We start from the raw sequence: 57,671 nt of genomic DNA, 5'->3' as shown, positions 1-57,671 counted from the left end.
AATCCATGCAAGCCAAACCTGAACTCTCCGCCGAGCAGATCGGAAAACTGAATTGGGAGTTCCATGCCTGTATTTATCGGGCAGCTGCAAGACCCACACTATTTAATACCGTCGAGCACCTTCACCGGCAATGTGAGCGCTATATCGGCTACCAGTCCCACGGTCTGAATTACCAGGGCACCAGTCAGGACGAGCACTTTGCAATTCTCAAAGCAATCCAAGAGGGAAATGGGGACCAGGCCGCCGCACTGTTGGCAAAACATATAGAAACCGCCGGCAAACTATTGGTAAAGCACTTACATCAGCCCCATTTTTAAACCACTTTACCCCAGCAATCGAAAATCACCCACTGCGGCAATTTGATATGATGGCTGCCAGTTGCGGCTGCGGGGTTTCTGCGGCCCTATGGATAGCCGGAGTAATTTCCCGATGAGCCAAAGTTTCGGCCGTGGTGCCTACCCCAACACTCGCCTGCGTCGCCTGCGTGCAAAGGATTTTTCCCGTCGACTGGTGCGGGAAACCCAGTTGAGCAGTGACGACTTGATCCTGCCACTGTTTGTTATTGAGGGGCGTAACGAAACCCAAAAAGTCGCCTCAATGCCGGGTGTTGAACGCCTGAGCGTGGACCTGTTGGCCAAGAAAGCCAAGGCAGCGCATGCCTTGGGCATTCCCGCCATAGCCCTGTTTCCGGTAGTGGACCCATCGGCAAAATCCGACTGCGCCAGTGCCGCCCACGACGCCGATGGCTTGGCGCAAAGAGCTGTTCGCGAGCTGAAAAATGCGGTACCGGAATTGGGGGTTATCACCGACGTAGCCCTGGACCCCTTTACCAGCCACGGCCAGGACGGGTTGATGGACCACAGCGGTTATATCGTCAACGACGAAACCGTTGAAGTATTGGTACAGCAGGCCCTGTCCCACGCCGCTGCCGGTGCGGATATGGTGGCCCCCTCCGATATGATGGACGGCCGTATCGGCGCTATTCGCAATGCTCTCGAAAGCGCCGGCCACAGCAACACCCTGATTATGTCCTACGCGGCTAAATATGCCTCCGCTTACTACGGCCCCTTCCGCGATGCGGTGGGCTCCGCCGGCAACTTGAAAGGTGGCAATAAAGCCAGCTACCAAATGGACCCCGCCAATACCGATGAGGCACTGCACGAGTGCGCTCTCGACCTGCAAGAGGGGGCGGATATGGTGATGGTAAAACCCGGAATGCCCTACCTGGATATAGTGCGCCGGGTAAAAGAGGAGTTGCGGGTGCCCACGTTCGCCTATCAGGTGAGCGGGGAGTACGCCATGCACTGCGCCGCCTTTGACAATGGCTGGCTAAAGCGGGAGGCGGTTATTCTGGAATCCCTGCTGGCGTTCAAGCGCGCCGGTGCCGACGGCATCCTCACCTACTTTGCCGAAGAGGCCGCACAGCTGCTACAGGACTGACAGCGCAGGGAAAAGCGCGCGATTAAATCGCGCGCTGTCTTTTTAGGGCCACTGATCTTCCAGGTCCGGCCCCACCGCTTGAGCCTCCTCGACCGGCACACCGCGAGAGCCCGTGCCAAAGGTATTGCCCCTGGGCAGCTCCAGGGGCTCCTGCTCAGAACCGGGATCAAAGCCGGAATCCCCCCCAAACTCTTCCGCATCGTCGCCGCGCAACTGCTCTTGCAGCTGTTGGCGGCGCTGATCGCGCATTTGCTGCTCGCTGACATCCACTCCCCAGCCGGGGCTCATCTGCTCCCTCGGTGCCGCTTCATCGCGATCGTCGCCGAACAGATTGCGGAACCAGCGCCAGCGATTCTGCCCCTGGCACTCCGATGCCGGTTGCAGCTGGGTCTCATAGGAGAAAGGTATCTCATAGCCACCGCGACAGTACTCCGGGTCCATAAACTGCCCCCGGGAATTCACAAATTTAAGCTCCACCCCCCGGGGCAGCTCAACCGGTCCGTGATGGTGCGGCAACTTGCGCATCATCTCTGTCCAGATCGGCAGCGCACCGGTAGAGCCGGTCAGGCGGGTGCGCTCATTATCGTCCCGTCCCAACCAGACCACAGCAGTCACCTCCGGGGAGAAGCCCGCAAACCAGCTGTCGCGGTTGTTATTGGTGGTTCCGGTTTTGCCGGCGAAGGCGATACTGCTCGGTAAGTGCTTGGCCGAGCGGCGCCCGGTGCCCTCGCGCATGGCCTGCTCCAGCCCCCAGCGCAACAGATAGGCGGAGATAGGATCGACACCGCGATTCGTCTTGCGGCGGAAGTGCTGTACGCGTCTCCCCTGGGCATCGGATACCGCCAACAGGGTGCGCGGCTGCACTGTCTCACCGCCATTGGCGATAGTCTGATACATGCCGGCCACTTCGAACGGGGTCATCTCCACGGCACCCAGCAGCATCGCCGGCACCCGGGGAAGCTTCGCCTCAACCCCCAGGCGGCGGATCGTCTGGCGCACATTCTGCAAGCCGAGATCCAGTCCCAAGTGAGCCGTCGCCAGGTTGTAGGACTTGGCCAGGGCAATATAGAGCGGTATCTGACCGTGGGCGCGCTTATCGAAATTTTGCGGCATCCACACATCGCCATCGGCCTCTTCGATTCTCACCGGAGCATCGTCGATCAAAGTGGCGAGGTTGTACTCCTCGGGGCGCTCCAGCGCGGTGAGGTACACGGCGGGTTTAATCAGGGAACCCACTTGGCGACGGGCCTCCAGTGCCCGGTTAAAGCCCGGATAATTCGGGTTCCGATCTCCCACCATGGCCAGTACATTGCCGCTGCGATTGTCCAGCAGCACCGTGGCAGCCTGGAGTGAATTGGCCTTGATCCCCCGGTCTTTCTCCAGCTGACTGACCCCCCGACTGATGGACTCCTCCGCCAGTTTCTGCACCGAGGGCGCCAAGGTGGTGTAAATCCTCAAGCCCGCCGTGCGCAATTCCTCATAGGAGTAATAGGGGCGGAGTTCGGCCAGCAGCCGCTCGGTAAAGGCCGGGTAAGGGTTTTGTGCACCGGCACCGCCCTTGACCACCCCCAGAGGTTTGGCGGTGTACTTGTGAAACTCCTCGCGGCTGATCAGCCCCTGCTCCAGCATCAATTCCAGCACCGTATTGCGCCGCTGCAACGCTCGCTGAGGGTTGCGCCAGGGGTTGTAGTAAGACGCCCCCTTGGCCAGCCCCACCAACAGAGCTACCTGGTGGGGTTCCAGGGTATCCAGGGGTTGCTGAAAATAAAACTCAGAGGCCAGTCCAAAGCCATAAATGCCTCTGGCACCCTGCTGCCCCAGCCACACCTCATTGATGTACTCCTGTAGGATATAGCGCTTGTCATAGTGGACCTCCATCAGGATAGCCATCAGCGCTTCGTTAAATTTGCGCCACAGACTGGGCTTGTGGTCAAAAAAGATATTTTTAACCAGCTGCTGGGTAATCGTTGAGCCGCCCTGTACCAATCGCCCGGCTTTGGCATTGGCCACCATGGCCCGGGCAATACCGCGCGGGGAGACACCGAAGTGATTGAGGAAGTCCTGGTCCTCCACCGCGATCAGGGTATTGGCCACCAGTGGTGGGATATCGTCGAAGCGCACCGGGTTGCGGTCGTCGCCGCCCCCCAGTAGAGAGCCGATATTGGCCGCATCCAGGCGGAATTCCGCCAGACTGCGGCCATTGCTATCGCGCAGGCCGCTGATTTGATCGTTGCGCAGGCGGAAGGAGACTATCGCAGCCGGCTGACGGCCATTGGCGTGGATAAAGTCCCGGCGCCAGACCTTGTAATTCATCCCCTCCTGCACCCAGGAGCCCGGCTCGCTAAGGGTATTTTGCTTGCGGTAATTCAGGGCGGAAAATTCGGACTCCAACTCATCCGGGTGCATCGCCATACCTTCGCGCAGCACCAGCGGGCGGGCATAGACTCGGGCGGGGAGTTGGTATTGGCGGCTGTCCAGTCGCTCGCGCAGCTGCACATCCAGGTAAGCCATATACGCTGCCAGCGCCAGGGAACCCACCAGGGCTAGCAGCACTAGCAGCTTGAGCCAGCGATATCGTCGTTTGGGCTTTGACGCTCTGACGCGCCGGCGTTTCGTTGATGCCATATAAGGATTCAGTCCCGCTGCCAACTCAGTACATCAAGCGACTCTAGAGACCTGATCAAGCTCAGGCCAAGAGTCGAAGGCAGGGTACCAGCAGGTGGCAGCTCCGCTGGTATCTTGCTGACAGCGCCTCGCAGCGCTGGCGGGCCCGCCTGTAGAGCGCGAGCCAAATTCCAGGCTGGGCAGTATCTATCACCTGGCGGTTTACGTGAAGGTGCTATTTGCTCCCGTGCGAGAATTGACCCCAGCAGGCGCCGATAAGTTCACCAGGATGCGGCAGGCGCCTGTACAGAGATTAGTCATCGCCGACACTACACCGCGCCTTGCACTTGCCAAAATCACGTCCATAATGCGGCGGAAATCGAGACAATAAGCCCGAATAGGAATGATATGCAGCAATACGATCTCTACGGCATAGGTGCCGCCCTACTCGATACAGAAATCGAAGTATCGGACCAGGATTTGAGTGCCCTCGGCGTGGAAAAGGGAATCATGACCCTGGTGGATGACGCCCGCCAGCAACAGCTGGTAGACGACCTTAAAAACCATATGGTCACGGCCAAGTTGGCCTGCGGTGGCTCCGGCGCCAATACAGTGATTGCTGCCAGCTATTTCGGGCTCCGCACCTTCTATTCGTGCAAGGTTGCCGCCGACGCCAACGGGGACTTCTACAGGGATAACCTCAACAGCGCCGGAGTGGACTACCCCGAGACACTGAAGCGGGCCGACGAGGGTACCACCGGCAAGTGTCTGGTGCTGATCACCCCGGACGCCGAGCGCAGCATGAACACCTACCTGGGTATGAGTGAGCGCCTCTCCGTCGCGGAGCTGGATAGCGACGCACTGTCCGCCTCCAAGTGGGCCTATATCGAAGGCTACCTGGTCTCCTCTGACACTGGCCGCGCTGCGGCGATCAAGCTCCGCGAAGAGGCCGAAACTCACGGGGTGAAAACCGCACTCAGCCTGTCCGATCCGGCGATGGTTCAGTTCTTCGGCGAGGGGCTCAGGGAGATGATTGGCGGCGGTGTGGATATGCTGTTCTGCAACAGGGATGAGGCGCTGAGCTTTACTGCTACCGAGTCTGTTGAAGAGGCCGCTGAAGCCCTGCACGATTACTGCCGCAGCTTTGCGATTACCCTGGGCGCCGACGGCGCACTGCTGTGGGATGGCAGTAACGTTTACCGCGTAGCGAGCCCCGAGGTCCGCGCCATCGATACCAACGGCGCCGGCGATATGTTTGCCGGTGCTTTCCTCTACGCGATCAACCGCGAAATGAGCTTTAGCGAAGCCGGTGAACTGGCGTGCCGCGCCGCCGCCCAGGTGGTGAGCCAATACGGACCGCGACTGAACGCCGAGCAGCATTCCGAACTGCTCGCCCCAGTGGTCTAGTTACAGCCGCCATCCAGGGGCCCTAGGGTTTGGGGCCTCTGGAGTGGTGTCGCATACCCGGGTAGGCATCCAGTTCCGGCAATCCCGCCGCTGCGGCAATACCGAACCCCTGGGCATAGTCCACGCCCATATGACTCAGTTTTTCCATCAATTCCGGACTCTCCACATACTCGGCGATAGTGCTGATCCCCATTCTCTTCGCCAGGTGGTCGATGGTACTGACCATAGCGCTATCAATTTCATCTTCGAGCATATTGCGCACGAAGCTTCCATCGATTTTGAGAAAGTCCACAGGCAACTGGCGCAGATAGGCCAGGGAGGAAACACCGCGACCAAAGTCATCCAGGGCAAAACTGCACCCGGCAGCCCTGAGCTTGTGGATAAAAATCAGCGCCCGTTCGAGATTGTTGATGGCGCTGGTCTCGGTGATCTCGAACTGGACCCTCGAAGGGGTCACACCGGCATCGGCGAGGGATTGCAGCACAAAGTCCGCAAAGGTCTCATCCCCCAGGCTGATACCGGAAATATTAACCGCATAGTTAATCGCGCCCATGCCCAGGGACTGCTCCTGAGCCATATAGTCAAACACCCGGCGAATTACCCAGCGGTCCACTTCTTCGATCAAGCCGTAGCGCTCTGCGGCCGGGAGAAATAATCCCGGGGAAATAACACCACCATCGCGACCGCGCATCCGCACCAGGATTTCATAGTGGTGAACACTGCGATCCCCCTTGAGCGCAACCACCGGCTGCCGGTACAGCATCAGGCGGTCCTCTTTTAGCGCCGCATGAATTTCAGCCACCCAGGTTGTCTCCCGACGCTTCTCCAGTACCTTGCGGGAGTCCCCAAACAGCTTGACCCGGTTTCTGCCCTGCTCCCGCGCGCTGCAACAGGCATCGTTGGCCGAGGCCAACAGCTGGCTGGCACTGGGGGTAAAGCGGTCGACGCCGACAACACCGATCGACACCGCGACGCGGTTGTCATTGCCCTCCCAGTGAAAACTGAAGTTTTGCACCGAGTCCCGCAATCGGGCCACCACACGGCCCCCCTCTTCCAGGGTGCAGTCGCGCAGCAGTATCGCAAACTCATCACTGCCAACCCGGGCGAACAGGTCGGCGCTGGAGAGGCTGCGCTTGATAAGCTCCACCAGCTGCACCAACAACTGGTCGCCGGCGATAAAGCCGAGGGTGTCATTGATAACTTTGAACTGGTAAACATCCAGGTAGAGCAGCACATGGTGTTGGCGCTTGTCCACGCAGAGGCTGAGCTGGCTTTGCAGTTCGCTCTCAAAGAATTGTCGATTCGGCAAGCGGGTCAGGGCATCGTGGCTGCTCTGCCACATCAGGCGGGTGGAAACGCGGCGTGCGGCGGAGGTATCCCGCAGCACCAGGACATAATTCTTTAGCGCGCCCTTATCCCACAGCGCCATTACCTGCACCGTTACCTCGAGCGGGGCCTGCTCCTCTCCGGGGCGGATAATATTGGCATTAAACTCCCGGGTTCTGGGCACTTCGGTCAGGCCCGCAGACACCGGCGGTATCGGTTCAATGGTATCCCCCTGGCTATTGCACAGGCGCAGCCCCTCAGCCAGAGGTTGGCCCGGCAGTAACCCAACCAGGTCTCCAGTCATTTCATTGACCAGCGGGTTGGTGTAAATCACGGTACCGGAGGCATCGGTGACGATAACACCATCCGCGATAGCCCCCAGTGCCGCTTCCGCTGCCTGGAGGCTAATCTGCTCGCAGGGCCTCAAGCCCTCTTCCAGCTGGACGAGAGGTCCGAGGTAATGAGCGGACTCCGGATTAAACAGCGTCACGCCAGTCCCCACTCAAGCTACAACCGCGCAAAATACAGCCCCTCCCCGGCAGCGGGGGGACAGCTTGGGAAAGCCGATTATCGGACAGAGTTACCGACATCATTGCCTAAGATCGCCGATTTTATTCAACTATCTAGTCTCCCAACCGAGTTTTATTTTGCAGAGGTATAAATTGCACATTCACAGATTGGTGCGCAAGAAATTTTTTAATTTCTCGTCTGCAAATGCTCGCTGCAAAGTGGCACTGAGCAGGCTATTCACACGGCTTTGCACTTCTTCGCGACTGGGCTTGACCAGGTTGCGGTCTTTACCCGAAGCGCTATAAGTGCCGAAATAAGTGCGAGGGCCGATTTTTACTTCCAGGTGAATTTCAGCAGAGGTGTCAATCTCGGTGGTATAAACCGTATTGGGGCTGTTGTAAGTCAGTTTTACCAGCTTCGCGGTGACCTGAACTTCCGCAGCGCTATCGGTAATTCGAAATGACCAGTTTGAAAACCCCTGGCGCAGCCCCGCCGCAATGGCCTCACCGGCATCGTTGCCAATACTCACCTGGGCGGTATCGGCATAGACACCGCCCAGTGATCCCAGACCGCCACTGGGCAGCTCATTAATACCGTTCACAGTCATGCTAAACCCCTCGCCTATCGCTTCAGGAGCGACCTGAACCTGGGGCTGCAACCAAATTTGCAGCGGGCTGTGGGCGCAGGCACTAAGCAGCAGAGCAGCGCCGAGAACCAATAAGTTTTTCATGTTGAACTCCCCATAACTTCCATAAAATGATCTATTTAGCCGTGGTGGTGGCGATGCTCACTTTCATCGCTCACCCGGATAACCGGCACAAGAATATCTACACGGCTGCCATCGGCAAACAGCAACCGCAGTGGCAGCTGCTCCCCCGCCTGTAGGCGCAGGCCTTTAATCATTAAGTGCACGCCTCCGGGGGCCATCTCCACACTTGCCCCGGCGGCAATCGTCAGCTGTGCCAGCGGGCGCATCCGGTTTACCCCCCGCTCCGCTACCGTGGTATGCAGGTCGGCGGAAGCCTGTTCGATACCGGGTAACGCCACACCGGTCAGCACCCGGCTCCCTTCACCGGTGTTGTGCAGTGATACGAAGGCCGCACTCATCGGGGCGCCCGGCGGTGTTTCCCGCACATAGCCCTCCGCCTTAATTCCCATCGAATAAGCATTTTTAGAAACAGCCAATGCCGCAATTAAAAAGGCCAATGCCAATACTTTTTTCATACTGCCCCTCCGCTGGGCTTAATCAGAATCAATCTCGCCGGATTGCCGACCCGGATATCTCCGCGCACCCGATACCCGGGCACTGCCTCGCGCAGCTGCTGATAAACCCAGCGCCCCTCTGCATCGCTGCGCGCGACGATAATAACGCGCAACTGCTCGCGGCGAATTCTGCTCGCGACACGCTGCAACTGCGCCACCAGCCCAGCGGAGCGCGCCGTCAGCTCATCCGCTGGCAGGCCGATAACCTCCCCGGCGGGCAGATCCAGCTGGGCCCGCCCCCGCTCGCGATCCAGCTGAGCGCGCACCTCGGCGACCAGTGGGTTGGCCGGGGCCAGCATCTCAGCTCGCTTCAACAGGGTGTTTACTTCCCCGAAGTCCCTGCGCCGCAGGGCATCCCGGGCCCGCTCGACATAGGTGACCACAATGGTTTGAATACCGGTTGCGGCCTTACTGTTCTCCGGTTGCAGTTGCAATACACGCAGGTAGTAGTCATAGGCGCTGGCGCCGGCAGGCTGGGTTAGATGCCCTTTGCGTAGCGCCTGTTCCGCACGACTCAAAAAAAAGGAAATATTGTTGCGCCGAACCTGGTCTTGGGATGGCGTCTTTTTAGGGGCGGGAGGAGGGACAACCGTCTTCGGCGCGGGCTTAGTGAATGAGCAGGCCCCCAGGCAAAGTGCCAATAACAGCAGTAGCCCAAGGCTGTGAAGGCGTTCAAATGACGGCAAAACAATCCCCTATTGTTGTTTTTTTTGTACCACTGGCGTCGCTATACTGCTGCGGCGACTGAACCCCCACCTGGTGCAGCAGTCTGAGCTGTGCACCCGACTATAATGAATTTTTTCATCTATGGCTGTGATGACCAAAAGTTTCCGGAAAAATTTCCTCGTTCTGCTGACAATCCTGCTGGCAATGGCCAGTGTTGGGGCCTCAGCGCAGAACTCCGATAACCCTTTCGCTTCATTGAGCAGTGCCCAGGAAAATACTTTCCTACCGGTCGATGAAGCCTACCGGCAGGATTTGCTCTTCGACGCCAATGGCCTCAACGGGCTCTTCCAGATTGCCCCGGAGTACTATCTCTATCGCGAAAAGCTGGCCCTGTACCGGGTCGACAGCGGTGAGAAAACTCCCATCCCCCTAAACCTGCCGACCGGTGAGGTCATCTGGGATGATTATTTCGAAAAGGAAACCGAGGTCTACCGGGGCCAGCTGGAGTTTGCCCTGGACCTCCCCGAGTCCGGTAGTACCACGCGACTCGAGCTCCACTACCAAGGTTGTGCCGATGCAGGGCTCTGCTATCCGCCCCAGACCCGCTACTACAGCGTGGATTTTGCCAACCGGGCTATCCAACCCGGAGACAGCGCCTCCATCGCCGGCGCGTCCACTCCGCCGGCGGGCAGCGGCACCGCCACCGGCAGTAGCAATGTCACCTTATCGCTGGCGCTGCTGCTCGCATTTGCCGGCGGCCTGATTCTGAACCTGATGCCCTGTGTCTTCCCGGTACTGTCGATTAAATTACTGGCGGTGAGCCAGGCGGCGCAAAATGCCAGTCAAAGGCACCACCACGGCTGGGCCTATACACTGGGCGTGGTGGTGAGCTTTGTGGCTATCGCCGCTGTGATGCTCGCCCTCCGCGCCGGCGGAGAGGCCGTCGGCTGGGGCTTCCAGCTTCAGTCGCCCTGGCTGGTGGCTGCGCTCGCCTACCTGTTCTTTACCATGGGTCTGAGCCTGTCCGGAATGACCGAGCTGGGCAGTAGTCTGATGGGAATCGGCGGTAGCCTAAACAAGCGCCAGGGGTTGTCGGGCTCTGTCGCATCCGGCGCCCTGGCAACGCTGGTGGCCAGCCCCTGCACTGCGCCACTGATGGGCTCCGCACTGGGGTTTGCCGTCACACAGCCCCCGCTAATCGCACTGAGTGTTTTTGCCGCCCTCGGCGCCGGCATGGCAGCCCCCTTTCTGTTGCTGACTTATATCCCCGCCCTGGCGGAAAAGCTGCCGAAGCCCGGCCCCTGGATGGATCGCCTGAAGCAGCTGCTGGCCTTCCCCATGTATCTCACTGCGGTGTGGCTGCTGTGGGTCCTGGGGCGACAGACCGGTGGAGATGGTATTGCATTGGTACTGGCCGGTGCCGTGGCCATTGCATTTGCCCTGTGGCTTTGGCCGCGCCCGCAATGGCACTGGCTGCGCGGCGCCCTCGCGCTCGCCGCCCTGACCCTGGCGGTTTTACTCCTGCCACAGCTTAAAACCGTCAACCAGGCGGAGCCGCTGTCCGGCAGCGACTACTGGGAGCCCTATTCGGCAGAGCGACTGGAAGCTGCGCGCGGTGAAGGCCGCGCAGTTCTCGCCAATATGACGGCGGCCTGGTGCATCACCTGCCTGATGAATGAGAAAGCCGTACTGTCGAGCACCGAAGTCAGCGATGCCCTGGAGCGTCTCAACGTGGTCGCACTGAAGGGCGACTGGACCAATCAAGACCCGAGAATCAGCGAGCTATTGGCCAAATACGGGCGCACCAGTGTGCCGCTCTACCTTCTCTATCCCGCCGATGGGGGTGAGGCAAAAATACTGCCGCAGATACTGTCCCAAGATGATTTGCTCCAGGAACTGGAGAATGCGGTGGGCAGTCCTTTGAGCACAGGGAGCGCGCAGTAAAACTTCTGGCGTCTTTGTAGCCAACAACCCAAGGTAAACAGGCCACAACCCGGATATTTTGAACTAATTTTTTGCCCAATATCGCCGAACTGCTGCTAACTTCGATAAACTCCCAAACTGGCATGGACAGGGAGTCACTTTTGCGGCAGACTCGGTTAAAGCGTTCGGGCAATTAGGCCGAAAATTCGGGTTTGCCCGCAAGATAGCCAATTTTAACCCACTTTATATGGGTTTTCGGCAACTTTCTTCAGGGCGAATTATGGCTAAACTTCTTCTCCTTCACGGCCCCAACCTAAATCTTTTGGGCAGCCGCGAACCGCATATCTACGGGACCACCACCCTGGCGGATATCAATGAGGCCGCCCTGCGCCAGTGCAGTGCCGCCGGCCACGAACTGGAAGTCTTGCAGAGCAATAGCGAGTCGGCCCTGCTGGAGCGCATCCACTTGGCGGCGACTAGCGGCGTGGACTTTATCGTGATCAACCCGGCTGCGTTCACCCATACCAGTGTCGCCCTGCGCGATGCCCTGGCAGCGGTTGCCATCCCCTTTATTGAGCTTCACCTGTCGAACCCCCACGCCAGGGAAGCGTTCCGACACCATTCCTATCTTTCAGATCTGGCCTGCGGCGTAATCTGTGGCTTTGGCGCCAACAGCTACACCCTGGCTCTACAGGCAGCGATCCACCAATTGGATGCCGACCTGCACAACAACGAATCAAACTGCGAGTAAATAACTATGGATATCCGCAAAATTAAAAAATTGATTGAGCTGCTCGAAGAGTCGGATATCGGCGAGCTGGAAATCAAAGAGGGCGAAGAGTCCGTGCGCATCAGCCGCGGCATCAGTAGCGCAGCCCAACCGGTTGCGCCAGTTTACACGGCTCCCCCCGCCCCCGTTCAGACGCCTCCCGCCGCCGCTGCCACCACCGCCCCGGTGGAAAAAGAGTCCAAACCGGCGCTCAGCGGACACGCGGTGAAGTCGCCGATGGTGGGCACCTATTACGCCGCACCCAGCCCCGGTGCTGAGCCCTTCGTGAAAGTCGGGCAGCAGGTTAAGGCCGGCGACGTTGTCTGTATCGTCGAAGCGATGAAGATGATGAACCAGATCGAGGCTGACAAAGCCGGTACCATCGAGTCCATCCTGCTCGAAGATGGCCAACCGGTAGAGTTTGACCAGCCCCTCGTGACCATCGTCTGAGTGGGGTAAGTCACAATGTTCGACAAAATCCTAATCGCCAACCGCGGCGAAATCGCCCTGCGGATTTTGCGCGCCTGTAAAGAGATGGGTATCGCCACTGTGGCGGTGCACTCCCTGGTAGACCGCAATCTCAAGCATGTACGCCTGGCCGACGAATCCGTATGTATCGGCCCCAACCCCTCCCCGCAGAGCTACTTGAATGTGCCGGCGCTGATCTCCGCCATGGAGATCACCGACGCCGTAGCCGTACACCCCGGCTACGGCTTTCTCGCAGAGAACGCCGACTTCGCCGAGCAGGTGCAAAAGAGCGGCTTTACCTTTATCGGCCCGGACCCGGATGTGATCCGCCTGATGGGTGACAAGGTATCGGCCATTGCCGCCATGAAAAAGGCCGGCGTTCCCACCGTGCCAGGCTCCGACGGCCCGCTGCCCGATAACAGCGAGCGCTGTATGGAGATCGGCCGCAGTATCGGTTATCCAGTCATTATTAAAGCTGCCGCCGGTGGCGGTGGTCGCGGCATGCGCGTAGTGGAAAGGGAAGAGGAGCTGGTAAACGCGATCGCCGTGACCAAGTCCGAAGCCCAGGCGGCCTTCGGTGACGGCACCGTCTATATGGAAAAATTCCTGCAGAATCCCCGCCATGTGGAGATCCAGGTAATGGCCGATGGCCAGGGCAATGCGATCCACCTGGGCGATCGCGACTGCTCTCTACAGCGCCGCCACCAAAAGGTTCTGGAGGAGGCCCCGGCGCCGGGTATTCCCGACGAGGTGCGCAGGCAGGTACACGAGTCCTGTGTACAAGCCTGTATCGATATCGGCTATCGCGGTGCGGGTACTTTTGAATTCCTGTATGAAAATGAGCGCTTCTACTTTATCGAAATGAACACCCGTATCCAGGTGGAGCACCCGGTTACGGAAATGGTCACCGGCGTCGACCTGATCAAAGAGCAGATTCGCGTTTGTGCCGGCGAGAAGCTGTCCCTAAAGCAGGAAGATATCGTGATCAAAGGCCACTCCTTTGAATGCCGTATCAACGCCGAAGACCCCCAGACCTTCTTCCCCTGCCCCGGCAAGGTCAACAACTTCCATATGCCCGGCGGCCTGGGTGTGCGGGTGGACTCCCACCTCTACTCCGGCTACTCGGTGCCCCCCAACTACGACTCCATGATCGCCAAGCTGATCACCCATGCGGAAGACCGTGAAACCGCATTGGCGCGTATGCGCGTGGCCCTATCGGAGCTGGTGGTCGATGGGATTAAAACCAATATTCCCCTGCAGGAAGACTTGGTGCGGGATGAAAACTTCGCTAGGGGTGGAGTCAATATCCACTACCTGGAGAAAAAGTTAGGCCTTTAAGCGCTCGCCAGCCGGGGCAAAGTTAGCGAGAATTGCGGCAAACTTAACGACACTGAGTGTCGCCAGGGATGGCTACCGTCGTTAACTGAGTGCGGTCCGACCGCAACTAACATCGCTACAACAGCGCAACCAGTACTCCGGAATAACTATGCCCTGGCTACAACTCCGCGTGGACACCGACCGTGACCACGCGGAAAAAATCGAAGACGCACTGCTTTTTGCCGGTGCCGTATCTGTCACCCTACAAGACAACGCCGACCAACCGATCCTTGAGCCCGGGCTCGGAGAGGTGCCCCTGTGGGAGCAAACACGGGTTACCGGGCTGTTCGATGCGGAAGTCGACACTTCGGTCACCGAGGCAAAAGCCGCCTCCTTCCTGTGCGAAATGCTGCCCAACGTCCGCTGGGAGCAGCTGGAGGACAAGGACTGGGAGCGCGAGTGGATGAGCCACTACAAGCCGATCCAGTGCGGTCCCAACTTGTGGATCTGCCCCAGCTGGTGCGAACCACCACAAGCGGATGCCGTCAATCTGCTGCTGGATCCGGGCCTCGCCTTCGGCACCGGCACTCACCCGACCACCTTCCTGTGCCTACAGTGGCTGGCGCGGCAAGAGCTCGAAGGCAAGAGTGCCATCGACTTCGGTTGCGGCTCCGGTATTCTGGGTATCAGCGCACTGCTGCTGGGAGCGGAGCGGGTTCTCGGCACCGATATCGACCCCCAGGCACTGATTGCCAGTCGCGACAACGCCCAGCGCAACGGCATAGACCCGGAGCGCTTCCCGGTCTACCTGCCCGAGCAAATGCCCAGTGAAGCCGTCGATGTTATGCTGGCCAATATTCTCGCCGGCCCCCTGGTAGAACTCGCCCCGCATCTGGTACAACTCACCCAAGTCGGCGGAAAAATCTGCCTATCCGGTATTCTCAGCTCCCAGGCAGAGCAGGTGAAAGTCGCCTATAGCGAGTGGATCGAGTTCGATACCGATGGCGAACACGAGGGCTGGGTCAGACTGACAGGCAAGCGGGTGCGCTAAATGCGCTCCCGAGCACTACGCGGGACCCCTTTGGGCTGATAAACTTGGCCGCTAAATAAACTGCGCTCTAGTCGAATGTCTCAACTGGTAACCCGCTGCCCCCATTGCAGCACATCATTTCATATTAATGACCAGCAACTGCGCGCTGCCCGCGGCGCCGTTCGCTGTGGGTCTTGCCTACAGGTGTTTCGCGCAGATGAAAACATCGTTTTCTCGGAAGGCGATCGCGACAGCCACAATGAGCTGGAGACCCTGCTGGAAGACGATGACTTCCTAATCCACGACGATATTGAACTCGACGAGGACAAACCGGCCCCGCCGCCGGCGCCAGCGGATTCCACCCCCAGCCGGGAGGGCGCAACTGCGGACGCCGCAGCACAGGCACCCAAAGAGTACAGCGAGACCGCGCAGGAATTAATCGGCGATGCGTTTGGCGATCACGAGTGGCAGAAGCTGGAGGCCACCCCATTAGAGGAGGAGGCCGAAGAGGACCTGGATAAAGTCCTCAAGCCGGACTGGGAGGCGCTCCCCGATTTCGAAGCACCGCCCTCATCTGAATACAGTACCGACAACACAACCGCAGAATTTGAGAGCCCGGCCCCCCTCTGGGACGCCGAGGAAACACCCGCTGCCGCCGAACCGCTAGATACCTCGACTGCCGCCGGCGAAGCCCGCCGGGAGCCCGTCTTTGCCGACGACGAGCCCGCAGCGGCTGAGGAGCCCCAGCGGGAGCAGTTGATCTCCGCTATTCAGCCGGCACCTCTGGAGATGTCCTGGGGCCTCCCCAAACAGAAACGCACGGTTTCCCCCTGGCTGTGGCGCACACTGATCCCCCTAGCGATCCTCGGTATCGTCGTTCAGATCGCCTACTTCCAGTTCGACAGCCTCAGCCGCAAACAACCCTGGCGCAATATTTACGCGGCCATTTGCCCCGCACTGGGCTGCAACCTGCCGCAGCTGCAAGACCACCAGGCAATCCAGGCCTCCAACCTGATGGTTCGCACCCACCCACAGCTGGAGGGCGCCCTGGTAGTGGATGCGGTGCTGCTCAATACCGCCCCCTATGCACAGCCCTTTCCCAACCTGCTGCTGCACTTTAGCGACCTGAAAGATCGAGCCGTAGCCAGCCGCCGCTTTACCCCGGACGAGTACTTGCAGGGAGAGTTGGCCGGACGCAAGCTGATGCCCCAGAACAGCCCCATTCATATTGCGATAGAGGTGGTTGACCCCGGTGCAGAAGCGGTAAACTACGAGCTCAATATCACCTACTAGCCTCAATTGAGCGACCATCAATTAAGTGACCCAATTGAGGGGGTGGCGCCATAAACAACCAAACCTGCGCATTCCGCAGGCTAAGTGGACAGCGATCGATCAAATTGCCCGCTTTTTCGCTTTGCCATTAACGGGCCAGCCGCTATCATAGGCGGCCGTTTTGCCGGGGCACCAATTGCCCTTCCTTCAGCCCACATGGAGCTACCGTGTCTACTGCCATTGGCCCCTATATTATCGACAACCCGGTAATTCTGGCGCCCATGGCCGGCGTCACCGACCGCCCCTTCCGCCAGCTGTGCCGAGAACTCGGTGCCGGATTGGTGGTTTCGGAGATGGTGACCTCGGACACTCGCCTGTGGAACAGCCGCAAGTCGCGCTTGCGCCTGGATCACGGTGGCGAAGCGGCACCCATATCGGTGCAGATCGCCGGCGGCGATCCCGAGATGATGGCGCAAGCCGCTCGGGAAAATGCTCGTCGCGGCGCGCAAATCATCGATATTAATATGGGCTGCCCGGCAAAAAAGGTGTGTAAGAAAGCAGCGGGCTCCGCCCTGCTGCGGGATGAGAAGCTGGTTGCGGATATTCTTCAAGCCGTGGTCCAGTCTGTTTCCGTCCCGGTGACGCTGAAAATCCGCACCGGCTGGTGCCCGGATTCCCGCAATGGCGTCACTGTAGCCAAAATGGCCGAGGATGCCGGGATCGCAGCACTGGCGGTTCACGGTCGCACTCGCGCCTGCGGCTACCACGGACAGGCTGAATTCGATACCATTGCCGAAATTGTATCCAGGGTAAAAATCCCGGTTTTTGCCAATGGCGACATCTGCAGTGCTGAGAGAGCCCGAGAGGTGCTCGATTACACTGGCGCATCAGCGGTCATGATTGGCCGTGCAGCACAGGGACGACCATGGATTTTTCGGGAAATAGCCCACTATCTCGCCACCGGCGAGCGGCTACCCGAACCGACATTGGATGAAGTCAGGAATATTTTGCTCGCCCATTTGGGTGAACTACACCGATTCTACGGTGAGGTGATGGGGGTCCGTATCGCTCGCAAACATGTGGGCTGGTACTTGAAGACGCTCGCAAACAGCGAGTCCTTCCGCAAGACCTTTTTCCAAATAGAGAGTGCAGAAGTACAACATGCCAGCGTTCACGAGTGGTTTGAACGCCGAATAACGAGAGGGGCACAAGCGGCATGAATAACGAAGTATTGATTCCGGATACTGGCAATGAAGAAGTATCCTCCAGGGGGCAGACTCAGCTGGCACAGCCACAGCAGCAGTCCCTGCGCGATGCCGTCGAGCACGCAATGGAGAACTACTTCCGCCACCTGGATGGCCAGATGGTGACCGATGTCTACGACATGGTGCTATCAGAGATCGAAGCGCCCATGCTCGAAGTGGTAATGAAATATACCCGCCACAACCAGACCCGCGCCGCGCAATTACTGGGTCTCAACCGTGGCACCCTGCGCAAGAAGCTGAAGCGCTACGGCCTGCTGTAAGCTGCCAACCGAGCGAATTTTTGAAGGGGGATGAGGTAACTCATCCCCCTTCGCTATTTTCCCGGCAGCATTTTTGCTGTCACAGTGGATAAGCCGCTAAAACCCTTTAAACATCCTTTTCGAAAACCAGTTGGATCAAGTGCAATGACAGACAAGGTTTCCATCCGCCGCGCTCTAATTAGTGTCTCAGACAAGAGTGGCATTGTAGAGTTCGCCCAACAGCTCTCCGCAATGGGGGTTGAGATTCTTTCCACCGGCGGAACCCACCGCCAGCTCAAGGAAGCGGGTATTCCCGTGGTAGAGGTTTCCGATTACACCGGTTTCCCCGAAATGATGGACGGTCGAGTCAAAACTCTGCACCCGAAAGTACACGGCGGCATTCTGGGACGCCGTGGCACCGATGACGCCATTATGGGCGAGCACGATATCACCCCGATCGATATGGTAGTGGTGAACCTCTACCCCTTCGCTCAAACCGTTGCCAAGCCCGACTGCTCCCTCGAAGACGCTATCGAGAATATCGATATCGGCGGCCCCACCATGGTTCGCGCAGCCGCCAAGAACCACAAAGATGTCACCATCGTGGTCAATGCCAGCGATTACGGCAATATCATCGAGGAGATGAAAGCTAACGATGGTGCCCTGAACCACGCCAGCCGCTTTGATCTGGCGGTAAAAGCCTTCGAACACACTGCGGGCTACGACGGTGCTATCGCCAATTACCTGGGCGCTATTAAAGGCGAAGAAAAGCAGCTGTTCCCGCGCACCTACAACAGCCAATTTATCAAGAAACTGGATCTGCGCTACGGTGAGAACCCGCACCAGAAATCCGCTTTCTACACCGAAGCCAACCCGGCCGAGGCCAGCATTTCCACCGCCACCCAGCTGCAGGGCAAAGAGCTGTCCTACAACAATATCGCCGATACCGATGCCGCGCTGGAGTGCGTCAAGTCCTTCGAGCAACCCGCCTGTGTGATCGTCAAGCACGCCAACCCCTGTGGTGTGGCGATCGCTGAAGATATTCACAAGGCCTACGACCTGGCCTTCGCGACCGACAGCGAGTCCGCCTTCGGCGGTATCATCGCCTTCAACCGCGAGCTCGATGGTGCCACTGCCCGCGCTATCGTCGAGCGGCAGTTTGTTGAAGTGATCATCGCGCCGTCAGTCTCCGAGGAGGCCAAACAGGCCGTGGCCGAGAAGAAGAACCTGCGCCTGCTGGTATGCGGCCAGTGGAGCAGCGAGCGCACCCCGACACTGGACTACAAGCGCGTTAATGGCGGCCTGCTAGTTCAGGACCGCGACGACGGCCTGATCACCGCTGCCGACCTGAAAGTAGTCTCCAAGCGCCAGCCCACTGAAGAGGAAATCCGCGATCTGCTGTTTACCTGGAAAGTGGCCAAGTTCGTAAAATCCAATGCCATCGTATACGGCAAAGACGGTCGCACTGTGGGTGTGGGCGCCGGCCAGATGAGCCGCGTAAACTCCGCACGTATCGCCGCGATCAAGGCCGAGCACGCCGGCCTCGCCGTGGCCGGGTCTGTTATGGCCTCCGATGCCTTCTTCCCCTTCCGCGACGGCATCGATAACGCTGCCGCTGTCGGTATCCAAGCGGTTATCCAGCCCGGCGGCTCCATGCGCGATGAAGAGGTGATCGCCGCAGCGGACGAGCACAATATGGCTATGGTATTTACCGGTATGCGCCACTTCCGCCACTAAGATCGTGCGCCCGCACAGACTTAATATTGCGGGCTATGATCAGCGGGTTGGAAGGTATCTACCCTCTCCAACCCGCACAAATCATTGGAATCCAGGGGCGCGACTCAGGCCCGAGGATCAATTCCACGTTAAACTAGCACACCTATAACCTGTGTAATGGACCGGATCGGTCGACTTAGGGGGATTTAAGAATGAACGTATTGGTTATCGGATCAGGTGGCCGCGAGCACGCCCTGGCGTGGAAAGCAGCGCAAAACCCAAGTGTCGGCACCGTCTACGTTGCCCCGGGCAACGCCGGCACTGCCCGCGAACCCAAGCTGGAAAATATCGCGATCGGTGTGGATAACTTCGCCGCCCTGGCAGATTTCGCCGAGGAAAACGGCGTAGAACTAACGATTGTCGGCCCGGAAGCGCCGCTGGTAGACGGCGTTGTCGATTTCTTTAATGCCCGTGGCCTCGCCATTTTTGGCCCCAGCAAAGGCGCCTCGCAACTGGAGGGCTCCAAAGCCTTTACCAAGGACTTCCTCGAGCGCCACAAAATCCCCACCGCTGCCTACCGCAATTTCACCGAAGTGGAGCCGGCGGTTGCCTATATTCGCGAGCGCGGCGCGCCCATCGTAGTTAAAGCCGACGGCTTGGCTGCGGGCAAGGGGGTAATCGTTGCCGAAACCGAAGAGCAGGCTGAACTCGCCGTACGCGATATGCTGTCTGGAAACGCCTTTGGTGAAGCCGGCTGCCGCGTGGTAATCGAGGAGTTCCTGCAGGGCGAGGAAGCGAGCTTTATCGTGATGGTGGATGGTGAAAACATCCTGCCGATGGCCACCAGTCAGGATCACAAACGCGTGGGCGATGGTGATACCGGCCCCAATACCGGCGGTATGGGCGCCTACTCCCCGGCACCGGTAGTGACCGACACCATTTACCAGCGCATTATGCAAGAGGTTATCGAGCCCACCGTTAAAGGTCTCGCTTCCGAAGGTACGCCTTACACCGGTTTCCTCTACGCCGGTCTGATGATCGACAGCGACGGTACTCCAAAGGTTATCGAGTACAACTGCCGCTTTGGCGATCCGGAAACCCAGCCAATTATGATTCGCCTGAAATCAGACCTGGTCGACCTGTGTATGGCCGCTCTAGACAAGAAGCTGGACACTGTCACTGCTGAGTGGGACCCCCGCCCGGCCCTGGGCGTGGTCCTTGCCGCGCACGGCTATCCCGGCAGCTACCGCAAAGGCGATGCCATCAGCGGTCTGGAAAAGGCGGACAGCGACAACGCCAAAGTCTTCCACGCCGGTACCGCACTGGACGGTGAGCGCGTAGTCACCAATGGCGGGCGGGTGCTGTGTGCCACGGCGCTGGGCAATACCGTCGCCGAAGCGCAGGAAAGCGCCTACGAGTCGGCCCGGGCTATCTACTGGGACGGCGTGTTCTTCCGCAAAGATATCGGCTACCGCGCAATCGAAAGAGAAAAGGTTTCTGCCGAGCAGCAGGACTAACAGCCGGCACCGGCGGCCGCGCGCCAGCGGCCGCCGCGCTAGGGAGCAGAATACTATGAGCAAACGCAACCTCAGCGGACTCGACCGCCTGCTAATTCAGGCCGATCGGGCTCTGCGCACCCTGAGCCCCGGCGAGCCCTGTCACGGCAGAGCCTCTCCCGCCAAGGGGGAGGCCGAGGCCGATCTCAGCGAGCGCGAGCGCAAGCACGCCGCCGGCCTTATGCGGGTCAACCACAGCGGCGAAGTCTGCGCCCAGGCGCTCTACCAGGGCCAGGCCCTGACGGCTAAATTGCCCGAGGTACGGGGGGAGATGGAGCGCGCTGCCGACGAGGAGATCGACCATCTGGCTTGGTGTGAGCAGCGCCTGAAGGAATTGGACAGCCGCCCCAGCCTGCTCAATCCCCTGTGGTACGGCATGTCTTTTGGTCTCGGTGCCGCCGCCGGTAAAATCAGCGACCGGATCAGCCTCGGCTTTGTCGCCGCTACGGAAGATCAGGTGTGTAAACACCTAGAGAGCCACTTAGAGCAGCTTCCCGCCGACGACAAGAGAAGCCGTGCGGTGGTGGAACAGATGTTGATCGACGAAGATGAGCACGCCCACGCCGCGCTGGCCGCCGGTGGCGCGCGCTTCCCCGCCCCGGTAAAAGGGGTGATGTCGCTGGTATCCAAGGTGATGACCTCGGCCAGTTATAAAATCTGACCGCCACCCTGGCCGGTTAAACCGGCTTGGATTTCAGGGAGGTTACGCCCGTACCCTCCCGTTCTGACCAATTATCCCTTCAAGCTTCCTCGACGCTATAGCTGTGTACTATCTCGACGCCCGCATTGCGCAACATAATAGACGCAGAGCAGTACTTCTCTGCGGAGAGTTCCACCGCGCGAGCCACATGGGACTCTTTTAATCCGCGACCGCGCACCACAAACTTCATTTCTATGCGCTCGAACGGTGATGGTGTGCTATCCGGGCGCCTACCTTCGAGCTCGCAGTGACAGGAAATAATGTCCTGTCGCGCCTTCTGTAAAATGCTCACCACATCGTAAGCGGCACAGCCACCCACACCCAACAAAATCATTTCCATCGGGCGCACGCCATTATTTGTGCGACCACCTTCCATAACGACTGAATTACCGCTACCGGCTTCACCGACAAAAGTTAAATCATTTACCCAGGTTACTTTCCCCTGCATCACTCCACTCCCGTTAAAATTTAGGCGGCGAAGCTTAGCATATTGGACAACGCTATCCCGACGCCTGGCAGTTTCCGGTATAGTGTCTGAAACGCCTCCGTGCGAGAGCCCGGTGACATAGGTTCCGGTGTTTTCAACGAACATACCGCTGCCTGGCTGACCCAGATCAATCGATGCCATAGTGTCACAGATCACACTGCGGGACTTTGCCGCAGTCAGCCCCTGTTGGGGACTCGGTTTTCGCGCGATAATTCAATAGTGCTCAGCTGCTAAAGCCGGGATAGGGCACAAGACAAAAAATGAGGAATGAATCCGTGACGGTTGCTATCGAAGACCCTATGACTATCGGCAATATTGAAGACTTTCTGGCCCACTGCCACCGGCGCCGCTACCCGGCCAAGAGCACGATTATTTATGCTGGCGACCGCTGTGAATCCCTTTATTTCATTATGCGCGGTTCTGTGACCGTTCTTATTGAGGACGATGAAGGCCGTGAAATGATTGTCGCCTATCTAAATGATGGGGACTTTTTCGGTGAGATGGGCCTGTTCGATCAGGACACCCGCAGTGCCTGGGTGCGCACTAAAACCGAATGTGAAGTGGCGGAAATCTCCTACACCAAGTTCCAGGAGCTCACTCGCCAACACCCGGAATTTCTTTTTGCGCTGGCCACCCAAATGGCCGGCCGCCTGCGCAACACCACCCGCAAAGTGGGCGATCTCGCCTTCCTGGATGTTACCGGACGCGTCGCTCGCACCCTGCTCGACCTCTGCAACGAGCCGGATGCCATGACTCACCCCGAGGGCATGCAAATAAAAATTACCCGCCAGGAAATTGGCCGCATTGTCGGTTGCTCCCGGGAAATGGTCGGCCGCGTATTAAAAACCCTGGAGGAACAGGGTCTGGTTTCGGTTAAAGGTAAAACCATGGTGGTATACGGTACCCGCTAGTAACGCGAGCACAGGCACCGGATAAAAAAAGGGCGATTTTTACATCGCCCTTTTTTATTTTTACTACTGGAGCAAGCGATCAGTTAAACATTTCCATCAGCTTTCTGCCCGGCTCCGCCTCGCGCATAAACGCCTCTCCCACCAGGAAAGCATTGACGTTATGGCCGCGCATCGCCGCGACATCGTCGGTGGTATGAATACCACTTTCCGTAACTACCAGGCGGTCTTCGGGGATCAGGTCCAGTAACTTAAAGGTATTTTCCAGCTGCACATCAAAGGTGTGCAGGTTGCGATTATTGATGCCGATTAAACGATTGGGCAGCGCCAGGGCTCTCTCCAATTCTTTTTGATTATGCACCTCAACCAAAACATCCAGACCCAATTCCAAAGCGAGCCCATTGAGATCCTGCATCTGCGGATCTTCCAGACAGGCCGCAATCAGCAGGATACAGTCCGCTCCAATCGCGCGAGCCTCATAGATCTGGTAGGGGTCAACGGTGAAATCCTTGCGCAATACCGGTAGGCGCACCGCGTCACGAGCCTGCTGTAAGTAATTATCCGCACCCTGGAAAAAGTCCACATCGGTCAGTACCGACAGACAAGCAGCCCCGCCTTTTTCATAGCTGGTGGCAATTTCTGCGGGAAGGAAATCCTCGCGAAGCACCCCTTTACTGGGGGAGGCTTTTTTAATTTCGGCAATAACCGCAGCTTCACCACTGGCAATTTTTTGATCCAGGGCATCGACAAATCCCCTCGCCGGTTGCTGATCCCCAGCGCGCAGGCGAACTTCTTCGATGGAGCGCTCAGCCTTGCGCTCGGCAATCTCTTGCCATTTGCGTTCGACAATAGTTTTTAAAATAGTCGGGGTACTCACGATTGGATTTCCTCTGGGCGAAATGCACTGGTGAATGCAGCGAGATCATTGATTTTTTCTCCGGCAAGACCGCTGTCGATAGCGTCTTGCGCCATGGCAACCCCCTGCTCTGCGGAGTGTGCCACCCCGCTGACATAAATGGCCAGGCCCGCATTGAGGGCAATAATATCCGCCGCTTTACGCCCGGCCTCCGTTGCGCGCTTGCCCAGCGCATCGCGAATTAATGCCAGGGAATCCTCGGAACCGGAAACGCTGAGACCGGAGAGATCGCGGCGCGGCAGGCCAAAGTCCTCGGGTTTGAGGGTGTATTCCCGCAGGCGGCCATCTTTTAATTCCACCGCAAAAGTATCCGCAGCAATACTGGCCTCATCCAGGCCGTCCTCACTGTGCAACACCAGCACATGCTCTGAGCCGAGTTCCTGTAAAACCTCAGCCAGTAATCGGCAGTAGCGCTTGTCGTAAACACCGATTACCTTGCGCTTGACGCCGGCGGGGTTGGTCATTGGTCCGAGCAGATTAAAAATAGTGCGTAGACCCAGCGCCTTGCGCGCGGGCCCCACATGACGCATGGCATTGTGGAAACTGGGCGCAAACATAAAACCGATACCGATGGTCTCCACACAGCGGGCCATTTGCACCGGGCTCAATTCCAGAAATACCCCGGCGCGCTCCAGAAGATCAGCCGAACCACTACTGGAAGAGACAGAGCGGTTGCCGTGTTTGGCAACCTTGGCCCCGGCGGCAGCAGCGACAAAGCTGCTGGCACTGGAGACATTGAACAGGTTGGCACCATCTCCGCCGGTGCCGACAATATCAACGGTATTGTCCAGATTCAGGGCAACTTTTACCGCCAGTTCACGCATGGTTTCCACCGCGCCGACAATTTCATCGACCGTTTCGCCGCGAATACGCAGTGCGATAAGTAGCGCACCTATCTGTGATTCCAGCGCTTCGCCACGCATGATTTGGCCCAGCGCTTCGCGCATCTCTGCACGGGTGAGGTGCTCACCATCCACCAGTTTGGCAATGGCCTGTTGAATATTCATATTTCCCCCTTTGCCCAGTTCTGGTTATTGATTGTGGCGAGATAGACTCGCCCCGAAGTGATTAAGACTCGATAAAGTTTCTCAGCATATCGTGACCATGCATGGTGAGAATTGACTCTGGGTGAAACTGTACGCCCTCTATCGCCAATTCTCGGTGACGCAATCCCATAATTTCATCGATCTCACCGCTTTCTGTCTCAGTCCAGGCGGTCACCTCCAGACACTCCGGCAAACTATTTTTTTCCACCACCAGGGAGTGGTAGCGGGTGGCCTCGAAGGGATTGGACAAGCCGTGAAACACCCCCAAATTATTGTGCACTATGGGGGAGGTTTTGCCGTGCATAACCTGGCGGGCACGCACCACCCTGCCACCGAATACCTGGCCGATACTCTGGTGCCCCAGACAGATACCCAAAATAGGGATACTGCCGGCAAAACGGCGAATGGTATCGAGAGAAATACCCGCCTCATTGGGGGTACAGGGTCCCGGTGAAATCACAATTTTTTCCGGGGCCATTGCCTCGATCTCATTCAGTGTGATTTCGTCATTGCGCTTCACCAGCACTTGCGCACCCAGCTCCTCCAGGTACTGCACCACGTTCCAGGTAAAGGAGTCGTAGTTATCGATCATTAAAATCATAGCGCGGCCCCCTTAGCCTCTGGCTGATCACTGAATTCTTGTCTTACGTTTTGCAGGCGTGCGAGAGAGGCCTGGGTCAGTGTTTGGGAAATATTAACTTCGCTCATCTTGCTCGACCTCTACAGGGTCACTACTCTTGGCCAGCGCCATACCGGCGGCGCGGAAAAGCGCTCGGGCCTTATTCATGGTTTCATTCCACTCTGACTGCGGGTCGGAGTCCGCTACCAGGCCGGCCCCCGCCTGCACATACAGCTTACCCTCCTTGATTACCGCAGTGCGAATGGCAATGGCCGTATCCATATTGCCATTCCATGCCAGATAACCCACCGCACCGCCATAAATACCGCGCTTCTCCGGTTCCAGTTCATCGATAATTTCCATCGCGCGAATCTTGGGCGCGCCCGACAGGGTGCCGGCCGGCAGTGCTGCGCGCAGCGCGTCCATAGCGCTGAGACCCGGCTTGAGTTGGCCGACAACATTGGAGGTAATATGCATCACGTGGGAGTAGCGTTCGACAAACATCTGGTCGGTAACTTTAACGCTGCCAGTGTCGGCCACCCTCCCTATGTCGTTGCGCCCCAGGTCAATCAGCATCAGGTGTTCGGCCAGTTCTTTCGGGTCTGCCAGCAACTCCTTCTCCAGGGCCTGGTCTTCCTCCTCAGTGGCACCCCGGTGACGGGTTCCCGCCAGGGGCCGCACCGTCATTTTACCCTCTTCCAGATGCACCAGAATCTCTGGGCTGGAGCCCACCACATGGTGGTCGCCCAGGTCGAGAAAATACATATACGGCGATGGATTTAAACTGCGCAGGGCGCGGTAAAAATTCAGCGGCGGCGCCTCAAAAGGGGCCGACAGGCGCTGGGAAGGCACCACCTGCATCACATCACCGGCGAGCACATACTCCTTAACCCGGTCCACCGCCGCTTTGAAATTGTCCTCGCCAAAGTGGGACTGAAATTCACTCTCATCAATCCCGCGCCCATGTAAGTCGAGGGGCACCGTATCCGGCAGTGGCTGTGCCAGTTTGGTTACCAGTTGATCCAAGCGCTGCTGGGCTTTTTCATAGGCCGCTTGTTCGCCGGTATCCGCGTGGACAATCAGAATAACTGCACCGGCGAGATTATCGAAAACCACCAACTCATCGCTGACCATCAACAGGATATCCGGGTTACCCAGGGTATCCGGCGGTGTGCTACCCGCCAGGCGCGGTTCGATATAGCGCACACAGTCGTAACCAAAATAACCGACCAGGCCACCGTTAAATCGCGGCAAATCCGCTAGTTCAGGCACCTTGTAGCGCTGCTGAAACTGCTCAACAAATGCCAGGGGATCGGCGGCGCTGCGGCTCTCGACAACCTCGCCATCCGTTTCCACAGTAATCTCTGTGCCCTTGACCCTGAGCAGAGTGCGCGCAGGCAGGCCAATAATGGAGTAGCGCCCCCACTTCTCTCCACCCTGAACTGATTCCAGCAGGTAGCTATAGTGCCCCTCGGCCAGTTTCAAATAGGTGGACAGTGGCGTTTCAATATCCGCCAGTACGCGCCTTACCAGAGGGATACGGTTATAACCTTCAGACGCAAGTTGAGCGTATTCAGTAGGGGTCATGGAGACTCCGATCAATTTTTCATTTGTTTGATTGGCGCTGGAAAACAGTAAGCAGCGCCCACGGCAAGGGGGCCCCAATCGCCATGTTCGATCGGGCTTCAGCGGGTCAGTGGCGCCATCGCCAACTGTTTGTTAGGAAGAAAGTATGATTCACGGGAATTCCCTCAATGTAGGCGCACTATTCCTTTTGTGCGGACATACAAGTTAGCAAATTCCGTCTACGGCGGGCAAGAGATTGCCCGCCGGTTTTGTAAATTAAGCCAAACTCTTGCGCATGGCTGTAATTACTTCAGCGTAGTCCGGGGTGTTAAAGATGGCAGAACCTGCCACAAAGGTATCTGCTCCAGCTGCGGCAATTTCGGCAATATTGTCACGATTTACCCCGCCGTCGATCTCGAGGCGAATATCAAAGCCAGACTCTTCAATCAGTTTGCGAGCTTCTTTCAACTTGGTCAGGGTGCTGGGAATAAACTTCTGCCCGCCAAAGCCCGGGTTTACCGACATCAGCAGGATCATATCCAGCTTGTCCATCACATACTTGGCGGCATCGAGACCACTGGCGGGGTTAAAGACCAAGCCGGCCTTGCAGCCGAGGCTGCGGATCAGTTGCAGAGAGCGATCCGGGTGGCGCGAGGCTTCCGGGTGAAAGGTAATATAGGTGGCGCCAGCATCGGCAAACATACGAATCATATCGTCTACGGGCTCCACCATCAGGTGGACATCAATGGGCGCCTCGACACCGTGTTTGCGCAGTGCCTGGCACACCATAGGACCAATGGTCAGGTTGGGCACGTAGTGATTGTCCATCACATCAAAATGCACCCAGTCCGCTCCAGCGGCCAGCACATTGTCCACCTCTTCACCCAGGCGGGCAAAATTTGCGGAGAGAATAGAGGGCGCAATCTTGTAATCTGACATCAGAATATCCTTTGGTAACTCAACTTTCGCCAGTCAGTCGGCGATCTAATTTTTCCAGGCGCTCGGGGGTGCCCACATCGCACCAGTCACCGCGATAGAGCTCGGCCTGTAAGCTGTCTTCATTAAAAGCGAACACTTCCCCAAGCCCAAAACACTCGCGGCGCTTGGGGTATTCGGTGAGGGTTTCGGCTCGCAGCCAGCTAATACCGGCAAAGGTATAGCGGGGCTTAGCACTGCCCGATAGCAAACCACCCTCTATGCCGAAGTCTCCATCCGGGTTATGGGGGGGATTGGGAACCATCAGCAGGCGCCCCGGGCAATCCTCCGGCAGCGGCCGCTCTATCCATTGCGACAGGTCGTAATCACACCAGACATCGCCATTAACCACTAAAAAAGGGGAGTTCCCGAGCAGAGGCAGCGCTTTGAGAATGCCTCCGGCAGTTTCCAGCGGCTCCTCTTCACGCTCGACAGAGTAGTGAATATCCAGCCCCCAGCGAGATCCGGAACCGAGCTGCTGGCGAATTTTAGGGCCTAAATAGCCCAAATTAATCACTACTTTTTGCACACCGATAGCCGCTAGGCGCTCAAGCGCATATTCAATCAGCGGCTTGCCGGCAAGCGGTAATAGGGGCTTGGGAGTTTGATCAGTTAAGGGGCGCATGCGGCGCCCAAAACCCGCTGCCAATACCATGGCAGTGAGCGGGGGATTATTTGTGGGTTTACTCATTAAATTAATCTGTACTGTTTCTGTGCAGCCTACTTCGGCAAGTCACCGGCGCTGCGGTAATCGCAATACCAGGGCTGAGACTCTATCTGCGGTAGCAGAGTAGCGTCGAACCAATCCGCAAAAGGCTTCAGTTCAGGGTAGCGCCCAGCGGTTTCCACAACATAGCGAATTACCAGCGGCAGGTTCTGTAGGTAACCCTGTTTTCCGTCGCGCAAGCTGAGGCGCGGGAACAAGCCCAGCACTTTAATATGGCGCTGTAACCCCATCCAATCGAACCAGCGCAGATATAGCTGCGGATCTACCGACTGCATAACACCCGCCGCTTCAGCCGTGGCGGCATAAGCCAGTGCCCAGCGCTCGACTCGCTCGCGGGGCCAGCGGATATAGCAATCTCGCAGCAGGGACACCAGATCATAGGTGGCGGGGCCCCATACCGCATCCTGAAAATCGATAATTCCCGGCCGCTCCCCATCGCGTATCATCAGATTGCGACTGTGGTAGTCCCGGTGAACAAGAAGCTGGGGCTGCTCTTCTGCACTGTTGAGCAACAGCTCGAAAGTTTGCTCCAGCAATTTTTTTTCCCGCTCATTGAGCCTGTAGCCCAGTAACTCTTGGATCAACCACTCTGGCATAATCCGCATTTCTTTAAGCAGCAGTTCGCGGCTATAGGCTGGAAATAATTGCTCTTCGAAAGGAATTTGCTGTAGGCACAGAAGTTCACTCATAACCTCGGCATAGAGACCCTCGACACTGTCGTTGTTAAGCACAGTGTACAACTGGGTATCCCCGAGATCTTCCAGCAGGAGATAGCCCTCTGCGGTATCTGCGGTAACCACCATCGGCGTATGAATACCATTGCTGCGCAGGTAATCTGCCAGGGCTACAAAGCGGGCGGGGTTTGTCAATTGAGGGGGGGTATCGACCGCGATCAGCGACGGCTCAGTTTGAGTGCGGAAATAACGTCGAAATCCGGCGTCCCCCGCCAAATCCAATAAATCAGCGGGGCTATCCATACCCAGGGCAACACCAACCCACTCACTCAATGCACTGCGTCTGGGGTCGGAATCGATCTCACCTCTCTGCTCAACTTCACCGCTCGATCTTAGGCTCATTTTGTGACTTCTCAACTGTTTCTAGCTGCATTTTTAACCCTGAGCCCCTCTGCGTCCAGCGGCGCCACCACTATATTTACCCAAAGCGCGATTTTACCTTGCAGAAAACCGTAGATACGTCCCAAATAATTTGCACTTCGGCTGGAGCCACTCTGTAGCATTGCAGTTCCGCTACGGCTATTAACCACTTCTACATTCAAGTAGAATCGGGCGATGATTTTGCGCGCCCCGGCTCGAAAGCTGTCGCACGTATCTATCGATAAAGAAACACTAAAAGATAGCTGGAACATATCGTTTGATGCTTGAAATCTCCCGGTGGCGTCGCCTCGCTCTGGCGATTGCTAAAAACTCCCAAGCCCGCTCCGTCGCCCTCGGCCTCCTCGCTGCGCAACCCTTATGGGCGCAGGCTAATCAAAGCGAGCCGAATCCAGACCCCAACTACAACCCCTATTTGTATCTGGACTGGTTGCCCCGCGCCGAGCTGACCCCAGAGGAGCAAGCCAAACTCCCGGCAGTATGCTCCGGCGCTTTTGTGGCACCAGCGCGCAACTATCGCGGCTCTGATCTCCCTCCAGAAGAGGCCCCCCTGCGGGCTACCGCTGAAAAATCGCAATGGCTGGAGGACGGCTCTGCCGAGTTGAGCGGCAATGTGCATATTACCCAGGGCTACCGGCAACTATTTGCCGATCAGGCGAAATTGGATCGCCAGGAAAATATTGCCTCCCTAAACGGCGCAATCGAACTGCGAGAGCCCAGCTTGTTAATCCGGGGCTCCTCGGCGGAGATCCATACCACCAGCGAAGCTGCCTCTATCGAGGATGCGACCTATGTAGTTCACGATGCTTTTATCCACGGGGAAGCCGAGCTGGTTGCACGCCAAACCAGCGGTGAATTAACCCTGACTGAGGGCACTTATACCCGCTGCGAACCCGGGCGTGAGTTCTGGCAACTCAGCGGTGCCGAGATCAATATCGATGAAGTGGAAAGCCAGGGCACGGCACGGGATGTGCGCCTGGAAATTCTCGATGTGCCCATCTTATATATGCCGTATTTCCGCTTCCCTGTGGGCGATGCACGCATGTCCGGGTTTCTGTTTCCCACGCTCAGTAACAGCGACAAGAATGGCTGGGACCTCGCCATTCCCTACTACTGGAACATAGCCCCGCAGATGGACGCCACCATCTCCCCCCGCTACATCCAGTATCGCGGGGCCGGGCTGGAGGCTGAATTCCGCCACCTGGCGGAGATGTTCAGTACTGAGATCCGCCTGGCCAACCTGCCCGACGACGACGGCGGCAACAACGATCTCGCCCAGGAGCTTATTGACGAGGGCTTTCCTGAGGATCTGGTTCTCCCCAATAAAGGGGAAGACCGCTGGCTGATCAGTGTGGACCAGCAGGGGGGCTACGGTGGCAGTATCTGGCGAACCGATATCGACTACACCAAGGTCAGCGACCCCGACTATTTTCGCGATCTGAGTACCGCCAACCTGGATGTCAATGCCGAGACCCGACTGGTACAGAAAGTCCAAGGAGCACTGAGAAGCGAGCACTGGAAGGCAACACTGCGCACCCAGGACTACCAAGTATTGGAAAAAGACGCCTTCGACGTATTTGCCCAATACCCCCGTTTTGATATCGACGGCGACTACCGCTGGGATGACTGGTTGCTGACTTTGCAGAATGAACTCACCAGTTGGAATCACAGCGATACGCAGACGATTCGCTACATCGAAGATACCGATGACCCCGATAGCGTCACCGAGGAAACGCGGAACTTTATCAGCGCAGATCGCCTGCGCCTTGACTATGAGTTCTACTGGGACAAAGAGTGGCTCTGGGGGTACTTCAAGCCGGGGATAGCCGGCCGCTATCTCGCATATAGCGTCAGCGATCATTTCCTGCCTGAAGGTGCCAACGACACCCCGGACGCTGCCGCTGCCCAATTTACCCTGGACACCGGGCTCTACTTCGAGCGGGACAGCCACCTATTTGAGCGCGAGCTGGTTCAGACCTTGGAACCACGGTTGTTCACCCTGATCAGCAGCAATGCCGATCAGAGCGACTTCTTTGATATCAGTGATGATGCCGACAACATCGACTCAAAGAGTAACAACCTACTGTACGACACATCGCTCTACACCTTCAGCTACGACCAGCTGTTCCGCGACAGCCGCTTTACCGGCAACGACCGGATCGATGATGCAGACAGACTCGCGCTGGGTCTGACAACCCGCTTTATCGACCCTATTAGTGGCCGCGACCTGTTCTCCGCCAGTATTGGGCAGATCTATTACTCCAGCGACCGCCAAATTGGCCGCACCGCATATATCGAGGATACCCCCCGGTCGGAGTTGGCTGCACGCATCGAGAGCCGCCCATTCCAGTCCCTGCGCCTGGGCACTGAACTGGTCTATGAGGACAGCGAACACAATATCAATCGGGGCAACTTCAGCCTGCGCTATTTTGACGATGAGTTCCGAATCTTTAACTTAAGCTACTACTACGAGCGCCCGGACTCCACAGATGAGGACGAAGATGAAGACGAGGATGAAACAGTAAGCCAGCTGAATGCCTCGACCGCCCTCCCCTTGACGACCCACACCTCCTTCATGGCGAGTGCCAGCTATGATCTTACTTTAAATCGGGAACTGGAATACCTCGCAGGTATCGAATATGACGACTGCTGCTACCGTACCCGACTGGTATGGCGACGCACACTCGACAATGATCTCGCAGGGGTTGTATCGGCTGAAGACCTTGAGTACGACGAGGGTATTTACCTGGAAGTCGAACTCAAAGGCTTAGCAGGCTTTGGTTCAACCGTGACAGAAATGCTGACCCAGGGGATTGCCAACTTTGATCAGAGAGAAGAGCTGAAACAGTGATGAGAATAATTAAGAAGTTCGTACCGAAATTGGGCCTGACATCTGTACTGGCAGCGGGCGCCCTGATCGCCGCAACTGCCACCGCACAAGTCAGGAACCTTGACCGGGTAGTCGCTGTTGTCGATGACGATGTTGTGATGGCCAGTGAACTCGCCCAGCGCATGAATACCATCAGCAGCCAGATCCAAGCCCAGCAGGTACAGGCCCCACCGCTAGAGGTTTTGCGCCGGCAGGTACTCGAGCAACTGATTATCGAGCGCCTACAGCTACAGATGGCCTCCCGCGCAGGTGTCACCGTATCCGAAACCGAACTGGACCAGGCTATCGCTAGGGTGCAGCAGAATGCGGGGGTCAGCCCCGAAGTCTTTCGCCAGCGCCTGCGCGCAGATGGCATGAGCATGAAAAGTTTTCGCCAGCAAATCCGCCAGGAGCTGATGATCCGCCGCGTCGAGCAGGGCAGTGTCAACCGCCGCATCCAGATTAGCGACCAGGATATCGATAACTTCCTGCGCTCCAAGGAGGGGGAATTTTGGAAATCTCCCGAATTTGAGCTGGGCCATATTCTGATTCCGGTAAGCTCCAGCGCCCCCGCCAGTGAAGTGGCCCAGGCGCGAGAAAAAGCCGAACAACTGGCCGAACAGGCCAGAGACGGCGCCGACTTCCGCCGCTTGGCAATCGCCAACTCTGCCGGCCAAAACGCCCTCTCTGGCGGTGATCTGGGGTGGCGTAAGACTGTTGAGCTGCCCACCCTGTTTGCCGAGGCCCTAACCGACTTAAAAGCCGGTGATGTGACTGAACCCTTCCGCAGCGATGCGGGTTTCCACCTGCTGAAGATTCACGCACAGAAGGGCGCTAGCGAACAGCTGGTAGAGCAGACCAAAGTGCGCCATATCCTGCTCAAACCCTCGGCCATTCTCACTGACGACCAGGCCTATAACAAACTGATAGCCCTGCGCGAGGAGGCCATGACCAGCGATAACTTTGCCGAGCTGGCGCGCGAAAACTCCGAGGACATTGGCACAATGCTCTCCGGTGGCGATCTCGGCTGGTCTATGCCCGGTCAGTTTGTGCCCGAATTCACTCAAGCCATGAACTCAACTGAAATCGGCGATATCAGTCTGCCTTTCCGCAGCCAATTTGGCTGGCATATCCTCCAGGTTGAGGACCGCCGCAAGCAGGATATGACCGACCAGTATATTCGCAACCAGGCAGCCAACCTGCTGCGCAATCGCCGCTATGAAGAAGAGCTGCAAAACTGGCGCCGCGAGATTCGCGATCAGGCCTATGTAGAGATTAAACTGCCAGATAGCGAGACCGCCAAGGACTCAGAAAACCAAAAATAAACACCGCTCTAGCGGGAGAGACCGGGCCCTGTGCCCGGTTTTTTTTTGTCGACACAGGAATGTTACAGATCCATGGTCCCTAGAATTGCCTTCACCCCCGGGGAGCCCGCCGGCATCGGGCCCGAACTGGCGGTAAAACTTGCCCAAGAGGGCTCCTCAGCACAAGTCGTTGCGGTTGCTGACCCCCAATTACTGACCGCTACCGCTGAGCGTTTAAAACTGCCCCTCGAGCTCCTCCCCCTACCCCCGGGCTCCGAGAAAACAAGTACCCCCCCCGGTAGCCTCTTCCTCTCACCTGTCGCCCTGACCGAGTCCGCTCAGCCCGGCCAGCTGAATGCAGCTAATGCCCACTATGTCCTGGAAACCCTCTCACAAGCGGCCGACGGGTGTTTGTGCGGCCAATTCGACGCACTGGTAACAGGGCCAGTGCACAAAGGCATTATCAACGAGGCGGGCATTCCATTTAGCGGCCATACAGAATTCTTTGCCGAAAAAGCCGGGGTTGAGCGCGTCGTTATGATGTTGGCGGCGGGGGACCTGCGCGTTGCCCTAGTGACAACTCACCTCCCCCTCAAAGAGGTTAGCGATGCGATCAGCCACGCGCTGCTGGAGCAGATTATTACCATCCTCCACAGCAGTTTGCAGAGGCAGTTTGCTATTCCCTCCCCCCGTATTAGTGTGTGCGGCCTCAACCCCCATGCCGGAGAGGGGGGACACCTGGGCCGGGAGGAAATTGAGATTATCGAGCCCGCCTTAGAGCACTTGCGCACCCGGGGCATTTTATTGGAGGGCCCCCTGCCGGCAGACACCCTGTTTACACCACCGCATTTATCCACATGCGACGCTGTTTTAGCCATGTATCACGATCAGGGGCTTCCAGTGTTAAAATTCAAGGGATTTGGCCACGCCGTCAATATTACCTTGGGGCTCCCGTTTATCCGCACCTCGGTCGATCACGGCACCGCCCTCAATATTGCGGGGACAGGCTCGGCGGATTGCGGCAGTCTCAAGGCCGCACTCGCACAGGCTGTCGCGCTCGCCAAGTTGCGCAGTAACTAGCCAGGGCCGGAAACCTGCCCGAAGAAGACCGTAGAGCAAGCGCCCTAACGGGCGCTTTAACTGAGGCGTGCGCTAGTACCCCGGGGCCCAACAGCAAAACTAATCATCCAGGTTACAGATATATCAATGGATAACTTCTTTCAACACAAAGCCCGCAAGCGCTTTGGACAAAACTTTCTCGTCGATGAAAATATTATCGAGCGCATCGTTCGCGCAGTTGGCCCCAAAGAGTCAGACACGCTGATCGAAATTGGACCGGGCCAGGGTGCGATCACCGAATTGCTGCTGAAACGCTGCCCGTCGCTGACCGCCGTCGAATTGGATCGCGACTTGATCCCCATGCTGGAATTTAAATTCAGGGAATACCCGGAATTCAGCATTATTGAGAAGGACGCATTGAAATTTGACTTTGGCACTTTTGCCGGCGACAAACAGCTGCGTATCGTCGGCAACCTGCCCTACAACATATCCACCCCCCTGCTGTTCCATCTGCTCAGCTTTCGCGGGCAGGTCCAGGATATGCATTTTATGCTGCAAAAAGAGGTAGTAGATCGCCTCAGCGCCACCCCTTCCACCAAGTCCTATGGTCGCTTGAGTGTAATGGTCCAATACTACTGCCGTGTGCAGGGTTTATTCCTAGTACCGCCACAATCTTTCCGACCGGCTCCTAAAGTGGACTCCGCTATTGTCAGATTGGTACCTCACAGCACTCTGCCGTTTACCGCCAAAGACGAGGGCCTACTGGAAAGAATCGTTAATATTGCCTTCCAGCAGCGCCGTAAAACCCTGCGCAACGCCCTGAAGCCCCTATTCCCAGAGCTCGATCCCGAGCTGTTACCGGTAGATGCCGGCCGTCGCCCCGAAACCTTAAGCGTCGAGGACTTTGTTAAGTTGGCCGACTACTGTGCAGACTTGCAACAACAATAAATATTTTTCATATTTTTGGGGGAAACCTTGGCAACTTACGCCATCGGAGATATTCAGGGGTGCTTTGCTGCATTTCAAAGCCTTCTCAAGAAAATCGATTTTTGTGCTGACCGCGATAAGCTCTGGCTTGCTGGAGATTTGGTCCACCGGGGCGAGGACAGCCTGAGCACTCTGCGTTTTCTCTACGAACACCGCCAGCAGGTGACTGCGGTACTGGGCAACCACGACCTCCACTTGCTGGCGCTCGCCCACGGCGCTAAGCCCCTATCCGAAAAAGAGCATGACCTGGCCAAAGTCTTGAGGGCCAAGGACGCGGATAGATTACTGGAGTGGCTGCAAAGCCTTCCTCTTCTTGTGCACAAGAAGGGCTACACGATGGTGCATGCGGGTATTCCCCCCATTTGGAGTGTTACAAAAGCCCAGAAACTCGCCTCCGAGGTACATAAAGCCCTAGCCGATGCCGCCATGGCCAAGGCCTACTTTTATGGCATGTACGGCAATGAACCGCACTGTTGGAATGACCATTTGATCGGTATCGAGCGCCTGCGCTCCATTACCAATTATTTCACCCGAATGCGCTTTTGTAAGGAAGATGGCACCCTGGACCTAATCCACAAACAGGGAATCCAGGCCTCTCACGGTGAATACCAACCCTGGTTTAGCTTTCCCAAGCGAAAAACTAAAAACGACAAAATTATTTTTGGACACTGGGCTGCTCTGGAGGGGCGTGCAGACACCGAAAATATCTATGCGCTAGATACTGGCTGTGTCTGGGGCGGCTATCTGACGGCTATGCGCTTAAGCGATGAAGAGTTCTTTTGTACAGATTGCAGTTTGTAAAAACTGCTAAAATACCCATAGCGTTAAATAGCAAAGTACAAAGTTTATAACCCCTGATTAATAATCATCAGATGATTGTTGCCAGCCAACAAGCCTGGCAACAATCAGTACTTAACTACTCAGCACTATAGCCTTTAGGGTTCTTATACTGCCAGCGCCAGATATCTTCCACCATACGTACCAAATCGTACTCAGCCTTCCAGCCCAATTCCTTCTCAGCCAGCTCTGGATCCGCGTAACACTCCGCAATATCGCCGGGCCTTCTCGGCGCTATGTGATAGGGAATCTCTCTTTCACTGGCACGCTCAAAAGCCCGCACAACTTCCAATACAGAGCTCCCCTGTCCAGTGCCCAGGTTGTGGGTATAACAGCCCTCTTCAGTATTTTCTTTACGAATTAAATTCAGTGCCGCCAAGTGTCCCCGAGCCAGATCCACTACGTGAATATAATCTCGCACACCAGTGCCATCCACGGTATCGTAGTCTCCACCAAAAACTTGTAACTGCTTCAATCTACCTACCGCCACTTGCGAGACATAGGGCAATAAGTTGTTCGGTATACCACTGGGGTCCTCGCCAATAGTGCCACTTTCATGGGCACCAATAGGGTTGAAATAACGCAACAAGCTCACTTTCCACTGGCTATTTGGCGCTGCGCAAAGGTCCCGCAGCATGTTTTCCACAATTAATTTACTCGACCCATAGGGGTTGGTTGCACCCGTGGGGAAATCCTCTTTGATTGGCACGCTCTCAGGATCGCCATAAACCGTGGCCGATGAACTGAAGATCAGGCGACGAACCCCAAATTCCTCCATCACCTCACACAGAGTCAAAGTTCCGGCCACATTATTCTGGTAATAGCGCAGAGGCTGTGCAACAGATTCACCGACCGCCTTCAATCCTGCAAAGTGGATTACCGCGTCAATCTCATGCTTGGAAAATACTTTGTGCAAGGCCTCTTTATCACCAATATCCAGCTGGTAGAAAGGTATACTTTTCCCACTGATTAGCTCCACCCGCCGCAGGGCTTCCTCGCTACTATTCGATAAATTATCCACAACGACGGTTTCAAAGCCGGCAGCGAGCAACTCTATACAAGTATGACTGCCAATATAGCCAGCACCACCTGTCACTAAAATTGCCATTTGCACTCCTCAATATTTCTCTAATAGCCAATATGGCCCGTAGTAAAACGTAAAACAGCCGCTTAATTCAACCTATATAAGTGACATTCCGCTGCCTGAGTGGAACAGAAAGCTATGCTGGAAAAGCTGGAGTTCATTCATCGCTTGCTTCAGCAAAGAACAAAGTTCACAACGGCAATAACGATAGAGCTTCACGCCAAGCGTATCCCAAACAAGACCTGGACTTTACCGCTCATGCACTACGCGTCCCAATGGGACAAGTCGCCCAGAAACAGCTGTCACGAGCGCAAAAAATCCTAACAGAAGCAGGAAGCTGAGCTAAATCCAGTAGGCTACAGGGAGGTAGACACCATGACAATTTTTAATCACTACCTGGAGAGGTACGAATCCATCCAGGATGAGGAACTCAGCATCCAGGAATATCTGGAACTCTGTAAGACAGACCGCAGCGCCTACGCGTCACCGGCCGAGAGGATGCTGATGGCTATCGGCGAGGCCGAGCTGATAGATACCTCGCGAGACCCACGCCTATCACGTATTTTCTGCAACAAAGTCATTAAGCGCTACAAGGCCTTCGGTGAATTCTATGGCATGGAGGAGGCCATAGAGCAAATTGTCTCCTTCTTCCGCCACGCCGCCCAGGGGCTGGAGGAGAAGAAACAAATCCTGTACCTGTTGGGACCCGTTGGTGGCGGGAAATCCTCCCTTGCCGAACGCCTTAAAGCGCTTATGGAGCAGGTGCCAATCTACGCCATTAAGGGCTCACCGGTATTTGAGTCTCCCTTGAGCCTGTTCTCTCCCAGCGAAGACGGCCGCATCCTTGAGGAGGACTACGGCATTGCCCGCCGCTATGTTAATACCATTATGTCTCCCTGGTCGGTTAAACGATTACACGAATTCAAAGGGGATATTAGTCAATTTCGTGTCGTAAAAATCCGCCCATCGATTCTCGACCAAGTTGCCATCTCGAAAACCGAACCCGGTGATGAGAACAACCAGGATATCTCCTCCCTGGTCGGTAAAATCGATATTCGCAAGCTCGAAGACTTTCCACAGAATGATCCAGACGCCTATAGTTTTTCTGGCAGCTTATGCCGCGCCAATCAGGGGCTGATGGAGTTTGTCGAGATGTTTAAGGCCCCGATCAAAGTGCTTCACCCCCTGCTGACCGCAACACAGGAAGGCAATTACAACAGCACCGAAGGGCTGGGATCTATTCCGTTCAACGGTACAATTCTTGCGCACTCCAACGAGTCCGAATGGCAGTCTTTCCGCAATAACCGCAACAATGAAGCATTTCTGGATAGAATTTATATCGTCAAGGTGCCCTACTGTGTGCGGGTTCAGGAGGAAATTCGAATTTACCAAAAGCTGTTGGAAAACAGCTCTCTATCGAAAGCGCCCTGCGCACCGGACACCCTGCGAATGCTGGCACAATTCTCTGTGCTATCGAGAATTAAAAATCCGGAAAATTCGAGTCTTTACTCAAAGATGCGTATTTATGATGGGGAAAACCTCAAAGATACAGACCCCAAGGCAAAAACCATCCAAGAGTACAGAGATAATGCCGGTGTCGATGAGGGGATGACCGGCCTATCGACCCGTTTCTCCTTTAAGATACTCTCCAAAGTCTTCAACTTTGATGCCACCGAGGTCGCCGCCAACCCGGTTCACCTGCTCTACGTGCTGGAGCAGCAAATAGAACAGGAGCAGTTCCCACCGGAAATCCAGGAAACCTATCTGGGATTTATCAAGGAATACCTGGCACCAAGGTATGTGGAGTTTATTGGTAAGGAAATTCAGACCGCCTATCTCGAATCTTACGCAGAGTACGGCCAAAATCTCTTTGATCGCTATGTAACCTACGCCGACTTTTGGATACAGGACCAGGAGTACCGCGATCCAGAAACCGGGGAAATACTCGATCGCAGCGCCCTGAATGAAGAACTGGAAAAGACCGAGAAGCCCGCAGGAATTTCTAACCCGAAAGATTTCCGCAATGAAATAGTCAACTTTGTCCTCCGCGCCAGAGCCAACAATCAGGGGAAAAACCCCGATTGGCGCTCCTATGAAAAACTGCGCGCCGTTATTGAGAAGAAAATGTTCTCCAATACAGAGGATCTACTGCCGGTCATATCCTTCAACACCAAGGCCTCGGCAGATGATAAACGCAAGCATGCTGACTTCGTTGAACGCATGGTTGAACGCGGCTATACAGAAAAACAAGTGCGACTGTTATCCGAGTGGTATCTGCGCGTGAGGAAATCCCAGTAGTAAGGCGCTCTCACCAAAAAAATGTGTATAAATACAAGGGAGCCAAACGCGAATACAGCTTAGATTATTAATTCATAGGGAGCTTCTAAATAATTATGCAGTATCTCTACGGACTTTGAAGGCGGCAAAGGTTGGCACGGCTCAGCGCGAATGACCATACTAGTTTGCAAGAGCGGCAATATTACAGCTGCAACCTTCAAGGCACACCGTTCGAGAGTTTTAGCAGCTCCCCAGGGGGATATGCCGATGCCTTAGCTTGGCAGCCCCTGTGAGGAATTTTCTGAATAGATTGATGGCGATGGATGCCAGTAAGCTTTATTCCGAACAAAGGCAGAAATATGAGCTATATCATCGACCGCCGTTTGAATGGAAAGAAAAAAAGTACTGTTAACCGGCAGCGTTTCTTGAGGCGCTACAAAGCTCATATTAAGAAAGCTGTCGGCGATGCGATGAACAGCCGCTCCATTATGGATATGGACAAGGGTGAGCGTATCAGTATTCCCACCCGGGATATCAGTGAGCCGCTTTTTTCCCACGGCAATGGTGGACACATTGAACGGGTACTTCCCGGGAACAAAAAATTTACCGCTGGCGATCGAATTCCGCGCCAGGGACAGAGAGGTGGCAAAGGAAGTGGTGGAGGCGCCGGAGATAGCGGCGAGGGCGTGGACGATTTCGTCTTTCAAATCTCCCAGGAGGAGTTCCTCGACTTTATGTTTGAAGGGCTACAACTGCCCAATATGATCAAGCAGCGCCTGGCCGGTAACGAATCCTTTCAGATAGTACGCGCCGGCATTAGCAATGAGGGAACACCGGGCCGTCTCAACGTTATTCGCTCTCTCAGGGCGGCTCATGCCAGACGTATTGCGCTGACCAGTAGTAAACGAAGAAACCTGCGCAATTTAGAGGAAGACCTCTGCCAGGAAGAACACAAAGATAGCGCACTGCGGGATCAACGGAAGATTGAGGCCCTGAAGAGCCAGATTGCCGAACTTCGCAGCCGTATCAATCGGGTTCCCTTTCTCGACGATTTTGACCTGAAATATAACCTGCTGATTCGCCAGCCCAAACCCCGCTCAAGGGCAGTGATGTTCTGCCTGATGGACGTATCCGGCTCAATGAATCAAGCCACCAAGGATATGGCCAAGCGCTTCTTCCTGCTTCTATATCTATTCCTACAGCGCAGTTACGAATATACCGAAGTGGTATTTATTCGCCATCACACGAGCGCGAAAGAAGTTGACGAAGAGGAATTTTTCTATTCCCGCGAGACAGGCGGCACCATTGTTTCCAGTGCACTGAAATTAATGCGGCGTATTATGCGCGACCGCTATCCCGCCAGCGAATGGAATATCTACGGCGCCCAGGCCTCAGATGGCGATAACTGGAACGATGACTCAAGTACCTGCCATCGAATCCTAATCGACGACATTATGCCCCATGTGCAGTACTACTCTTATGTGGAAATTACTCCCAGGGATCACCAGGCGCTATGGGAGGAGTATGAAAGTGTACGCACTTTATTCCCCAACCACTTTGCCATGGAGCAGATTGTCGATGTACAGGATATCTATCCGGTATTCCGGCAACTGTTTCGCCAGAAGGTGACCGCCTGATGCTCGACAAATTTGCCAGTGGCGCTGAAGCGCCCGAATCTGACTCGCCCCAGCCCATATCCACCAGCTCGGAATGGACTTTTGAACTCATTCAGGAATACGACCGCGCCATCGGCGCACTGGCAGAAGAGTTTGGCCTGGACACCTATCCCAACCAGATTGAAGTTATCTGCTCTGAGCAGATGATGGACGCCTACTCCTCTGTCGGTATGCCGGTGGGCTACCACCACTGGTCTTTTGGCAAGCAATTTATCAGTGTCGAAAATAATTATCAGCGTGGCTTAATGGGCTTGGCCTATGAAATAGTCATCAATTCAAACCCCTGTATTGCCTATCTCATGGAAGAAAACACCATGACGATGCAGGCTTTAGTGATCGCCCACGCCTCCTATGGGCACAACTCCTTCTTTAAAGGCAATTATCTGTTCCGCTCCTGGACAGATGCCAGCAGTATTATCGACTACCTGATCTTCGCCAAAAACTATATTTCCCGCTGTGAAGAGCGCTACGGGCTCGATGAAGTCGAAGCCATTCTCGATTCTTGCCACGCCTTAATGAACTACGGTGTGGACCGCTATAAGCGCCCCTACCCTATTTCCGCCATTGAAGAGGAGCGCCAGCAACAGGAGCGGGAGGAGTACCGCCAGAGACAGCTCAATGATTTGTGGAGAACCATTCCCAAACTCGGCAACGGCGTTGAAGAAACTAAAGAAAAACGCTTTCCGGAAGAACCGCAAGAAAACATTCTGTATTTTATCGAGAAAAATGCCCCGCTACTGGAAAACTGGCAGCGCGAACTGGTACGCATCGTGCGCAAATTGGCCCAGTATTTTTATCCACAGCGACAAACCCAGGTGATGAATGAGGGCTGGGCAACCTTCTGGCACTACACGCTGTTAACCGAGCTGTATAAGCGCGGCCGTGTTACCGAAGGCTTTATGATGGAGTTTCTGCAAAGTCATACCAATGTGATCTATCAGCCCGCTTTTGACAGCCCCCACTACAGCGGCATTAATCCCTATACCCTGGGTTTCAGTATTTTTAGCGATCTGCGGCGCATCTGTGAAAGCCCCACTGAAGAGGATCACCGCTGGTTCCCAGATATCGCCGGCAGTAATTGGCGCGAAACCCTCCAGTTCGCCATGCGCGATTTCAAGGATGAAAGTTTTATTTTGCAGTTCCTATCTCCCAAGGTTATGCGAGATATGAAACTGTTTTGTATTAGCGACAACGACAAAGAAAACGATATTATTGTCAGCGCCATTCACGATGAAAATGGTTATCGCCAGTTGCGGGAAAACCTGGCGGGCCAATACAACCTGGGCAATCGGGAACCCAACATCCAAGTATATTCAGTGGATACCCGCGGTGATCGTTCACTGACTTTGCACCACACGCAGCATCGCCGCCGCCCCCTGGGTAAGGACACCCAGGAAGTACTCAAGCATCTCCACCGTCTGTGGGGCTTCGATGTCCACCTGCACAGCCTGGACGGAAGTCAAGTTACCGCCAGCTGTCACTGCCCTGAGCAGGGCCGGGATCGCTCGGAAGGCGAGGAGGAGTCTATGTTGATACCGAAACCTATTTAGGTTTCAGCGCAGGACTGTAGCACTACCAGTCCCGCACAGAAGGGAAGTCATACCGAGTAGCAAAAGGCGCTACTTAGGCATCGGCTTCCAGCAAAAGCTTGGCCTTTGCAGAAAGCTCACTGTGTTCAGAGCGGCGTGTCAGCAGGGCATCCGCTCCGGCATCCAGCCAGCGAGCCCTCTCGCTATCGTCATCAGAGGGCACAACCAGAATACTCAGATTTGAGTACTCACTGCGGGATCTGAGGTAGTCCAACACTTGAAAACCACTCTCGCCCAACAACCCGGTATCCACTACCAGCAGTGCCGGCTTGGCGCTCGCCATCAGGATACCGGCGGAGAAACTATCACCGGCCACTTCAACATCACAGCCAATTTGCTGAAGCGCCTGGCGCCCGCTTGAAGTCAACTCAGAATCTGTCGTCAAAAGAAGTACTTTGCGACTGGGAACTGCCAGGTCGTTTGGAACCGGCATTGAGTTGTCCCGCAGGAAGCCTACAAAGTCCTCCACACAGATACGGTGATCACCGCGTCCTGGAAGTTTGTATGCCTTGAGTTGCCCACGCTCAATCCAGCGAATCACCGTTCGGAAGTTAACACCGCAGTACCTGGCTGCTTCCCCGGTGGTTAGCACATGTAATTCGCTCATCTTTATTCTCCCCAACAACTGCGATTAAAAGAAGAACAGTCCAACTCCCCGAAAGTATCCTCTGCCCCTCAGAGTTACACGCGAAATTATCCTGTCCAGCCGAACCGCCCCTTTAAATTATGCTGTTTAAGGCTGCAAACCCAGCCCGAAATTCGGTCCATGTAATTTATTAACGAACAGCCGAACAACCCCCTCAAAAAATACTAATAGATATAGTTGACAGGTATGACAGGTTTCTTAGAATGACACTAGATTCGTGACTCGGGACTTGTCACGCGATCCTTCCCAGTGGTGTGGCTGTTAAGTCAGAGCCCCCACAGTTAGCAGAGAAATGTTTGCTAAGCGAATACCCTAAGACCCTGGGCCCCCTTGTTTTTTCGGGGCCTTTTTTTTATCTTGCCGGGACTTCTTATTTCCCTACCCCGCTTCTCTGCCCAGCAATCAAGCCTGGGACAGCGCCGGAACAAATGGACTTATGGCTGCACAATTATCTACCGGATTGCCGGTCTCTCCAGCCCTGGAGCAAATTTCTTGAAGATCTACCTAGTTGGCGGCGCAGTGCGCGACAAGCTTTTAAATCGACCCGTCACCGAGCGCGACTGGGTAGTGGTTGGGGCCAGTGCAGCTAGAATGCTGGACCTAGGATACAGCCCCGTAGGCAAAGATTTTCCAGTATTTCTCCACCCGGAAACGGGCGAGGAGTACGCTCTCGCCCGCACCGAAAGAAAGAGCGGTCACGGCTACGGCGGTTTTACCGTTAATGCCGATGCCAATATCACCCTGGAAGAGGATCTTCTGCGGCGGGATCTCACCATTAATGCCATCGCAGAAGACACGGATGGCAAGCTGATCGACCCTTATGGTGGGCAGAAAGATCTGGCGTCGCGGCTTTTGCGCCACGTTTCCCCCGCCTTTGCCGAGGACCCGCTAAGGGTACTGCGGGTGGCTCGCTTTGCCGCCCGCTACCACCACCTGGGCTTTACCGTTGCCCCTGAAACCATGGCGCTGATGCGCCAAATGGTGGACGCCGGTGAGCTGCAATACCTGGTGGCCGAGAGGGTCTGGAAAGAGGTCAGCCGGGCTATAACCGAGCCAGATCCCGATATTTTTATCCGGGTGCTGCGGCAGTGTGGCGCCCTATCTGTACTTTTGCCGGAGCTGGAGCAGCTCTTTGGCGTCCCCCAACCGCCCAAGCACCACCCTGAAGTGGACACCGGCGAACACGTGCTACTGGCCCTGCGCACAGCCCCGGCAGAACTCCCCCTGCGTTTTGCGGTACTGCTACACGACCTGGGCAAGGGACTGACTCCCGAGGAAATTCTCCCCAGCCACCACGGCCACGAGTCCGCCGGAGTCCCCCTGGTAAAGGCCGTCTGTGAGCGCTGGCGCACCCCGAAAGACCTGACCGCCCTGGCTGTCGGGGTCTGTGAGTATCACCTGCATTGCCACAGGGCGTTCGAGTTGCGCCCACAGACCATTATGAAAATGATCCGCAGCCTGGATGCCCTGCGGCGGCCCGAGCGATTTGAGAACTTCCTGCGCGCCTGTGAGGCGGACGCCCGGGGTCGCGAGGGGCTAGAAGATAGAGATTATCCACAGGTGGACTTTTTGCGCGCCGCCCGCGAGGCGGCAGCGGCAGTAACTGCCGAGGAATTGATTAAACAGGGCTACCAGGGGGCGAAGCTGGGGCAGGCACTGGACCGGGAGCGCATCAGGGCAATCGCCAAAGTAAAGGGTGCCTACAGTGCGTAATGTATTGATTACCGGCGCCGCCGCGCGCCTGGGCCGCGCCATTGCCGAAGAGCTGCACAAAGATCACCGGGTTATTATTCACTATCGCCACTCGGCAGATGCTGCCAAGGCCCTGGCAAACGAGCTGAACCAACTTCGTCCCAATTCTGCCATAGCAGTGCACAGTGAATTAAATAGCGCCGAAGCCTGCTCAAATCTGGCCCGGCGCGCGCAGGAGGTCTGGGGCGCTATTGATGTACTGGTCAACAACGCCTCGGCATTCCACCCCACCCCTGTGGGAGAGGCGAGCGAAGAGGATTGGGACCGGCTGGTAGGCAGCAATCTCAAAGCCCCCTTCTTTCTCACCCAGGCCCTGAAAGAAAGCCTCAGCCAACAACAGGGCTGTGTGGTTAATATGGCAGATATTCACGCCGAACGCCCGATGCCCGAGCACACTATTTACTGTGCCGCCAAGGCCGGGCTGGTCATGCTGACAAAGAGCCTCGCTCTGGAGTTAGCGCCACAGATTCGGGTCAATGCGGTTGCGCCCGGTGCCATTCTGTGGCCAGAGCAAGAAGCCACCAACGAAAGCAAGAAAGTACAAATCACCCAGCGCATTCCTTTGGCCCGCACCGGTGACCCCAGCGATATCGCCAAAACCGTGCGCTTCCTGGTCTGTGATGCCCCCTATATCAACGGCCAGGTTATTGCTGTTGACGGTGGCCGCAACCTCAATATCTAGAGCGGTCCAACCAATATCTAAAACAGTCCAACAACGGGGCTTCACTTCAATTTCACCGGCACTCTGTCAGAATATTTGGCAACTTACTCTGCCACAAGAGGTTTGCCGGTGCCCTCACTGAAGATATTGCTGATTGAAGATAACCCCACTATCGCCCGCCAGCTTGCCGAATTCCTGCACGCTGAGGGCTGGCAGATAGATTATGCCCACCGGGGCCGCCAGGGTTTACAGCTGGCCCTGGAACAAATCTTCGACCTGATTATTCTCGACCTGGGTCTGCCGGATATGGATGGCTTGGAGGTCTGCGAAAAAATCAAGGCACAAGCGCCCGTTAATATGCCCATTCTGATGTTAACGGCCCGCGATGCTCTCGCAGATAAAGAGCTCGGATTTGGTATCGGTGCCGATGACTACTTATGTAAGCCCTTCGAACCAAGGGAACTGATACTGAGATGCCGCGCCCTGGCCCGCAGACACCAGCTGCATACCAGTGAAGAAATTAAGGTCGGTGATTTACACATAAACCAGCGCCAGCAAACCGCCTACCGGGCTAAACAGCCTCTGCCCCTGACAACTATCGGTTTCCGCATTCTCACTATGCTCGCCCAGGCGTCGCCTGCACCAGTAAGCCGCTCGGCAATCATCCACCATATTTGGGGTGACGAACCACCGGAAACAGACGCTTTAAAATCCCATATTTATACTCTGCGCCAAGCATTAGATAAGCCTTTCCAGACTCCCATGTTGAAAACCATCACCAATCTCGGTTATCAGTTGGAAATTCCCGATGCGCGCAACCAGTAATTTACAGAGGAAGGTCTTCGCTATCTTTGGCAGTTTTACCCTACTGCTATGTTTGGTGTTTTTTGCCATTTGTATGATGGTGGCCTATGTAGTTGAAGACCATTTACTCGATAACTTACTGGCCGGGGAAGTCCGCCACCTCGAACAGCAGGCAAAACTGACTAATACAACCCCAGAGCCACGCCTACCCTATTTAACGCTATACACTGAAAGTAAGGTAATCCCGACCGAACTGCGCACTGCCCTGCCAAGCCACGCAGAAAAGGCTGAATGGTTTAGTGATACGGAACATCACTTCCATCTACGCAGGGTACATTTTGCAGACAACAAATCCGCCGTTCTCGTAGCTGAAGTCAGTGAATTGCTCACTGTTACGCGGCAATCCTCACAGCTTCTGTGGCTCTTTGCCGGCGCCTGTATCTCAACCCTACTCTTAGCCCTCTACTGTGCTTATCGTATTTCCCGTAAAACCATCGCACCTGTAGTAACCCTGGCTAAAGCGGTTAAGCAGCAGAGAAACTGCGATTCTCAAATTTCCCTGCCCTATAGCAATGAACAAGATGAAATCGGGTATCTCGCCAGTACCTTGCAAGATACCCTTAACCAGCTCAAGCTAACATTGCGCAGAGAAACCGAATTTACCCGGGATACGAGCCATGAATTGCGCACCGGGCTAACCATTCTGAAAAGCACACTGGCTCTCAGTCAAAATCGGGAAATGACTAAGCCTGAGAGAAATGAGCTATTAGAAACTGTTAGCGGTATGGAAAAAACCGTTCAGACACTATTAGCTCTCGCCCGCTCAGAGTCTCTACAGCCGGAAGATATCCCATTGCGCGCTTTACTAGAGGAGCGTCTTTTAGTTCAACACCAGCTAATTGTACAAAAGCAGTTTAATGTTGATTTAAAGTTAGGACAAAAAGTCAGAGTCCTGGCCAACCGACACCTGGCAAGCCTACTATTCGACAACTTAATCAGCAATGCATTACAGCACGCTTCCAGCACTGAATTGGTTATTGTCTATAAAGAGAACACACTCTTGTTTGAGAACGCCACAGACAACCAATTAGATCTAGAAACCTCCCTCTTACCCGGCCAAAAAAGGGAAGGCAGTGACGGTATCGGTCAAGGCCTTTTCCTGGCCAGGAGAATCTGTGAAGCCTTAAATTGGACCATCTCTGTCCAATATCGAAAAAATATTTATCAGTGTGCACTGTCTTTTACACAGTAGTGTTCTAAGATTCAAATTTTTACCGTATGCGCTCGAGATGCACAGTGAATCGGCATCCATACCTTATACGATCCCGAGCGCAATTTACTCTTTCGTCCTAAATAGCGATTACAATCTCACCTGAATTTCACCTTCCACCCGTTATTCTCCTGCGAACTCACTAGAAGATTTTCCGCCTGCTAGCGCAATTTTGGAGATTAATATGTTGAAGAAAATTTTTATTTCCCTGGCACTGACTTTGTCCGTCTTTTTTGCTTTTATTATTTGGGTTAAGGGCCTGATTCCAGCCCAAGAGCAGGACTTTTCCACTACGATGGTCAGTGACCTGGCGTATTTACAACAATTACCCAGGGAAAGCCGAGGGAAAATCTTAGCTGTTGTCACCAGCACTGCAACCATGGGAGATAGTGGCAAGGCGACTGGCTATGAATTAACGGAACTGGCACGCCCCTATTACATCTTTTCGGCCAACGGATTTATTGTCGATATTGCCAGTCCCAAGGGCGGCAAACCGCCTGCGGTGATCGATAAAGATGATCTGGGGCCTTTCGACTACGCCTTTCTCAACGACCCGGAAGCGCAGCAAAAGGTCAATCGCAGTATTCCTATCGATCAGGTATCCGCAGAGGATTATCAGGCTGTATTTTTTGTCGGCGGTAAAGGCACCATGTTCGATTTCCCCGACAACCCCCATATTCAGTCCCTGGTGCGGGAAATCTATAGCAGCGGCAAAGTTATCGGCGCGGTATGCCACGGGCCAGCGGCACTTGCCAATGTCACTCTGGATAATGGCGAGCCCTTAATCGCCGATCGGCAGATCAGTGCTTTTACTAACGAAGAGGAGCTTTTTCTTATTCCCGACGCCGAGCAACGATTTCCCTTCCTGCTGGAGGATCGCTTACGCGAGCAGGGCGCGTTTTTTCAGGCTGGGCCCATTTACCTGGAACAAGTCAGCGTGGATGGCCAGCTTATTACCGGGCAAAACCCCTGGTCCACCTGGCTGGCGGCTGAGAGTATGGTAAGGGCGATGGGCTATACCCCAGTTCCACGCCAGGTCACCCCGGCGGAACAAACCGTCGAATTGCTACTCGCTTATGAGCAGCGGGGCTTTGCCGAAGCCGCACAAGAATTGCAAAAACTGCAAAAGAAAGGGGAATTAGATCAGCGCCTACTGGCTATGCACGGTGTTGTCTCTGCGATGCGCTGGGAGCCGGGCAAGGCCCTGGACATAATCAGACTGCTGTCCAAGAGCCAGGATTGATAGAGCCCTCAAAAAGCCAACTAGCCAGCCTGATCCAGCGGCTGGCCGTTTTCATCCACAAATAATACATCGCGAATGCTGAGTTTTTGCCCCTGGGCATTCTGCACGGCCATTTCAGGGATAGGCTCGCCGCTGTTTTTATCAATCAGATGCACGCCGTCTTTGTCGCCATTCCAGCGCAGGCTCCACTGGCGCAGGGCGATCACCGCCGTAAACAAATCGCGGCCTTTTTCCGTCAAGCGGTACTCGTAGCGGGTACCGTGTTCCCCCGCATCAAAGCGCATCAGCACCTCGTTTTCCACCAGGCGGGACAGGCGATCCACCAGGATGTTCTTGGCGATTCCCAGGTTGCGCTGGAAATCCACAAAACGGCGGTTACCCAGCATCGCCTGCTTAATTATCAGCAGGGACCACCAGTCCCCCACTTCATTCAGGGCACAGGCCAGGGAACAATCGAGATCATCAAAGCGTTTACGTGACATATAGGGAGCCTCTAAATAACTCCGTGATACCTCTGGCATGCAGAGCGGTTCACAATCAAGGCGCGGCTTCGCAGGAATGTCTAGACCTTTCAAGAAGTCGCAACGCGGAGTGTGAATCGCTCTGTAAGCCCCAAAAAGGGCATTGCGGAGTTATTCAGAGGCTCCCTGGCCATTATACCGACAAAAGGGTTGCTATACGAAACCAGATATTGAACTCATCGCCAAAATAAGGTCTTATAACGCAACCATTTTAATTGCGAGCAAGTGGGACCGATGGGTCCCAGTTTTGAATCAAGTATTCAGGAGAGAAACATGAGCGGTTCCCTGGACAGCCTGCTGCGTCCTTTCGAGCACAAATCCCTAAAATTGCGCAACCGGGTCACCATGGCCCCGATGACCCGCACCATGTCACCGGGCTACGCCCCCAATGACCAAGTGGCCGGCTACTACCGCCGCCGCGCCGAGGGCGAAGTGGGCCTGATTATTACCGAGGGCACTTTCGTTAATCACAAAGGCGCCAACGGCTACGAGAATGTACCGGCAATCTACGGCGATGACGCCCTGGCTGGCTGGAAAAAAGTGGTAGATGAAGTCCACGCTGCCGGCGGCCAGATAATTCCGCAGCTGTGGCATGTGGGCTCCGTGCGCAAAGAGGGCATAGGCCCGGATAAATCCGCACCCGGCTACTCCCCCTCAGGCCTGTTCAAACCCGGCAAGTCCAGCGGCCAGGCGATGAGTAAAGAGGATATCCAGGAAGTTGTGCAAGCCTTCGCAGATGCGGCAAAAGCTGCCAAGGAAATTGGCTTCGACGGTGTAGAAATTCACGGCGCCCACGGCTACCTGATCGACCAGTTTTTCTGGGAAGGCACCAACCAGCGCGATGACGAGTACGGCGGCTCCATCGAAAACCGCACCCGCTTTGCGGTGGAAATTATCAAAGCCGTGCGTGAAGCCGTGGGCGAAGATTTCGCCATAGTACTGCGCTACTCCCAGTGGAAGCAGCAGGATTACGACGCCAAACTGGCGCAAAATCCGGAAGAGCTAAAACGCTTCCTGACACCACTGGTTGAAGCCGGCGTCGATATTTTCCACGCCTCCACAAGACGTTTCTGGGTGCCAGAATTCGAGGGCTCCGATCTCAACCTGGCGGGCTGGACCAAGGAACTGACGGGAAAACCGGTAATTTCTGTCGGCAGTGTCGGCCTCGACGATGATTTTATCGGCGGCAATAACCAGGGCATGGGCGGCACCGCCAACCCCACCGACCTGGGTGAATTGACCCGCCGCATGGACAATCAGGAATTCGACCTGATTGCCGTTGGCCGCGCACTATTACAAGACCCCCACTGGTTCGCCAAGGTGCGTGAAGATCGCGCGGAGGAAATCACGCCGTTTACCAAAGAGGCGTTGATGAGTCTGAGTTAATTATTACAGACAAAAAAAGCAGCCCCCTAGGGCTGCTTTTTTATTGATATTTTTTTAAAAAATTATCGGAATCACGGCCAAATAAATTCTACCGGCCACAATTTCTGCGAAGCCTGGTCGTACTCATCCCACAGCTGTCGGTAAGTCTTTTGCGCAAGCGGGTGCAGCACTTGCGGAGCTATCTCTGCCAGAGGCTGCAAAACAAAGGCATTTTTTACAATCTCACCGCGAGGCAATGTTACCCCGTCGATAACCCCTGTCAGGTCATCGTAGGTAAGAATATCAATATCCAGGGTACGCGCGCTGAACTTGGGCCCGGAGCGCAGGCGGCCATTGGCATCTTCAATAGCGCGCAGACACGGGGCCAACTGCCCCAGCGGCAAGTCAGTTTGCAGCCCCACCACCAGGTTGTAAAAGTTATCGCCCTCGAAACCCACCGCCTCACTTTCGAAGACCCGGGACACCTGCAATTCGCCAAACTGCTCGGTTAGAGCGTCCAGCGCTGCGCGGATATACTGCGCGCGATTGATATTACTGCCGAGGCTGAGATACACCTGAGCCACGTTTACACTCCCGCAGACATCGCTGCTGCACCTTTTGTCGGCCTCTCGCCGCGCTCAATTATGACACCCACATCCCTGGACCCCCTGACCGCACCGGGCTTGGACAAACGCAGTCGCAGCCAGCTTACAGAAAACTCTTCCCTGACAATTGCCGCAGCCTGCTCCGCCATGGTCTCCACCAGCAGGAACTCACTGCTTTCAATAAAGGCGATCAAACGCTTGGCCACCGCCTTATAGTTAAGTGTGTACTCGATATTATCTGTGCGCGCCGCCTCACTGATATCGAAAGCCATCTCCAGATCGAGGCTGACCGTCTGGCGTACTTCCCGCTCCCAATCGTAAATACCAATAATGGTATTCACCTTTAAATCCCGTATATAAACAATATCCATTGATCGGCTCTTTTCTTTTTACTGCCAGGCTGTCCCTGGGATTTTTAAAGTTCGGTCTTGGGCAACTCTGTCATAGGCCAGCGCGGGCGCACATCGACCGCGAGGCCCGTCCGCTCCCCCGCCTGCAAGCGCAAGCTACCGGCATAGGCGATCATGGCGCCGTTATCGGTGCAGAACTCATGGCGCGGATAGTAAACACTGGCGTTATCCTTGCGCAGGCTCGTTTCCAAACGCTCACGCAATAATTTATTTGCGGAAACTCCACCGGCAATCACCAGGGTTTTATAGCCGGAAGCCTTAATGGCGCGACGACACTTAATCACCAGGGTGTCCACTACCGCCTCCTGGAAAGCCGCCGCAATATCCGCGCAGGTCTGCTCGTCCGGCAGGCCATCTTCGAGGGCGTGCTTGCGCACCGTTGTCAGGGTGAAAGTTTTGAGGCCTGAAAAACTGAAATCCAAGCCCGGCCGATCGGTCATAGGACGCGGGAAGGTAAAGCGCTTGGGATCTCCCCTCTCCGCCAGGGCCGCCAGACGCGGACCGCCGGGGTAATCCAGGTCGAGCATTTTGGCGGCCTTATCGAAGGCTTCGCCGGCGGCATCATCCAGGGACTCCCCCATCAGCTCGTAATCGCCGAGACCGCGCACCTCGACCAGCTGGGTGTGTCCGCCGGAAACCAGCAGAGCCACAAAGGGAAAGGCCGGTGGGTTATCCTCCAGCATCGGAGCCAGCAGGTGGCCCTCCATATGGTGCACGGCTACCGCCGGGATATCCCAGCCATAGGCCAGAGCGCGGGCCGCACAGGCCCCGACCATCAGCGCGCCCACCAGACCGGGACCGGCGGTATAGGCGATGCCGTCGAGGTCTGCGGGGCTGGTATCCGCCGCCTTCATAACCTGCCGGATCAGCGGCAGGAGCTTGCGCACATGATCGCGGCTCGCCAGTTCGGGGACGACACCGCCATAATCGGCGTGTAGGTCCACCTGACTGAACAGTGCATGGCCGAGTAAACCGGACTCAGAATCGTAAATAGCGACGCCAGTTTCATCGCAGGAAGTTTCTATACCAAGGACGCGCACTTGATTTCATTCTCGTGACTACTTCGAGGGGCGGTTATCATACTGGAAAATGGGGTTGCGATCCCGTATAGGAGTGTTTAGAATTTGCGCCCTCGCTGTGAACCGGCCACCGGATGCAACTGCGAGAGCATTGCCGGAATGGCCGAGAGAAACGAATTTTAACAGGTATCCTAATGCCCTCTGTACGAATCAAAGACAACGAACCTTTCGATATCGCCCTGCGCCGTTTCAAGCGCTCCTGTGAAAAAGCAGGCGTACTGTCTGAAGTACGTCGTCGCGAGTTCTACGAGAAGCCCACCGCTGTTCGTAAGCGCAAAGCTGCTGCCGCTGTTAAGCGTCACGCTAAAAAGCTTCAGCGCGAAAACCGCAAGTTCCAGCGTCTCTACTAAGAGCCGCAGGCTGCATAAGCCTGTCGCAGCGAGGCGGCCGAACGGGCTCAGCCCGTAGCGGAGCTATAAAGAACGGCGTGCGAGCCCTACTCGCGCGCCGTTTTGCGTTTGGGCTAAGGGGTTTTTCCACCCGGCAGACAAGCCAGCCCAGGCACCCGAATCGGATATTCATTGCCAACAAACCCGGAACACTCATTATGAGCACTCTCAAGGAAACCCTGACTCAAGCGACCAAAGACGCAATGAAGGCGCGAGATAAAGAGCGCCTGGCCACCCTGCGCCTGATCAATGCCGAGATCAAACGCGTTGAAGTCGACGAGCGCATCGATCTGGATGACGCCCGCATCCTCGCCCTGCTGGACAAAATGACCAAGCAGCGCCGCGACTCCATTACCCAGTACGAGAAAGCTGGCCGCGCCGAACTGGCCGCAGTGGAGCAGGCAGAGATTGCCGTAATCCAGGAATTCCTGCCAAAGCAGCTGAGCGAAGATGAGATTAGCGATATCGTCGCCTCTGCGGTCAAAGACACCGGCGCCAGCAACATGGCGGATATGGGCAAAGTCATCGCCCAGGTCAAACCCCAGGTACAGGGCCGCGCAGATATGGGCGCGGTGAGCAAACTGGTAAAGGCCCAGCTGGGCTAAGCTGAGCGAACCCTATGGCCGGCAAGATACCCCAGCACTTTATCGACGATCTGCTCGCCAGGGCAGATATCGTCGAGCTGGTGGACAGCCGGGTCAAACTGCGCAAAACCGGTAAAAACTACTCCGCCTGCTGCCCCTTCCACGACGAGAAAACCCCCTCGTTTACCGTGAGCGCCGACAAGCAGTTTTACTACTGCTTCGGCTGCGGCGCCAATGGCAACGCCATCGGCTTCCTGATGGAGTACGACCGCCTGCCCTTCCCCGAGGCGGTGGAAAAACTCGCCGCCACTCGCGGACTGGAAGTACCCCGGGAGCAACTGGCCCCGGGACAAGAGAAGCGCCAGCGGGAGAGCCAGTCCCTCTACCAGTTCACCGAAAAGGCCGCCGACTACTACCGCGAACAGCTGCGCAGCCACCCCGCCGCAGGCAGTGCGGTGGCCTACCTGCGCAATCGCGGCCTCTCCGGCGAGATCGCACGGGACTTTGGCATTGGCCTCGCGCCCCCGGGCTGGGACAACCTGCTCAATGCATTAGCCGATAGCCCCGAGAAAGCGGACCAGTTAGAGCTGGCGGGCCTGGCCATTCGCCGCCAGGACAGCGACGGCAATACCAAGCCCAGCGCGCGCCACCACTACGACCGCTTCCGCAACCGCATTATCTTCCCGATCCGCGACCAGCGCGGGCGCGCCATCGCCTTCGGCGGGCGGGTACTGGGCGACGACAAACCCAAGTATCTCAACTCCCCGGAAACCCCGATTTTCCACAAGAGCCGCGAACTCTACGGCCTGTGGGAAGCGCGCCAGGCCAACCGCAATTTGGAGCGCCTGATTGTAGTCGAGGGCTATATGGATGTGGTGGCCCTGGCCCAGTTCGATATTCGCTGCGCCGTCGCCACCCTCGGCACCGCCTGTGGCGAAGACCATATCCAGCTCGCCTTCCGCCACACCTCAGAGCTGCTGTTTTGCTTTGACGGCGACCGCGCCGGCCGCGCCGCCGCCCGCCGCGCACTGGAATCCGCCCTGCCGCAGATGCAGGACGGGCGCAGTCTGCGCTTCCTGCTGCTGCCGGAAGGCGAGGACCCGGACACCCTGGTGCGCCAGCTGGGCGGCGAGCGCTTCCAGCAATTAATTAAAGAGCAATCCCTACCGCTGGAAGATTTTCTCTTCGACCTGCTCAGCGAAGATATCAACCTGCAGACCATGGACGGCCGCGCGCGCCTGTCCAAACTCGCCGCCCCCCTGCTCGACCTGCTGCCCGATGGCGTCTACCGCCAGCTGATGTTCCAGCAGCTGGCCTCGCGCACCGGGCTCGATAAGGAGACCCTGCAAGAGGTTATCCGCACCGAGAAAGCCCGCGCACCGCAGCAACCCCAAGCCACAGTAGCGGCGGGGGAGGTAAATCCAACCCCCGCCCCCCGCGAGGAGTTGGAGCACCGCACACCGCCGGAACCCTGGCAGCGCGACAACAACTACAGCGAAAGTGCCGCACCGAGTTACGACAGCCCCCGCCGCCAGAGCCAATATCGCCTGCCGCCGGAGCGCATGCTGATCGCCCTGCTGCTACACCACCCGGAGCTAGCCGCGCAAATCGAAAATCCGCAGCAGCTCCCCATTGAGGGCAATGCCGACCTGGCGCTATTTATCCAGTTGGTAGAGCTGTTTAAAAGCCGCCCCCAGTTAAATTTCTATCAATTGATCGGCCACTGGCGCGCGCACCACAGCGCCGAGTCTTGCGACACCCTGGCCAAGCTCGCCATTTCTCCGCTGGTCTCGGTGGCACGACAACTCGCCCAGGATGACAACAACCTGGAATACGATCCGCACACCGAGTTCAACGACTGTCTGCGGCGTCTGCAGCAAGCGGCGGACAAGCAGCGCAACCGCAATCTACTCGATCAACTCAGAAACAGCGCCCAACTGAGCCCAGAAGAACAACTGGCTCTATTAGCCAATTGGCGAAAAAAGCAGAATTAATAAGCGCCAGCCCCTTGAAAACTGCGGGCTCAGCACTATATTCACTCACCCCCGCCGGGCGGGATCGGGAACCCCAGCACCCTAAACATCGCACCTACGCCGTTACTTGACAGCTAGAGTGGTTATTGCTAGTGCAAATACGCTATAATCCCGCGTCTTTGTCCCGTATTTTCATTCCCAGAATTCAGGGTTGTGCATGACCGACAAAACCCAGCAACAGTCCCGCATTAAGGAACTGATCGCCCGCGGTAAAGAACAGGGCTATCTGACCTATGCCGAGGTAAATGACCACCTACCGGAAGATATTTCCGATCCCGATCAGGTGGAAGACATTATTGGCATGATCAACGACATGGGCATCAAGGTGTTTGAAACCGCACCGGATGCCGAAGAGTTGTTGATGGCTGAAGGCGACAGCTCCGCCGATGAGATCGCCGCAGCTGAAGCTGCCGCTGCCCTGGCAGCCGTAGAATCCGACGTAGGCCGAACCACCGATCCAGTACGCATGTATATGCGCGAAATGGGCACCGTAGAGCTGCTCACGCGCGAGGGCGAGATCGCCATTGCCAAGCGTATCGAAGAGGGCCTGCGCGAGCTGATGGCCGCTCTGGCCTACTGGCCGGGCGCAGTGCAGCAGATCATCGACGAATACGCCCTGATCGAAAAAGAAGAGCGCCGCATCCCCGATATTATCTCCGGCTGGTTAGACCCCGCCGACGATGTCCCCCCGGGCGCCCAAGCCGGCCAAGCCGCCGCAGCTGCCGCCCCGGAGTCAACAGAGTCTGAGGAAGACACTGAAGACGACGACAGCGATGACGATAACAGCAGTGAGGACGAGG

The 57,671-nt window shown here is 56.1% G+C and carries 52 protein-coding genes (2 of these 52 only partly in view); 33 read left to right on the top strand and 19 right to left on the bottom strand.

Annotation, left to right across the window (positions count from 1 at the left end):
* Both ACJJIF_RS17140 and hemB read left to right on the top strand, forming a co-directional pair.
* Nucleotides 1–317 carry the 3' portion of a GntR family transcriptional regulator gene (locus ACJJIF_RS17140; RefSeq protein ID WP_444929535.1) on the top strand. The gene continues 310 nt to the left of window position 1, outside the view, so the window shows 317 of its 627 coding nt (coding positions 311–627); its start codon lies off the left edge, out of view; its stop codon occupies nt 315–317.
* A gap of 112 nt (nt 318–429) precedes the next feature.
* Nucleotides 430–1,440 carry a porphobilinogen synthase gene (hemB, locus tag ACJJIF_RS17135; protein ID WP_444929534.1) on the top strand — a complete coding sequence of 337 codons (1,011 nt, stop codon included), beginning with the start codon at nt 430–432 and terminating at the stop codon, nt 1,438–1,440.
* Between the two features lie 42 nt (nt 1,441–1,482).
* On the opposite strand, the gene mrcB is transcribed toward hemB, so the two are convergent.
* The gene (mrcB, locus tag ACJJIF_RS17130) at nt 1,483–4,065 is read right to left on the bottom strand and encodes a penicillin-binding protein 1B (protein WP_444929533.1); all 2,583 of its coding nucleotides are present in this window, start codon (nt 4,063–4,065) and stop codon (nt 1,483–1,485) included.
* Nucleotides 4,066–4,452: 387 nt separating this feature from the next.
* On the opposite strand from mrcB, the gene ACJJIF_RS17125 reads away from it, so the two are divergent.
* Entirely contained in the window at nt 4,453–5,451 is a 999-nt protein-coding gene (locus tag ACJJIF_RS17125; protein ID WP_444929532.1) for an adenosine kinase, read from the top strand.
* A gap of 22 nt (nt 5,452–5,473) precedes the next feature.
* On the opposite strand, the gene ACJJIF_RS17120 is transcribed toward ACJJIF_RS17125, so the two are convergent.
* From ACJJIF_RS17120 to ACJJIF_RS17105, 4 genes are all read right to left on the bottom strand, one after another.
* The gene (locus ACJJIF_RS17120; protein WP_444929531.1) at nt 5,474–7,267 is read right to left on the bottom strand and encodes an EAL domain-containing protein; all 1,794 of its coding nucleotides are present in this window, start codon (nt 7,265–7,267) and stop codon (nt 5,474–5,476) included.
* A gap of 180 nt (nt 7,268–7,447) precedes the next feature.
* Nucleotides 7,448–8,017, bottom strand: coding sequence for a YajG family lipoprotein (locus tag ACJJIF_RS17115; RefSeq protein ID WP_444929530.1), 570 nt, complete (start codon nt 8,015–8,017; stop codon nt 7,448–7,450).
* Between the two features lie 35 nt (nt 8,018–8,052).
* On the bottom strand, nt 8,053–8,511 hold the full coding sequence (locus ACJJIF_RS17110; RefSeq protein WP_444929529.1) for a copper chaperone PCu(A)C: 459 nt from the start codon (nt 8,509–8,511) through the stop codon (nt 8,053–8,055).
* The gene (locus tag ACJJIF_RS17105; RefSeq protein WP_444929528.1) at nt 8,508–9,236 is read right to left on the bottom strand and encodes an N-acetylglucosaminyltransferase; all 729 of its coding nucleotides are present in this window, start codon (nt 9,234–9,236) and stop codon (nt 8,508–8,510) included. Before ACJJIF_RS17105 ends, ACJJIF_RS17110 begins: the two co-directional genes overlap by 4 nt.
* Nucleotides 9,237–9,357: 121 nt before the next feature.
* Here ACJJIF_RS17105 and ACJJIF_RS17100 point away from each other — a divergent pair, with 121 nt between their 5' ends.
* The 11 genes from ACJJIF_RS17100 to coq7 all read left to right on the top strand — a co-directional run bounded on the left by ACJJIF_RS17100 (nt 9,358) and on the right by coq7 (nt 21,432).
* Entirely contained in the window at nt 9,358–11,160 is a 1,803-nt protein-coding gene (locus ACJJIF_RS17100; RefSeq protein ID WP_444929527.1) for a protein-disulfide reductase DsbD family protein, read from the top strand.
* 259 nt (nt 11,161–11,419) lie between these two features.
* Nucleotides 11,420–11,890, top strand: a complete 471-nt coding sequence (aroQ, locus tag ACJJIF_RS17095) for a type II 3-dehydroquinate dehydratase (RefSeq protein ID WP_444929526.1) — start codon at nt 11,420–11,422, stop codon at nt 11,888–11,890.
* Nucleotides 11,891–11,896: 6 nt separating this feature from the next.
* Nucleotides 11,897–12,358: an acetyl-CoA carboxylase biotin carboxyl carrier protein gene (gene accB, locus ACJJIF_RS17090; RefSeq protein WP_444929525.1), complete on the top strand. Its 462-nt coding sequence runs from the start codon at nt 11,897–11,899 to the stop codon at nt 12,356–12,358.
* A gap of 15 nt (nt 12,359–12,373) precedes the next feature.
* Complete coding sequence (gene accC / locus ACJJIF_RS17085) at nt 12,374–13,714, top strand: acetyl-CoA carboxylase biotin carboxylase subunit (protein WP_444929524.1); 1,341 nt, start codon at nt 12,374–12,376, stop codon at nt 13,712–13,714.
* Nucleotides 13,715–13,862: 148 nt separating this feature from the next.
* Nucleotides 13,863–14,744: a 50S ribosomal protein L11 methyltransferase gene (gene prmA, locus ACJJIF_RS17080; protein WP_444929523.1), complete on the top strand. Its 882-nt coding sequence runs from the start codon at nt 13,863–13,865 to the stop codon at nt 14,742–14,744.
* Nucleotides 14,745–14,819: 75 nt separating this feature from the next.
* Complete coding sequence (locus ACJJIF_RS17075) at nt 14,820–16,016, top strand: DUF3426 domain-containing protein (protein WP_444929522.1); 1,197 nt, start codon at nt 14,820–14,822, stop codon at nt 16,014–16,016.
* Nucleotides 16,017–16,222: 206 nt separating this feature from the next.
* Complete coding sequence (gene dusB / locus ACJJIF_RS17070) at nt 16,223–17,215, top strand: tRNA dihydrouridine synthase DusB (RefSeq protein WP_444929521.1); 993 nt, start codon at nt 16,223–16,225, stop codon at nt 17,213–17,215.
* Nucleotides 17,212–17,520 (top strand): DNA-binding transcriptional regulator Fis, encoded by a 309-nt coding sequence (gene fis / locus ACJJIF_RS17065; protein ID WP_020411495.1) that lies wholly within the window; start codon nt 17,212–17,214, stop codon nt 17,518–17,520. Before dusB ends, fis begins: the two co-directional genes overlap by 4 nt.
* Before the next feature lie 144 nt (nt 17,521–17,664).
* Nucleotides 17,665–19,236 carry a bifunctional phosphoribosylaminoimidazolecarboxamide formyltransferase/IMP cyclohydrolase gene (gene purH / locus ACJJIF_RS17060; protein WP_444929520.1) on the top strand — a complete coding sequence of 524 codons (1,572 nt, stop codon included), beginning with the start codon at nt 17,665–17,667 and terminating at the stop codon, nt 19,234–19,236.
* Between the two features lie 191 nt (nt 19,237–19,427).
* Entirely contained in the window at nt 19,428–20,732 is a 1,305-nt protein-coding gene (gene purD, locus ACJJIF_RS17055; protein WP_444929519.1) for a phosphoribosylamine--glycine ligase, read from the top strand.
* Between the two features lie 55 nt (nt 20,733–20,787).
* Complete coding sequence (gene coq7 / locus ACJJIF_RS17050; RefSeq protein ID WP_444929518.1) at nt 20,788–21,432, top strand: 2-polyprenyl-3-methyl-6-methoxy-1,4-benzoquinone monooxygenase; 645 nt, start codon at nt 20,788–20,790, stop codon at nt 21,430–21,432.
* A 79-nt stretch (nt 21,433–21,511) separates the two neighbouring features.
* Here the strand turns inward: coq7 and ACJJIF_RS17045 are convergent, their stop codons facing one another.
* Nucleotides 21,512–21,919, bottom strand: coding sequence for an OsmC family protein (locus ACJJIF_RS17045; protein ID WP_444932375.1), 408 nt, complete (start codon nt 21,917–21,919; stop codon nt 21,512–21,514).
* Between the two features lie 299 nt (nt 21,920–22,218).
* Between ACJJIF_RS17045 and crp the strand changes: the two genes are divergently transcribed.
* Entirely contained in the window at nt 22,219–22,869 is a 651-nt protein-coding gene (gene crp / locus ACJJIF_RS17040) for a cAMP-activated global transcriptional regulator CRP (protein WP_444929517.1), read from the top strand.
* 79 nt (nt 22,870–22,948) lie between these two features.
* Here the strand turns inward: crp and trpC are convergent, their stop codons facing one another.
* From trpC to ACJJIF_RS17005, 7 genes are all read right to left on the bottom strand, one after another.
* Nucleotides 22,949–23,746 (bottom strand): indole-3-glycerol phosphate synthase TrpC, encoded by a 798-nt coding sequence (gene trpC / locus ACJJIF_RS17035; RefSeq protein ID WP_444932374.1) that lies wholly within the window; start codon nt 23,744–23,746, stop codon nt 22,949–22,951.
* Entirely contained in the window at nt 23,740–24,789 is a 1,050-nt protein-coding gene (gene trpD, locus ACJJIF_RS17030; RefSeq protein ID WP_444929516.1) for an anthranilate phosphoribosyltransferase, read from the bottom strand. Before trpD ends, trpC begins: the two co-directional genes overlap by 7 nt.
* A 61-nt stretch (nt 24,790–24,850) precedes the next feature.
* Nucleotides 24,851–25,429, bottom strand: a complete 579-nt coding sequence (locus tag ACJJIF_RS17025; protein ID WP_444929515.1) for an anthranilate synthase component II — start codon at nt 25,427–25,429, stop codon at nt 24,851–24,853.
* 93 nt (nt 25,430–25,522) lie between these two features.
* Nucleotides 25,523–27,034, bottom strand: a complete 1,512-nt coding sequence (gene trpE, locus ACJJIF_RS17020; RefSeq protein ID WP_444929514.1) for an anthranilate synthase component I — start codon at nt 27,032–27,034, stop codon at nt 25,523–25,525.
* 255 nt (nt 27,035–27,289) lie between these two features.
* Nucleotides 27,290–27,952, bottom strand: coding sequence for a ribulose-phosphate 3-epimerase (gene rpe, locus ACJJIF_RS17015; RefSeq protein ID WP_444929513.1), 663 nt, complete (start codon nt 27,950–27,952; stop codon nt 27,290–27,292).
* A gap of 19 nt (nt 27,953–27,971) precedes the next feature.
* Complete coding sequence (locus tag ACJJIF_RS17010; protein WP_444929512.1) at nt 27,972–28,679, bottom strand: nucleotidyltransferase family protein; 708 nt, start codon at nt 28,677–28,679, stop codon at nt 27,972–27,974.
* 29 nt (nt 28,680–28,708) lie between these two features.
* Nucleotides 28,709–29,791 carry an aminoglycoside phosphotransferase family protein gene (locus ACJJIF_RS17005; protein ID WP_444929511.1) on the bottom strand — a complete coding sequence of 361 codons (1,083 nt, stop codon included), beginning with the start codon at nt 29,789–29,791 and terminating at the stop codon, nt 28,709–28,711.
* Nucleotides 29,792–30,089: 298 nt separating this feature from the next.
* Here ACJJIF_RS17005 and ACJJIF_RS17000 point away from each other — a divergent pair, with 298 nt between their 5' ends.
* The 5 genes from ACJJIF_RS17000 to ACJJIF_RS16980 all read left to right on the top strand — a co-directional run bounded on the left by ACJJIF_RS17000 (nt 30,090) and on the right by ACJJIF_RS16980 (nt 36,847).
* Nucleotides 30,090–32,678, top strand: coding sequence for an LPS-assembly protein LptD (locus ACJJIF_RS17000; RefSeq protein ID WP_444929510.1), 2,589 nt, complete (start codon nt 30,090–30,092; stop codon nt 32,676–32,678).
* Nucleotides 32,678–34,021, top strand: a complete 1,344-nt coding sequence (locus ACJJIF_RS16995; protein WP_444932373.1) for a peptidylprolyl isomerase — start codon at nt 32,678–32,680, stop codon at nt 34,019–34,021. Before ACJJIF_RS17000 ends, ACJJIF_RS16995 begins: the two co-directional genes overlap by 1 nt.
* A gap of 72 nt (nt 34,022–34,093) precedes the next feature.
* Nucleotides 34,094–35,080: a 4-hydroxythreonine-4-phosphate dehydrogenase PdxA gene (gene pdxA, locus ACJJIF_RS16990; protein WP_444929509.1), complete on the top strand. Its 987-nt coding sequence runs from the start codon at nt 34,094–34,096 to the stop codon at nt 35,078–35,080.
* Between the two features lie 126 nt (nt 35,081–35,206).
* Entirely contained in the window at nt 35,207–36,007 is an 801-nt protein-coding gene (gene rsmA / locus ACJJIF_RS16985; protein WP_444929508.1) for a 16S rRNA (adenine(1518)-N(6)/adenine(1519)-N(6))-dimethyltransferase RsmA, read from the top strand.
* Between the two features lie 27 nt (nt 36,008–36,034).
* On the top strand, nt 36,035–36,847 hold the full coding sequence (locus ACJJIF_RS16980) for a symmetrical bis(5'-nucleosyl)-tetraphosphatase (RefSeq protein ID WP_444929507.1): 813 nt from the start codon (nt 36,035–36,037) through the stop codon (nt 36,845–36,847).
* 115 nt (nt 36,848–36,962) lie between these two features.
* Here the strand turns inward: ACJJIF_RS16980 and galE are convergent, their stop codons facing one another.
* Nucleotides 36,963–37,991, bottom strand: coding sequence for a UDP-glucose 4-epimerase GalE (gene galE / locus ACJJIF_RS16975; protein ID WP_444929506.1), 1,029 nt, complete (start codon nt 37,989–37,991; stop codon nt 36,963–36,965).
* A gap of 351 nt (nt 37,992–38,342) precedes the next feature.
* Between galE and ACJJIF_RS16970 the strand changes: the two genes are divergently transcribed.
* The 3 genes from ACJJIF_RS16970 (at nt 38,343) to ACJJIF_RS16960 (ending at nt 43,470) form a co-directional block, all read left to right on the top strand.
* Complete coding sequence (locus tag ACJJIF_RS16970; protein ID WP_444929505.1) at nt 38,343–40,265, top strand: PrkA family serine protein kinase; 1,923 nt, start codon at nt 38,343–38,345, stop codon at nt 40,263–40,265.
* 338 nt (nt 40,266–40,603) lie between these two features.
* A complete protein-coding gene (locus ACJJIF_RS16965) occupies nt 40,604–41,881 on the top strand; it encodes a YeaH/YhbH family protein (protein WP_444929504.1) in 1,278 nt (425 codons plus the stop codon).
* Nucleotides 41,881–43,470, top strand: a complete 1,590-nt coding sequence (locus tag ACJJIF_RS16960; RefSeq protein ID WP_444929503.1) for a SpoVR family protein — start codon at nt 41,881–41,883, stop codon at nt 43,468–43,470. The genes ACJJIF_RS16965 and ACJJIF_RS16960 overlap by 1 nt, the downstream gene beginning before the upstream one ends.
* A 73-nt stretch (nt 43,471–43,543) precedes the next feature.
* Here ACJJIF_RS16960 and ACJJIF_RS16955 read toward each other — a convergent pair whose 3' ends face one another.
* Nucleotides 43,544–44,116, bottom strand: coding sequence for a helix-turn-helix domain-containing protein (locus ACJJIF_RS16955; RefSeq protein ID WP_444929502.1), 573 nt, complete (start codon nt 44,114–44,116; stop codon nt 43,544–43,546).
* Nucleotides 44,117–44,647: 531 nt separating this feature from the next.
* Here ACJJIF_RS16955 and ACJJIF_RS16950 point away from each other — a divergent pair.
* The 5 genes from ACJJIF_RS16950 to ACJJIF_RS16930 all read left to right on the top strand — a co-directional run bounded on the left by ACJJIF_RS16950 (nt 44,648) and on the right by ACJJIF_RS16930 (nt 49,885).
* The gene (locus ACJJIF_RS16950; protein ID WP_444929501.1) at nt 44,648–45,868 is read left to right on the top strand and encodes a multifunctional CCA addition/repair protein; all 1,221 of its coding nucleotides are present in this window, start codon (nt 44,648–44,650) and stop codon (nt 45,866–45,868) included.
* Nucleotides 45,861–46,589, top strand: coding sequence for a pteridine reductase (locus ACJJIF_RS16945; RefSeq protein ID WP_444929500.1), 729 nt, complete (start codon nt 45,861–45,863; stop codon nt 46,587–46,589). Before ACJJIF_RS16950 ends, ACJJIF_RS16945 begins: the two co-directional genes overlap by 8 nt.
* Before the next feature lie 108 nt (nt 46,590–46,697).
* Nucleotides 46,698–47,393, top strand: coding sequence for a response regulator transcription factor (locus tag ACJJIF_RS16940; protein WP_444929499.1), 696 nt, complete (start codon nt 46,698–46,700; stop codon nt 47,391–47,393).
* Complete coding sequence (locus ACJJIF_RS16935) at nt 47,377–48,624, top strand: sensor histidine kinase (RefSeq protein WP_444929498.1); 1,248 nt, start codon at nt 47,377–47,379, stop codon at nt 48,622–48,624. Before ACJJIF_RS16940 ends, ACJJIF_RS16935 begins: the two co-directional genes overlap by 17 nt.
* A 202-nt stretch (nt 48,625–48,826) precedes the next feature.
* Complete coding sequence (locus ACJJIF_RS16930) at nt 48,827–49,885, top strand: type 1 glutamine amidotransferase domain-containing protein (protein WP_444929497.1); 1,059 nt, start codon at nt 48,827–48,829, stop codon at nt 49,883–49,885.
* Nucleotides 49,886–49,905: 20 nt separating this feature from the next.
* Here the strand turns inward: ACJJIF_RS16930 and ACJJIF_RS16925 are convergent, their stop codons facing one another.
* Nucleotides 49,906–50,367 (bottom strand): winged helix-turn-helix transcriptional regulator, encoded by a 462-nt coding sequence (locus ACJJIF_RS16925; RefSeq protein WP_444929496.1) that lies wholly within the window; start codon nt 50,365–50,367, stop codon nt 49,906–49,908.
* Nucleotides 50,368–50,679: 312 nt separating this feature from the next.
* Here ACJJIF_RS16925 and ACJJIF_RS16920 point away from each other — a divergent pair, with 312 nt between their 5' ends.
* Entirely contained in the window at nt 50,680–51,792 is a 1,113-nt protein-coding gene (locus tag ACJJIF_RS16920) for an NADH:flavin oxidoreductase (protein WP_444929495.1), read from the top strand.
* A gap of 71 nt (nt 51,793–51,863) precedes the next feature.
* On the opposite strand, the gene folK is transcribed toward ACJJIF_RS16920, so the two are convergent.
* Genes folK through tsaD form a run of 3 tightly spaced genes read right to left on the bottom strand, consistent with a single transcriptional unit; the run spans nt 51,864 to nt 53,826 of the window.
* Entirely contained in the window at nt 51,864–52,355 is a 492-nt protein-coding gene (folK, locus tag ACJJIF_RS16915; protein WP_444929494.1) for a 2-amino-4-hydroxy-6-hydroxymethyldihydropteridine diphosphokinase, read from the bottom strand.
* 2 nt (nt 52,356–52,357) lie between these two features.
* Nucleotides 52,358–52,747 carry a dihydroneopterin aldolase gene (gene folB, locus ACJJIF_RS16910; RefSeq protein WP_444929493.1) on the bottom strand — a complete coding sequence of 130 codons (390 nt, stop codon included), beginning with the start codon at nt 52,745–52,747 and terminating at the stop codon, nt 52,358–52,360.
* A 44-nt stretch (nt 52,748–52,791) separates the two neighbouring features.
* Entirely contained in the window at nt 52,792–53,826 is a 1,035-nt protein-coding gene (gene tsaD / locus ACJJIF_RS16905; protein WP_444929492.1) for a tRNA (adenosine(37)-N6)-threonylcarbamoyltransferase complex transferase subunit TsaD, read from the bottom strand.
* 173 nt (nt 53,827–53,999) lie between these two features.
* On the opposite strand from tsaD, the gene rpsU reads away from it, so the two are divergent.
* The 4 genes from rpsU to rpoD all read left to right on the top strand — a co-directional run.
* The gene (gene rpsU, locus ACJJIF_RS16900; protein WP_020411530.1) at nt 54,000–54,215 is read left to right on the top strand and encodes a 30S ribosomal protein S21; all 216 of its coding nucleotides are present in this window, start codon (nt 54,000–54,002) and stop codon (nt 54,213–54,215) included.
* A gap of 197 nt (nt 54,216–54,412) precedes the next feature.
* Entirely contained in the window at nt 54,413–54,859 is a 447-nt protein-coding gene (locus tag ACJJIF_RS16895; RefSeq protein WP_444929491.1) for a GatB/YqeY domain-containing protein, read from the top strand.
* Between the two features lie 14 nt (nt 54,860–54,873).
* Complete coding sequence (gene dnaG, locus ACJJIF_RS16890) at nt 54,874–56,832, top strand: DNA primase (RefSeq protein WP_444929490.1); 1,959 nt, start codon at nt 54,874–54,876, stop codon at nt 56,830–56,832.
* 196 nt (nt 56,833–57,028) lie between these two features.
* Nucleotides 57,029–57,671, top strand: partial view of an RNA polymerase sigma factor RpoD gene (gene rpoD, locus ACJJIF_RS16885; protein ID WP_444929489.1) — the 5' portion only. Its footprint extends 1,229 nt past the window's final position; only the first 643 of its 1,872 coding nucleotides appear in the window; the start codon lies at nt 57,029–57,031; the stop codon falls past the right edge of the window.

The sequence above is a fragment of the Microbulbifer regidiadema (SeqCode) genome (assembly GCF_052467605.1).
This window is presented reverse-complemented; position numbering and strand designations above follow the sequence as displayed.

Coding starts and splice junctions, on each gene's coding strand:
- folB (WP_444929493.1), bottom strand. CDS start 52,747: ATGGATATTGTTTATATACGGGATTTAAAGGTGAATACCATTATTGGT.
- mrcB (WP_444929533.1), bottom strand. CDS start 4,065: ATGGCATCAACGAAACGCCGGCGCGTCAGAGCGTCAAAGCCCAAACGA.
- hemB (WP_444929534.1), top strand. CDS start 430: ATGAGCCAAAGTTTCGGCCGTGGTGCCTACCCCAACACTCGCCTGCGT.
- ACJJIF_RS17115 (WP_444929530.1), bottom strand. CDS start 8,017: ATGAAAAACTTATTGGTTCTCGGCGCTGCTCTGCTGCTTAGTGCCTGC.
- rpsU (WP_020411530.1), top strand. CDS start 54,000: ATGCCCTCTGTACGAATCAAAGACAACGAACCTTTCGATATCGCCCTG.
- ACJJIF_RS16960 (WP_444929503.1), top strand. CDS start 41,881: ATGCTCGACAAATTTGCCAGTGGCGCTGAAGCGCCCGAATCTGACTCG.
- prmA (WP_444929523.1), top strand. CDS start 13,863: ATGCCCTGGCTACAACTCCGCGTGGACACCGACCGTGACCACGCGGAA.
- ACJJIF_RS17045 (WP_444932375.1), bottom strand. CDS start 21,919: ATGCAGGGGAAAGTAACCTGGGTAAATGATTTAACTTTTGTCGGTGAA.
- ACJJIF_RS16925 (WP_444929496.1), bottom strand. CDS start 50,367: ATGTCACGTAAACGCTTTGATGATCTCGATTGTTCCCTGGCCTGTGCC.
- ACJJIF_RS17010 (WP_444929512.1), bottom strand. CDS start 28,679: ATGAGTAAACCCACAAATAATCCCCCGCTCACTGCCATGGTATTGGCA.
- ACJJIF_RS17025 (WP_444929515.1), bottom strand. CDS start 25,429: ATGATTTTAATGATCGATAACTACGACTCCTTTACCTGGAACGTGGTG.
- ACJJIF_RS16955 (WP_444929502.1), bottom strand. CDS start 44,116: ATGAGCGAATTACATGTGCTAACCACCGGGGAAGCAGCCAGGTACTGC.
- ACJJIF_RS17100 (WP_444929527.1), top strand. CDS start 9,358: ATGGCTGTGATGACCAAAAGTTTCCGGAAAAATTTCCTCGTTCTGCTG.
- fis (WP_020411495.1), top strand. CDS start 17,212: ATGAATAACGAAGTATTGATTCCGGATACTGGCAATGAAGAAGTATCC.
- ACJJIF_RS16930 (WP_444929497.1), top strand. CDS start 48,827: ATGTTGAAGAAAATTTTTATTTCCCTGGCACTGACTTTGTCCGTCTTT.
- ACJJIF_RS17125 (WP_444929532.1), top strand. CDS start 4,453: ATGCAGCAATACGATCTCTACGGCATAGGTGCCGCCCTACTCGATACA.
- ACJJIF_RS17005 (WP_444929511.1), bottom strand. CDS start 29,791: ATGAGCCTAAGATCGAGCGGTGAAGTTGAGCAGAGAGGTGAGATCGAT.
- ACJJIF_RS17000 (WP_444929510.1), top strand. CDS start 30,090: ATGCTTGAAATCTCCCGGTGGCGTCGCCTCGCTCTGGCGATTGCTAAA.
- rsmA (WP_444929508.1), top strand. CDS start 35,207: ATGGATAACTTCTTTCAACACAAAGCCCGCAAGCGCTTTGGACAAAAC.
- aroQ (WP_444929526.1), top strand. CDS start 11,420: ATGGCTAAACTTCTTCTCCTTCACGGCCCCAACCTAAATCTTTTGGGC.
- ACJJIF_RS16965 (WP_444929504.1), top strand. CDS start 40,604: ATGAGCTATATCATCGACCGCCGTTTGAATGGAAAGAAAAAAAGTACT.
- ACJJIF_RS17110 (WP_444929529.1), bottom strand. CDS start 8,511: ATGAAAAAAGTATTGGCATTGGCCTTTTTAATTGCGGCATTGGCTGTT.
- crp (WP_444929517.1), top strand. CDS start 22,219: ATGAGGAATGAATCCGTGACGGTTGCTATCGAAGACCCTATGACTATC.
- trpD (WP_444929516.1), bottom strand. CDS start 24,789: ATGAATATTCAACAGGCCATTGCCAAACTGGTGGATGGTGAGCACCTC.
- accB (WP_444929525.1), top strand. CDS start 11,897: ATGGATATCCGCAAAATTAAAAAATTGATTGAGCTGCTCGAAGAGTCG.
- purD (WP_444929519.1), top strand. CDS start 19,428: ATGAACGTATTGGTTATCGGATCAGGTGGCCGCGAGCACGCCCTGGCG.
- pdxA (WP_444929509.1), top strand. CDS start 34,094: ATGGTCCCTAGAATTGCCTTCACCCCCGGGGAGCCCGCCGGCATCGGG.
- ACJJIF_RS16970 (WP_444929505.1), top strand. CDS start 38,343: ATGACAATTTTTAATCACTACCTGGAGAGGTACGAATCCATCCAGGAT.
- ACJJIF_RS16935 (WP_444929498.1), top strand. CDS start 47,377: ATGCGCGCAACCAGTAATTTACAGAGGAAGGTCTTCGCTATCTTTGGC.
- ACJJIF_RS16920 (WP_444929495.1), top strand. CDS start 50,680: ATGAGCGGTTCCCTGGACAGCCTGCTGCGTCCTTTCGAGCACAAATCC.
- accC (WP_444929524.1), top strand. CDS start 12,374: ATGTTCGACAAAATCCTAATCGCCAACCGCGGCGAAATCGCCCTGCGG.
- rpe (WP_444929513.1), bottom strand. CDS start 27,952: ATGTCAGATTACAAGATTGCGCCCTCTATTCTCTCCGCAAATTTTGCC.
- purH (WP_444929520.1), top strand. CDS start 17,665: ATGACAGACAAGGTTTCCATCCGCCGCGCTCTAATTAGTGTCTCAGAC.
- dnaG (WP_444929490.1), top strand. CDS start 54,874: ATGGCCGGCAAGATACCCCAGCACTTTATCGACGATCTGCTCGCCAGG.
- trpE (WP_444929514.1), bottom strand. CDS start 27,034: ATGACCCCTACTGAATACGCTCAACTTGCGTCTGAAGGTTATAACCGT.
- ACJJIF_RS16895 (WP_444929491.1), top strand. CDS start 54,413: ATGAGCACTCTCAAGGAAACCCTGACTCAAGCGACCAAAGACGCAATG.
- galE (WP_444929506.1), bottom strand. CDS start 37,991: ATGGCAATTTTAGTGACAGGTGGTGCTGGCTATATTGGCAGTCATACT.
- ACJJIF_RS17075 (WP_444929522.1), top strand. CDS start 14,820: ATGTCTCAACTGGTAACCCGCTGCCCCCATTGCAGCACATCATTTCAT.
- ACJJIF_RS16995 (WP_444932373.1), top strand. CDS start 32,678: ATGAGAATAATTAAGAAGTTCGTACCGAAATTGGGCCTGACATCTGTA.
- coq7 (WP_444929518.1), top strand. CDS start 20,788: ATGAGCAAACGCAACCTCAGCGGACTCGACCGCCTGCTAATTCAGGCC.